Origin of the sequence: Bacillus sp. SW14 (genome assembly GCF_047608225.1) — a bacterium.
GTDB classification, from domain to species: Bacteria; Bacillota; Bacilli; order Bacillales; family Bacillaceae; genus Bacillus; species Bacillus subtilis_G.
Genome location: NZ_JBLKRW010000001.1, coordinates 1 through 55,000, shown reverse-complemented (window position 1 = coordinate 55,000; position 55,000 = coordinate 1). Strand labels below are relative to the sequence as shown.

Annotated in this window: 59 protein-coding genes and 2 tRNA genes; 60 read left to right on the top strand and 1 reads right to left on the bottom strand. The window is 42.7% G+C overall.

Annotation, left to right across the window (positions count from 1 at the left end; genetic code table 11):
- Positions 1-91: 91 nt before the first annotated feature.
- The 13 genes from csfB to rsmI all read left to right on the top strand — a co-directional run bounded on the left by csfB (position 92) and on the right by rsmI (position 9,362).
- Positions 92-286, top strand: coding sequence for an anti-sigma-G factor (gene csfB / locus ACMX2I_RS00305; protein WP_087993946.1), 195 nt, complete (start codon positions 92-94; stop codon positions 284-286).
- Between the two features lie 133 nt (positions 287-419).
- Entirely contained in the window at positions 420-1,034 is a 615-nt protein-coding gene (locus tag ACMX2I_RS00300; protein ID WP_148964444.1) for a 5-bromo-4-chloroindolyl phosphate hydrolysis family protein, read from the top strand.
- A gap of 19 nt (positions 1,035-1,053) precedes the next feature.
- The gene (locus ACMX2I_RS00295; protein ID WP_202329174.1) at positions 1,054-2,202 is read left to right on the top strand and encodes a toxic anion resistance protein; all 1,149 of its coding nucleotides are present in this window, start codon (positions 1,054-1,056) and stop codon (positions 2,200-2,202) included.
- Between the two features lie 82 nt (positions 2,203-2,284).
- A complete protein-coding gene (locus ACMX2I_RS00290) occupies positions 2,285-3,724 on the top strand; it encodes an aminotransferase class I/II-fold pyridoxal phosphate-dependent enzyme (RefSeq protein WP_414955834.1) in 1,440 nt (479 codons plus the stop codon).
- Positions 3,721-4,359 (top strand): dTMP kinase, encoded by a 639-nt coding sequence (tmk, locus tag ACMX2I_RS00285; protein WP_414955833.1) that lies wholly within the window; start codon positions 3,721-3,723, stop codon positions 4,357-4,359. The genes ACMX2I_RS00290 and tmk overlap by 4 nt, the downstream gene beginning before the upstream one ends.
- A 74-nt stretch (positions 4,360-4,433) precedes the next feature.
- The gene (gene darA, locus ACMX2I_RS00280; protein WP_148964448.1) at positions 4,434-4,763 is read left to right on the top strand and encodes a cyclic di-AMP receptor DarA; all 330 of its coding nucleotides are present in this window, start codon (positions 4,434-4,436) and stop codon (positions 4,761-4,763) included.
- Positions 4,764-4,775: 12 nt separating this feature from the next.
- A complete protein-coding gene (locus tag ACMX2I_RS00275) occupies positions 4,776-5,216 on the top strand; it encodes a YaaR family protein (RefSeq protein WP_087993952.1) in 441 nt (146 codons plus the stop codon).
- An 11-nt stretch (positions 5,217-5,227) separates the two neighbouring features.
- Positions 5,228-6,217, top strand: coding sequence for a DNA polymerase III subunit delta' (gene holB, locus ACMX2I_RS00270; RefSeq protein WP_394717009.1), 990 nt, complete (start codon positions 5,228-5,230; stop codon positions 6,215-6,217).
- A gap of 2 nt (positions 6,218-6,219) precedes the next feature.
- Positions 6,220-7,047, top strand: coding sequence for a competence/sporulation regulator complex protein RicT (gene ricT / locus ACMX2I_RS00265; protein WP_414955832.1), 828 nt, complete (start codon positions 6,220-6,222; stop codon positions 7,045-7,047).
- Between the two features lie 14 nt (positions 7,048-7,061).
- The gene (yabA, locus tag ACMX2I_RS00260) at positions 7,062-7,421 is read left to right on the top strand and encodes a replication initiation-control protein YabA (protein ID WP_087993954.1); all 360 of its coding nucleotides are present in this window, start codon (positions 7,062-7,064) and stop codon (positions 7,419-7,421) included.
- Between the two features lie 58 nt (positions 7,422-7,479).
- A complete protein-coding gene (locus ACMX2I_RS00255) occupies positions 7,480-8,223 on the top strand; it encodes a tRNA1(Val) (adenine(37)-N6)-methyltransferase (protein WP_414955831.1) in 744 nt (247 codons plus the stop codon).
- A complete protein-coding gene (locus ACMX2I_RS00250) occupies positions 8,210-8,509 on the top strand; it encodes a GIY-YIG nuclease family protein (protein WP_148964450.1) in 300 nt (99 codons plus the stop codon). The genes ACMX2I_RS00255 and ACMX2I_RS00250 overlap by 14 nt, the downstream gene beginning before the upstream one ends.
- Positions 8,484-9,362 carry a 16S rRNA (cytidine(1402)-2'-O)-methyltransferase gene (gene rsmI / locus ACMX2I_RS00245; RefSeq protein ID WP_087993957.1) on the top strand — a complete coding sequence of 293 codons (879 nt, stop codon included), beginning with the start codon at positions 8,484-8,486 and terminating at the stop codon, positions 9,360-9,362. Before ACMX2I_RS00250 ends, rsmI begins: the two co-directional genes overlap by 26 nt.
- 46 nt (positions 9,363-9,408) lie before the next feature.
- Here the strand turns inward: rsmI and abrB are convergent, their stop codons facing one another.
- Complete coding sequence (abrB, locus tag ACMX2I_RS00240; protein WP_087993958.1) at positions 9,409-9,693, bottom strand: transition state genes transcriptional regulator AbrB; 285 nt, start codon at positions 9,691-9,693, stop codon at positions 9,409-9,411.
- A gap of 500 nt (positions 9,694-10,193) precedes the next feature.
- Between abrB and metG the strand changes: the two genes are divergently transcribed.
- The 47 genes from metG to lysS all read left to right on the top strand — a co-directional run bounded on the left by metG (position 10,194) and on the right by lysS (position 54,787).
- Positions 10,194-12,188, top strand: coding sequence for a methionine--tRNA ligase (metG, locus tag ACMX2I_RS00235; protein ID WP_414955830.1), 1,995 nt, complete (start codon positions 10,194-10,196; stop codon positions 12,186-12,188).
- Between the two features lie 78 nt (positions 12,189-12,266).
- Positions 12,267-13,034, top strand: coding sequence for a TatD family hydrolase (locus ACMX2I_RS00230; RefSeq protein WP_414955829.1), 768 nt, complete (start codon positions 12,267-12,269; stop codon positions 13,032-13,034).
- A gap of 155 nt (positions 13,035-13,189) precedes the next feature.
- The gene (locus ACMX2I_RS00225) at positions 13,190-14,503 is read left to right on the top strand and encodes a ubiquitin-like domain-containing protein (protein ID WP_414955828.1); all 1,314 of its coding nucleotides are present in this window, start codon (positions 13,190-13,192) and stop codon (positions 14,501-14,503) included.
- 145 nt (positions 14,504-14,648) lie between these two features.
- Positions 14,649-15,209: a ribonuclease M5 gene (gene rnmV, locus ACMX2I_RS00220; protein WP_289346275.1), complete on the top strand. Its 561-nt coding sequence runs from the start codon at positions 14,649-14,651 to the stop codon at positions 15,207-15,209.
- On the top strand, positions 15,202-16,080 hold the full coding sequence (gene rsmA / locus ACMX2I_RS00215; RefSeq protein WP_394717000.1) for a 16S rRNA (adenine(1518)-N(6)/adenine(1519)-N(6))-dimethyltransferase RsmA: 879 nt from the start codon (positions 15,202-15,204) through the stop codon (positions 16,078-16,080). The genes rnmV and rsmA overlap by 8 nt, the downstream gene beginning before the upstream one ends.
- A 160-nt stretch (positions 16,081-16,240) precedes the next feature.
- Entirely contained in the window at positions 16,241-17,113 is an 873-nt protein-coding gene (gene prtG / locus ACMX2I_RS00210; RefSeq protein ID WP_087991880.1) for a sporulation-specific protease PrtG, read from the top strand.
- 210 nt (positions 17,114-17,323) lie between these two features.
- Complete coding sequence (veg, locus tag ACMX2I_RS00205) at positions 17,324-17,584, top strand: biofilm formation stimulator Veg (protein ID WP_003218330.1); 261 nt, start codon at positions 17,324-17,326, stop codon at positions 17,582-17,584.
- 161 nt (positions 17,585-17,745) lie between these two features.
- Complete coding sequence (locus ACMX2I_RS00200; protein WP_003218333.1) at positions 17,746-17,931, top strand: small, acid-soluble spore protein, alpha/beta type; 186 nt, start codon at positions 17,746-17,748, stop codon at positions 17,929-17,931.
- 146 nt (positions 17,932-18,077) lie between these two features.
- Complete coding sequence (gene ispE, locus ACMX2I_RS00195) at positions 18,078-18,947, top strand: 4-(cytidine 5'-diphospho)-2-C-methyl-D-erythritol kinase (protein WP_414958274.1); 870 nt, start codon at positions 18,078-18,080, stop codon at positions 18,945-18,947.
- Between the two features lie 55 nt (positions 18,948-19,002).
- Positions 19,003-19,860: a pur operon repressor gene (purR, locus tag ACMX2I_RS00190; protein WP_087991878.1), complete on the top strand. Its 858-nt coding sequence runs from the start codon at positions 19,003-19,005 to the stop codon at positions 19,858-19,860.
- Positions 19,857-20,234: a 2-iminobutanoate/2-iminopropanoate deaminase gene (gene ridA / locus ACMX2I_RS00185; protein WP_003218344.1), complete on the top strand. Its 378-nt coding sequence runs from the start codon at positions 19,857-19,859 to the stop codon at positions 20,232-20,234. The genes purR and ridA overlap by 4 nt, the downstream gene beginning before the upstream one ends.
- Positions 20,235-20,430: 196 nt before the next feature.
- Complete coding sequence (spoVG, locus tag ACMX2I_RS00180) at positions 20,431-20,724, top strand: septation regulator SpoVG (RefSeq protein ID WP_087991877.1); 294 nt, start codon at positions 20,431-20,433, stop codon at positions 20,722-20,724.
- Between the two features lie 191 nt (positions 20,725-20,915).
- Complete coding sequence (gene glmU / locus ACMX2I_RS00175) at positions 20,916-22,286, top strand: bifunctional UDP-N-acetylglucosamine diphosphorylase/glucosamine-1-phosphate N-acetyltransferase GlmU (RefSeq protein ID WP_414955827.1); 1,371 nt, start codon at positions 20,916-20,918, stop codon at positions 22,284-22,286.
- Positions 22,287-22,308: 22 nt separating this feature from the next.
- Positions 22,309-23,262: a ribose-phosphate diphosphokinase gene (locus ACMX2I_RS00170; RefSeq protein WP_064814082.1), complete on the top strand. Its 954-nt coding sequence runs from the start codon at positions 22,309-22,311 to the stop codon at positions 23,260-23,262.
- A gap of 83 nt (positions 23,263-23,345) precedes the next feature.
- Positions 23,346-23,963 (top strand): 50S ribosomal protein L25/general stress protein Ctc, encoded by a 618-nt coding sequence (locus tag ACMX2I_RS00165; protein WP_289346276.1) that lies wholly within the window; start codon positions 23,346-23,348, stop codon positions 23,961-23,963.
- Between the two features lie 106 nt (positions 23,964-24,069).
- Positions 24,070-24,636 (top strand): aminoacyl-tRNA hydrolase, encoded by a 567-nt coding sequence (gene pth / locus ACMX2I_RS00160; RefSeq protein ID WP_414955826.1) that lies wholly within the window; start codon positions 24,070-24,072, stop codon positions 24,634-24,636.
- 59 nt (positions 24,637-24,695) lie between these two features.
- Positions 24,696-24,926, top strand: a complete 231-nt coding sequence (gene fin, locus ACMX2I_RS00155; RefSeq protein ID WP_087991873.1) for an anti-sigma-F factor Fin — start codon at positions 24,696-24,698, stop codon at positions 24,924-24,926.
- A gap of 69 nt (positions 24,927-24,995) precedes the next feature.
- Entirely contained in the window at positions 24,996-28,529 is a 3,534-nt protein-coding gene (mfd, locus tag ACMX2I_RS00150) for a transcription-repair coupling factor (RefSeq protein WP_414955825.1), read from the top strand.
- A gap of 135 nt (positions 28,530-28,664) precedes the next feature.
- Positions 28,665-29,201 carry a stage V sporulation protein T gene (spoVT, locus tag ACMX2I_RS00145; protein WP_148964461.1) on the top strand — a complete coding sequence of 179 codons (537 nt, stop codon included), beginning with the start codon at positions 28,665-28,667 and terminating at the stop codon, positions 29,199-29,201.
- A 183-nt stretch (positions 29,202-29,384) separates the two neighbouring features.
- The gene (locus ACMX2I_RS00140; RefSeq protein ID WP_414955824.1) at positions 29,385-30,983 is read left to right on the top strand and encodes a putative polysaccharide biosynthesis protein; all 1,599 of its coding nucleotides are present in this window, start codon (positions 29,385-29,387) and stop codon (positions 30,981-30,983) included.
- Complete coding sequence (mazG, locus tag ACMX2I_RS00135) at positions 30,973-32,442, top strand: nucleoside triphosphate pyrophosphohydrolase (RefSeq protein ID WP_414955823.1); 1,470 nt, start codon at positions 30,973-30,975, stop codon at positions 32,440-32,442. The genes ACMX2I_RS00140 and mazG overlap by 11 nt, the downstream gene beginning before the upstream one ends.
- Before the next feature lie 2 nt (positions 32,443-32,444).
- Entirely contained in the window at positions 32,445-32,705 is a 261-nt protein-coding gene (locus ACMX2I_RS00130; protein ID WP_087991869.1) for an RNA-binding S4 domain-containing protein, read from the top strand.
- Between the two features lie 78 nt (positions 32,706-32,783).
- On the top strand, positions 32,784-33,086 hold the full coding sequence (yabP, locus tag ACMX2I_RS00125; RefSeq protein ID WP_087991868.1) for a sporulation protein YabP: 303 nt from the start codon (positions 32,784-32,786) through the stop codon (positions 33,084-33,086).
- Complete coding sequence (yabQ, locus tag ACMX2I_RS00120) at positions 33,083-33,718, top strand: spore cortex biosynthesis protein YabQ (RefSeq protein ID WP_087991867.1); 636 nt, start codon at positions 33,083-33,085, stop codon at positions 33,716-33,718. Before yabP ends, yabQ begins: the two co-directional genes overlap by 4 nt.
- A 17-nt stretch (positions 33,719-33,735) precedes the next feature.
- A complete protein-coding gene (gene divIC / locus ACMX2I_RS00115) occupies positions 33,736-34,113 on the top strand; it encodes a cell division protein DivIC (protein ID WP_087991866.1) in 378 nt (125 codons plus the stop codon).
- Between the two features lie 80 nt (positions 34,114-34,193).
- On the top strand, positions 34,194-34,580 hold the full coding sequence (locus ACMX2I_RS00110) for a S1 domain-containing RNA-binding protein (RefSeq protein ID WP_003218379.1): 387 nt from the start codon (positions 34,194-34,196) through the stop codon (positions 34,578-34,580).
- 167 nt (positions 34,581-34,747) lie between these two features.
- Positions 34,748-34,824: transfer RNA gene (locus ACMX2I_RS00105), tRNA-Met, on the top strand.
- A 9-nt stretch (positions 34,825-34,833) separates the two neighbouring features.
- Positions 34,834-34,905: transfer RNA gene (locus tag ACMX2I_RS00100), tRNA-Glu, on the top strand.
- Between the two features lie 200 nt (positions 34,906-35,105).
- Positions 35,106-37,589 (top strand): stage II sporulation protein E, encoded by a 2,484-nt coding sequence (gene spoIIE / locus ACMX2I_RS00095; RefSeq protein ID WP_087991865.1) that lies wholly within the window; start codon positions 35,106-35,108, stop codon positions 37,587-37,589.
- A gap of 83 nt (positions 37,590-37,672) precedes the next feature.
- Entirely contained in the window at positions 37,673-38,410 is a 738-nt protein-coding gene (locus ACMX2I_RS00090) for a VWA domain-containing protein (RefSeq protein WP_148964466.1), read from the top strand.
- Positions 38,376-39,392: a protein kinase domain-containing protein gene (locus ACMX2I_RS00085; RefSeq protein WP_394716990.1), complete on the top strand. Its 1,017-nt coding sequence runs from the start codon at positions 38,376-38,378 to the stop codon at positions 39,390-39,392. The genes ACMX2I_RS00090 and ACMX2I_RS00085 overlap by 35 nt, the downstream gene beginning before the upstream one ends.
- Before the next feature lie 103 nt (positions 39,393-39,495).
- Positions 39,496-40,914 (top strand): tRNA lysidine(34) synthetase TilS, encoded by a 1,419-nt coding sequence (gene tilS, locus ACMX2I_RS00080; RefSeq protein WP_414955822.1) that lies wholly within the window; start codon positions 39,496-39,498, stop codon positions 40,912-40,914.
- Positions 40,911-41,453 carry a hypoxanthine phosphoribosyltransferase gene (gene hpt, locus ACMX2I_RS00075; RefSeq protein WP_414955821.1) on the top strand — a complete coding sequence of 181 codons (543 nt, stop codon included), beginning with the start codon at positions 40,911-40,913 and terminating at the stop codon, positions 41,451-41,453. The genes tilS and hpt overlap by 4 nt, the downstream gene beginning before the upstream one ends.
- A gap of 97 nt (positions 41,454-41,550) precedes the next feature.
- The gene (gene ftsH, locus ACMX2I_RS00070) at positions 41,551-43,464 is read left to right on the top strand and encodes an ATP-dependent zinc metalloprotease FtsH (RefSeq protein WP_148964469.1); all 1,914 of its coding nucleotides are present in this window, start codon (positions 41,551-41,553) and stop codon (positions 43,462-43,464) included.
- 190 nt (positions 43,465-43,654) lie between these two features.
- On the top strand, positions 43,655-44,431 hold the full coding sequence (locus ACMX2I_RS00065) for a type III pantothenate kinase (protein WP_087991860.1): 777 nt from the start codon (positions 43,655-43,657) through the stop codon (positions 44,429-44,431).
- Positions 44,432-44,442: 11 nt separating this feature from the next.
- Complete coding sequence (gene hslO, locus ACMX2I_RS00060) at positions 44,443-45,318, top strand: redox-regulated molecular chaperone HslO (RefSeq protein WP_148964471.1); 876 nt, start codon at positions 44,443-44,445, stop codon at positions 45,316-45,318.
- A gap of 48 nt (positions 45,319-45,366) precedes the next feature.
- A complete protein-coding gene (locus ACMX2I_RS00055) occupies positions 45,367-46,260 on the top strand; it encodes a peptidyl-prolyl cis-trans isomerase (RefSeq protein WP_087991858.1) in 894 nt (297 codons plus the stop codon).
- A gap of 75 nt (positions 46,261-46,335) precedes the next feature.
- Positions 46,336-47,262, top strand: coding sequence for a cysteine synthase A (gene cysK, locus ACMX2I_RS00050; RefSeq protein ID WP_087991857.1), 927 nt, complete (start codon positions 46,336-46,338; stop codon positions 47,260-47,262).
- Between the two features lie 163 nt (positions 47,263-47,425).
- The gene (locus ACMX2I_RS00045; RefSeq protein WP_414955820.1) at positions 47,426-48,838 is read left to right on the top strand and encodes an anthranilate synthase component I family protein; all 1,413 of its coding nucleotides are present in this window, start codon (positions 47,426-47,428) and stop codon (positions 48,836-48,838) included.
- Positions 48,839-48,851: 13 nt separating this feature from the next.
- Entirely contained in the window at positions 48,852-49,436 is a 585-nt protein-coding gene (pabA, locus tag ACMX2I_RS00040) for an aminodeoxychorismate/anthranilate synthase component II (RefSeq protein WP_414955819.1), read from the top strand.
- Positions 49,436-50,317: an aminodeoxychorismate lyase gene (gene pabC / locus ACMX2I_RS00035; RefSeq protein WP_414958273.1), complete on the top strand. Its 882-nt coding sequence runs from the start codon at positions 49,436-49,438 to the stop codon at positions 50,315-50,317. Before pabA ends, pabC begins: the two co-directional genes overlap by 1 nt.
- A complete protein-coding gene (folP, locus tag ACMX2I_RS00030) occupies positions 50,299-51,156 on the top strand; it encodes a dihydropteroate synthase (protein WP_333562267.1) in 858 nt (285 codons plus the stop codon). The genes pabC and folP overlap by 19 nt, the downstream gene beginning before the upstream one ends.
- Positions 51,149-51,511: a dihydroneopterin aldolase gene (folB, locus tag ACMX2I_RS00025; RefSeq protein WP_087991852.1), complete on the top strand. Its 363-nt coding sequence runs from the start codon at positions 51,149-51,151 to the stop codon at positions 51,509-51,511. The genes folP and folB overlap by 8 nt, the downstream gene beginning before the upstream one ends.
- On the top strand, positions 51,508-52,011 hold the full coding sequence (gene folK / locus ACMX2I_RS00020) for a 2-amino-4-hydroxy-6-hydroxymethyldihydropteridine diphosphokinase (RefSeq protein WP_414955818.1): 504 nt from the start codon (positions 51,508-51,510) through the stop codon (positions 52,009-52,011). The genes folB and folK overlap by 4 nt, the downstream gene beginning before the upstream one ends.
- A complete protein-coding gene (locus ACMX2I_RS00015; RefSeq protein ID WP_014112324.1) occupies positions 51,963-52,181 on the top strand; it encodes a helix-turn-helix domain-containing protein in 219 nt (72 codons plus the stop codon). The genes folK and ACMX2I_RS00015 overlap by 49 nt, the downstream gene beginning before the upstream one ends.
- Positions 52,182-52,194: 13 nt before the next feature.
- Positions 52,195-53,196 (top strand): tRNA dihydrouridine synthase DusB, encoded by a 1,002-nt coding sequence (dusB, locus tag ACMX2I_RS00010; protein ID WP_087991849.1) that lies wholly within the window; start codon positions 52,195-52,197, stop codon positions 53,194-53,196.
- A 91-nt stretch (positions 53,197-53,287) separates the two neighbouring features.
- A complete protein-coding gene (gene lysS, locus ACMX2I_RS00005) occupies positions 53,288-54,787 on the top strand; it encodes a lysine--tRNA ligase (RefSeq protein ID WP_414955817.1) in 1,500 nt (499 codons plus the stop codon).
- Positions 54,788-55,000 lie beyond the last annotated feature (213 nt).

Here is a 55,000-nt window from a genome sequence, read left to right as displayed (position 1 = left end):
CCCATATACTGATTTCAAGTTTCAAAAAGATCTAAATAGTGTATACAATATACGATTTAAGGGAAGGCTAATTGTACGGAGGTGGGAACGATTGGACGAAACACGTAAACCTAATCATACATGTGTGATTTGTGATCAAGAGAAGAGTAGAGGCATTCATCTTTATACGAAATTCATATGCTTAGATTGTGAGAGAAAAGTAATTTCTACATCAACTTCCGATCCTGACTATGCCTTTTATGTAAAAAAACTAAAAAGCATTCATACACCGCCATTATATTCTTAAGACCTGAAAAGGTCTTTTTTTATACTCTTTCATAAAGATATTGGTAATAAAGAGAAGATGAAACTTGTTTAGGGATTGAACGTAGTAGATAATAATATTAAAACTGAGAATATACACAGGAGTCGATGATCTCATGCAGAGATTTTTTCACTTTTTAATATGGAGTTTAACGAGCAGTGCGACTTTTGTTTTCATAGGGATATTGAGCTTTTTCGGTTTAAATCAGCCGCTTTTTTTATCTTTTGTTTATGGGTTCGCATCAGGAGCAGTCGTATATACAGCTGGCATTTGGAATTCGAGACGGTTGTTTCTTAAAAAGCATGCGCTGACAGGAAGAGAATATGCCTATATTAAGAAAAACCTAGAGGAAGCAAGGCAGAAAATCATACGCCTTCGAAAAGCTTTATTTCAAGCAAAAAGCATTCAAATGTTTAAACAAAATGCAGAAATACTGAGGCTTGTCAGAAGGATTTATATCCTCACCAACAAAGAGCCGAAGCGGTTTTATCAGGCTGAGCGATTTTTTTACCAAACGCTCGATTCAGTTGTTGAACTGACGGAGAAGTATGCCTTTTTATCATCTCATCCGAAAAAAAGCAAAGAGCTGTCGATGTCACTGAGTGAGGCGCGTATCACACTTGCTGAATTGACAAAGCGTTTAGAGGAAGATTTAACTCAATTAATGGGTGATGATATTGACGAACTGCAATTTGAATTAGATGCGGCGAAACATTCATTAAAGAAATAATGGAAGGAGGGTAAGAGCGATGAACAGAGATCAGAGCGACCTTCATATCGATGAGTTGTTGGCGGACCCTTTTGGAGAAATAGAGGCGGAGGCTGTAAAAGCAGAGAAGCAGCAAGTACGCCTTGTTGATGTTCTTCCTGAGGAAAACAAGGAAAAAGCAATTCAGCTCGCTGAACAGATTGATCATAAAAATATGCAGAGCATTGTCTTATACGGTTCACAAGCTCAGTCGAAACTGCTGAATTTTTCTCACACTATGATTGATCATGTTCAAAAGAAGGATGTCGGGGAGATTGGCGAAATACTTGGAGAGCTGATGAAAAAGCTGGAGCAAGTAAATCCTGATGATCTTCAGTCTAGGAAAAAGGGTTTTTTGGCGCGTGTGTTTGGAAGAGTATCGAATTCTCTTCAGGAGGTGCTTTCTAAATATCAAAAGACCAGCGTACAGATAGACAGAATCAGCTTGAAGCTGGAACACTCTAAAAATGCTTTAATCAGTGACAATAAGCTGTTAGAGCAGCTATACGAAAAAAATAAAGAGTATTTCACCGCGCTGAATGTTTATATTGCTGCAGGGGAACTGAAGCTGGAGGAATTAAAAACAAAAACAATCCCTGAACTGAAGCAACAGGCTGAATCAGGCGAGCACAATCAAATGGCTGTTCAAGAAGTAAACGATTTGGTTCAATTTGCTGACCGTTTAGATAAAAGGATGCACGATTTGCTGCTGAGCAGGCAAATTACAATTCAAAGTGCTCCGCAAATCAGACTGATCCAGAATACAAACCAAGCGTTAGCTGAAAAAATCCAGTCATCCATTGTGACAGCAATCCCGCTTTGGAAAAACCAAGTTGCGATTGCGCTGACGCTTTTAAGGCAGCGCAATGCAGTGGATGCCCAACAGAAAGTAACTGATACAACCAACGAGCTTTTGCTGAAAAATGCGGAGCTTTTGAAGACCAATACAATTGAAACTGTGCGGGCGAATGAACGAGGCCTAGTTGATATCGATACTTTAAAAAAGGTGCAGGAAAGCTTAATCAGCACGCTTGAAGAAACGCTGACCATACAAGAAGAAGGACGAGTCAAACGCCGTCAGGCAGAAGAAGAACTCATGGTGATGGAAGACGATCTGAAGCACAAGCTGCTTACGATGAAGGAAAGGTAGTTACCAGCAAGTCTTATCTTTAAGTTCTGTCAGAGGAACGATATAATAAAGTGTAAGAAAACATATTCAAAGGATTGTTTTAATGAACACACCTTTATATACAGCATTGATTCAGCACGCGAGAAGAAATTCTCATTCATTTCATGTTCCGGGACATCACAATGGAGATGTCTTTTTTGATGACGCTAAGTCGATATTCAATCCGCTGCTCACTATTGATGTAACTGAACTGACAGGGCTGGATGACCTCCATCATCCTTCTGGGGTGATTAAGGAAGCACAAGAGCTTGTCAGTCAATTATATGGATCGGCGGAAAGTTTTTTCTTGGTGAATGGAACAACTGTCGGAAACTTAGCGATGATTTTATCTGTTTGTGAACCGGGTGATATAATTCTGATTCAAAGAAACTGCCATAAATCTGTCTTTCATGCTGTTGATATGGCTGGTGCTGAACCGGTTTATCTCGCACCTGACATTGATGCAGCGATGCATGTGCCTACGCATGTTCCGCTAAATACAATTCAAGAAGCCTTGGCAGCGTATCCAGATGCGAAAGGCTTGGTGCTGACCAATCCGACATATTACGGGCATAGTGCTGATTTAACCGAAGTCATTTCAGAAGCTCATCATTACGGGATTCCTGTTTTAGTGGATGAAGCGCATGGCGCACATTTTGTTTTAGGGGAGCCTTTTCCGCCCTCAGCTTTAAAAATGGGGGCAGATATCGTTGTTCAGTCGGCTCATAAAACGCTGCCTGCCATGACAATGGGTTCTTATTTGCACCTTAACAGCAGCAGAGTTGACCGGAATCGGGTGGCAGAGTATTTAAACCGATTACAAAGCAGCAGTCCGTCTTATCCGATCATGGCTTCATTAGACATCGCCCGCGCTTATGTACAGCGTATGATAGAAGAACGTAAGCTTTCTGACATTCTGCAACGTATACAATCATTTAAACAAACGTTTGATTCACTTAGAAATGCAGAAGCTGTCAAACCGGCAGATCCACGTACGATAACGGATCCGCTGAAACTCACAATTCGATCAAAGCGGGGGCATTCTGGGTATACGCTGCAAACCATATTAGAGCGTGCTAACATATTCACTGAGCTTGCGGATGAAAATCAAGTCTTGCTCGTTCTTCCATTGGGAGGAAATCGCAGAATAAACGCTGAAATAATGAAAACCATTGATGCAGAGGTTGAAAACACGCCTCCAGATCAGAGGGTTGCCTCTGCAGAATGGGTCTTGCGGCCTGTTACTGTCTTGCCTTATCAAAAAAAGGTCTTACAAACGTTTAAGAAAGAATATGTGGACTTTAATGAAGCGGCAGGCCGGCTGAACGCTGAGGATATCATACCTTATCCTCCAGGTATACCGATGATCATGGCGGGAGAAAGAATAACGAAAGAAAGTGTGCAAAAGCTCAGCCGCTTGATCAGCATGAAAACGCATGTTCAAGGGAATACGAAAATCAAAGAGAAACAACTACTTGTTTATATAGAAGAGGAGAAATCATGAGCGGTTTATTTATTACATTCGAAGGTCCTGAAGGTGCGGGGAAAACGACTGTTCTGCAGGAAACCAAAAACATACTGACAGCAGAAGGCCTTCAAGTTACAGCAACTCGAGAGCCGGGCGGCATAGATATTGCAGAACAAATTCGAGAGGTTATTCTGAATGAGAACAACACATTAATGGACCCAAAAACAGAAGCTCTCTTATATGCGGCTGCAAGACGCCAGCATTTAGTTGAAAAAGTAAAACCAGCATTAGAACAGGGGCACGTCGTTCTTTGTGACAGATTCATAGATAGCTCGCTTGCATACCAAGGATATGCGAGAGGACTTGGGATTGATGAGGTTCTGTCCATTAATGAATTTGCCATCGGCGATATGATGCCCCATGTAACGGTTTATTTTTCAATTGATCCGGAAGAAGGGCTGAAGCGCATTCATGCAAACGGCTCGCGGGAGAAAAACAGGCTCGATTTAGAAAAATTAAGCTTCCATACAAAGGTACAGGAAGGTTATCAAGAGCTGATGAAACGATTCCCGGAAAGATTTCACTCTGTTGATGCCAGCCAATCCAAAGACCTCGTTGTTCAGGACGTCATGAAAGTAATCAATGAAGCGTTGAAAAAAATTCAATTGTGACCTGTTTCCCGATAGTTGATATAATAATGTAAACGAGATCATTGTTGTTTCCAATCTAAAGGAGGCCTTCACAGATGAAATTGATAGTGGCAGTTGTACAAGATCAGGACAGCAACCGGCTTTTGAAAACCTTAACGGATCACAACTTTAGAGTTACAAAGCTTGCAACGACGGGAGGATTTCTTAAATCAGGCAATACAACTTTTATGATTGGTGTCGAGGATATACGCGTCGATAAAGCATTGAGTCTCATTAAGGAAAACGGACAGAAACGTGATCAGATGATTGCCCCTGTATCTCCGATGGGCGGGAATGCTGATTCATATGTCCCTTATCCAGTCGAAGTTGAAGTTGGCGGAGCGACAGTATTTGTCCTTCCAGTCGATGAATTTTATCAATTTTAAGGATTTGAAACTGTGAAAATTAATAAAGATATACGTACATTTATAGATAATAAGCAGCTTCCTTCTGTGAAAACATCTGAGATCACAGCGTCGTTTAAAACATCAATGGAAAATCAAAGCAGCAAATTGAAATTTGATCAGCTCACCAGGCTGTTATCGGATATAGAGGCGTTTGGAAAAAGGCTGACAAAATCCCGGAATTTCAAAGACTTAGCGAGATTCAAAGGACTTGTGAAACGTTTTGTCAAAGAAGCCGTAGACAGCGGCCTTTCACATGAAACGTCGCAAAGCTTTGACCTGTACGGAAACAGCAGAACGCTGGGACTTGTAAAAGAAATAGATGACAAATTGATACAGCTTACGGAAGAGATGATGGATCAGGAAAAACCGGCAATTGATTTGCTGGAGCGTATTGGCGAAATAAAAGGTTTATTGATTAACCTTTACACATAGAGAGTGATACAATGGCAATATCTTGGAAGGAAATGAACGAGCTTCAGCCCAGAGTGATGAAGCTTTTATATAATAGTATTGAGAAGGACAGACTATCACACGCTTATTTGTTTGAGGGGAAAAAAGGAACAGGAAAGCTTGATGCCGCGCTGCTTCTTGCGAAAAGCTTTTTTTGCCTGGAGGACGGCGCGGAGCCTTGTGAGAGCTGCCGAAATTGTAAACGGATAGAGTCAGGGAACCACCCTGATCTCCATCTTGTTCAGCCTGATGGTTTATCGATCAAAAAGGCGCAAATTCAAGCGTTGCAAGAAGAGTTTTCTAAGACAGGGCTTGAATCGCATAAAAAGCTGTATATTATTTCGCACGCAGATCAAATGACAGCGAATGCGGCGAACAGTCTGCTGAAATTTTTAGAAGAACCGAATAAAGATACAATGGCCATCCTCATCACTGAGCAGCCCCAAAGGTTATTGGATACCATCATCTCAAGATGCCAATCCCTTCCTTTTCAGCCTTTGCAGCCCAAAGCAATTGAAGATAGACTAATCGAACAGGAAGTCTCGCCTCATATGGCAAGGCTTCTCGCCAACATGACCAACAATGTAGCAGAAGCAGTCGAATTAAGTCGAAATGATGAGTTTGCAGAGTCTAGAGCGAAAGTGATAAAATTGTATGAAGTCCTACACCAGCGGAAAGGACATGCTTTTTTCTTTATTCAAGATCAATGGATGCCCTTTTTCAAAGAAAAAACCCATCAAGAAATGGGTCTTGATATGCTCTTATTGATATATCGCGATGTGTTGTCCATCCAAATAGGAAATGAAGATAAATTGATTTATCAAGACTTATTCCAATCAATAAAACAGCATGCGCTACAATCAACACAACAAAGCGTTACGAATCAGATTCTTGCTGTTTTAGAAGCAAAGAAACGGCTTCATTCCAATGTGAATGTACAAGGATTAATGGAGCACTTGGTGTTAATGTTGCAGGAGGGATAAGCTTGTACAATGTAATTGGAGTCCGCTTTAAGAAAGCGGGTAAAATATATTATTTTGATCCGAATGGATTTCATATAGAACATGACAGCTGCGTAATTGTAGAAACTGTCAGAGGCGTTGAGTACGGCCAGGTCGTGATTGCAAATAAACAGGTGGATGAGCATGATGTCGTGCTGCCCCTTCGAAAAGTGATACGTGTGGCTGACGAGCGTGACCTTCTCATCGTAGAAGAAAATAAACAGGAAGCTTTATCAGCATTTGACATCTGCCAAAAGAAAGTGGTTGAACATGGCTTGGATATGAAGCTGGTCGATGTTGAATTCACGTTTGACCGCAATAAAGTCATTTTTTACTTCACTGCTGACGGCCGAGTAGATTTTAGAGAGCTTGTAAAAGATTTGGCTTCTATCTTTAAAACAAGAATTGAGCTGCGCCAAATCGGAGTAAGGGATGAGGCGAAAATGCTTGGAGGAATCGGTCCTTGCGGAAGAATGCTTTGCTGTTCAACGTTCCTTGGAGATTTTGAACCTGTTTCCATTAAAATGGCCAAGGATCAGAACTTATCTTTAAATCCTACGAAGATTTCAGGTCTTTGCGGACGCTTGATGTGCTGTCTAAAATACGAGAATGATGAATATGAGACGGCAAAAGAGCAGCTTCCTGATATAGGAGAAATGATTACGACAGCAAACGACCCTGCGAAGGTCGTCGGACTTAATATTCTGGAACGGGTGCTTCAGGTGGAACTGATAAACCGTGAAAAAGTGATAGAATATACTTGGGAAGAGCTCTTGGAAGAGGGCGTCGTATCCGCACAAACCACAGATTAACGAGGTGTGGAACCTTGGATAAAAAAGAGTTATTTGATACCGTCATTAACTTAGAAGAACAAATTGGCTCACTGTACCGACAGCTGGGGGATTTAAAGCAGCATATTGGTGAGATGATAGAAGAGAATCATCATTTGCAGCTTGAAAATAAGCATTTGCGCAAACGGCTGGACGATACGACGCAGCAGATTGAAAAGTTCAAAGCTGATAAAAAAGAATCAAAAACACAGAAGACAGAGCAATCTGATATAGGCGAAGGGTATGATAATCTGGCACGTCTGTATCAAGAAGGGTTTCATATCTGCAATGTCCACTATGGAAGTGTTCGAAAAGAAGATTGTCTGTTCTGTTTGTCATTCTTAAATAAAAAATAAGGAAAAGGCTTCCGCATAAGACGGGAGCCTTTTTCAAAGGTACTGAAAGGATAAGAAGATGGTTTCATTACGTGATGATGAAAGATTAGATTATTTGCTGGCAGAGGACATGAAAATCATACAAAGTCCAACAGTTTTTGCTTTTTCATTGGACGCTGTGCTTCTCTCCAAATTCGCATACGTTCCGATTCAAAAAGGAAAAATCGTTGATTTATGCACGGGCAATGGCATTGTGCCGCTTCTGCTCAGTACAAGATCAAAAGCAGACATTATTGGAGTTGAAATTCAAGAAAGGCTTCACGATATGGCTGTTCGCAGTGTGGAATACAATAAGCTTCAGGAGCAAATTCAGATGATACATGATGATCTGAAAAACATGCCGGAGAAGATGGGACATAATCGATATGATGTTGTCACCTGCAATCCGCCATATTTTAAAACACCGAAACAAACTGAACAAAACATGAATGAGCATCTCCGGATCGCAAGACATGAAATCCACTGCACACTGGAGGATGTCATTTCAGTCAGCAGCAAGTTGCTTAAGCAAGGAGGAAAGGCAGCCCTTGTTCATCGGCCGGGCAGGCTTTTAGAGATTTTTGAGCTGATGAAGGCTTACCAAATCGAGCCGAAGCGTGTGCAATTTGTCTACCCGAAACAAGGGAAAGAAGCAAATACCATTTTGGTTGAAGGAACCAAAGGCGGACGTCCGGATTTAAAAATTCTTCCCCCTTTGTTCGTTTATGACGAGCAAAATGAATATACAAAAGAAATCAGGACCATTTTATATGGAGACAAATAACCATTTTTTCTACGTCGTGAAATGTAGAGACAATAGCTGGTATGCCGGCTACACCAACAATCTGCAGAAACGGGTAAACACACATAATGATGGAAAGGGCGCAAAGTATACAAAAGTAAGACGTCCGGTTGAATTGATTTTTGCCGAAGCTTTCACAACGAAGCGGGAAGCCATGCAGGCGGAATATTATTTCAAAAAACTGACTCGAAAGAAAAAAGAGCTTTATATAGAAGAAAAGCGGAACAGCAAGGAGGCTGTATATGTTAAGGCGCCAAATGAGCTTTAATGGAAAGTCAGACATGGGAATTCTTTATTTGGTCCCAACACCAATCGGAAATTTAGAGGATATGACATTCCGGGCGATCGACACACTAAAATCAGTGGATGCGATTGCTGCGGAAGATACGAGACAAACGAAAAAGCTTTGTCATGTATACGAAATTGAAACACAGCTTGTCAGTTATCATGAACATAATAAAGAAAGCAGCGGCCACAAAATCATTGAATGGCTGAAATCCGGAAAAAACATTGCCCTTGTCAGTGACGCTGGGCTGCCGACGATTTCTGATCCGGGAGCGGAAATCGTGAAGGATTTTAGCGAGATAGGCGGATATGTTGTTCCGCTGCCGGGAGCGAATGCTGCATTAACGGCTCTAATCGCTTCAGGTATTGTACCGCAGCCTTTCTTCTTTTACGGTTTTCTGAACAGGCAGAAAAAAGAAAAGAAGAAGGAGCTTGAAAGTCTTAAAAAACGGCAGGAAACGATCATCTTTTATGAAGCGCCCCACAGACTTAAGGAAACCTTGTCGGCGATGGCCGAGATTTTGGGAGATCGGGAAATTGCTGTAACGCGTGAGCTTACTAAGAAATATGAAGAGTTTATCAGAGGCACGATATCTGAGGTCATCGAATGGGCAAACGAGGATCAGATACGCGGTGAGTTTTGTCTTGTAGTAGAAGGCAATAAAAATGAAGAATCAGATGAGGAAGCACAATGGTGGGAAACCCTCACGCCTAAAGAACATGTCGAGCATTACATTGCGAAAGGTGCTACTTCTAAAGAAGCCATTAAAAAAGCTGCAGTCGATCGCAATATTCCAAAGCGTGAAGTGTACGATGCTTACCATATTCAGCAATAAAAAAAACGTTCTTGTGTCGTAACAAGAACGTTTTTTGTAAAAAGTATTATTTTTGGTTTTGAAGCTGCTTTTGGATTTCGCTGATGATTTGCTCAGCGCCTTCTTGGCTAAGAACCAATTTACCGCCAGCAAGTTTAAGGTTATCATCAGAAACTTCACCAGTTACTTGGCAAGTCATGTTTGGTTTATATTTTTTAAGGATGATTTTTTCATCATCAACATAAATTTCAAGAGCATCTTTTTCTGCGATTCCAAGAGTACGACGCAATTCGATAGGAATAACTACACGTCCTAATTCATCAACTTTACGCACAATACCAGTAGATTTCATAAACTTTCTCCTCCCAAGAGATGATTATTTGTTTAAATTATATTTTTCTTCGTCATTATTCGACAAAATACTTACCTTCATAGCATAACAAGGTTTCCAATAATCGTCAATCATTTTGTTTACTATTGATTGTAAGAATTAGTTCTTATAGTCAGTAATGTATCAGAAACTACTGAAATAACAGCTTTTTATAAATTTATAATAAAGCTATTATCCTACTAAAAATCCTTTTAAATCAAGACTTTTGAACCAAGGTTTTTTGTTTCATTTGATTATATGCGACAAAATTCGACATGAACAGACTTTTTTTATTTTCATTAAAGATTTTTAATTTTAATTATTCTTTTTCAAGGCATACGTATATATTCTTGATCTTAAAGGCTAAGATGGTATCATAGATAAAGGATAAATATAAATAATAATCATTTTTGATTTGCACTTATCGCCGCTCTCGTCCTTTGGGCGGGAGCTTTTTGACATTCTGATTGGGAGGTTTCAAGATGCCGCAAGAAAACAATACATTTTATATTACAACACCGATTTATTATCCGAGCGGAAAATTACATATCGGCCATGCATATACGACAGTCGCAGGAGATGCAATGGCACGTTACAAAAGATTAAAAGGGTTCGATGTTCGCTATTTAACGGGAACGGACGAGCATGGACAAAAGATCCAGCAAAAAGCTGAGCAGGAAAACATTACGCCTCAGGAGTATGTGGATCGCGCAGCGGCAGATATTCAGAAACTATGGAAACAGCTTGAAATCATAAACGACGACTTTATCCGTACAACAGAAAAACGGCATAAAGTTGTGATTGAAAAGGTATTTCAAAAGCTTCTTGATAACGGGGACATCTATCTTGATGAATATGAAGGCTGGTATAGTATCCCTGATGAAACATTCTACACGGAAACTCAGCTGGATGATATCGAGCGGAATGAAAAGGGAGAGGTCATCGGCGGAAAAAGTCCTGACAGCGGACACCCAGTTGAATTAATCAAAGAGGAATCTTATTTCTTCCGTATGGGGAAATATGCGGATCGTCTTCTGAAATATTATGAAGAAAACCCGACATTCATCCAGCCGGAATCACGCAAAAACGAAATGATTAACAACTTTATCAAGCCTGGACTTGAGGATTTAGCTGTATCACGTACCACTTTTGATTGGGGCGTGAAGGTGCCGGAAAAACCAAAACACGTTGTATATGTTTGGATCGACGCGCTATTTAACTATTTAACAGCACTCGGCTATGATACAGAAAATGATGAGCTTTATCAAAAATATTGGCCTGCCGATGTTCATTTAGTCGGTAAAGAGATTGTGCGATTCCACACCATTTATTGGCCAATTATGCTGATGGCACTCGATCTGCCGCTGCCGAAGCAAGTATTTGCGCATGGCTGGCTTTTGATGAAAGATGGAAAAATGTCGAAATCAAAAGGGAACGTTGTAGATCCGGTTACATTAATTGAACGCTATGGTTTAGATGAGCTTCGTTATTACCTGCTTCGCGAAGTACCGTTCGGGTCTGACGGTGTCTTTACACCGGAAGGCTTTGTTGAGCGGATTAACTATGATTTGGCGAATGATTTAGGAAATCTATTGAATCGTACTGTTGCGATGATCAATAAGTATTTCGATGGACAAATCGGTTCTTACAAAGGTGATGTAACGGAATTTGACAAAACGCTTGCTTCAGTCGCTAATGAAACAGTGAAGTCTTACGAGAAAGCAATGGAAAACATGGAATTCTCAGTAGCTCTTTCAACATTATGGCAGCTAATCAGCCGTACTAACAAATATATTGATGAGACAGCTCCATGGGTGCTTGCGAAGGATCCAGAAAAAGAAGAAGAACTGAAGTCGGTCATGTACCATCTGGCTGAGTCATTGCGTATTTCAGCAGTACTGCTTCAGCCGTTCCTAACAAAAACACCGGAAAAAATGTTTGAGCAGCTGGGCATTACTGATAAAACTTTGAAATCTTGGGATAGCATTACAGCTTTCGGCCAACTGCAGGATGCAAAAGTACAAAAAGGTGAGCCGTTGTTCCCTCGTTTAGAGGCAGAAGAAGAAATTGCTTACATCAAAGGCAAGATGCAGGGCTCAGTGCCAGCTAAAGAAGAGACAAAAGAAGAGGAGCCGCAAGAGGTTGATCGCTTACCCGAAATTACGATTGATCAATTCATGGGTGTAGAACTTCGTGTGGCAGAGGTCATTAAGGCTGAGCCGGTAAAAAAAGCAGACCGTTTATTGAAGCTGCAGCTGGATCTTGGTTTTGAAAAACGCCAAGTTGTATCCGGTATTGCGAAGCATTATACGCCTGAAGAGCTTGTTGGGAAAAAACTCGTATGTGTAACAAATCTAAAGCCGGTTAAGCTGAGAGGAGAGCTTTCTCAAGGTATGATCCTTGCGGGGGAAGCAGACGGCGTATTAAAAGTCGTATCTATCGATCAGTCGTTACCGAAAGGCACGAGAATTAAATAATGACAAACAAAAGGTGTTTCACGTGTAACAATTCGTCGAACACCTTTTGTGTTTCGACAAGAAAGGAGTTTTTTACTTATGTTATTTGATACACACGCGCATTTAAATGCAGAACAATATGATACTGATCTAGAAGAGGTTATTGAACGGGCAAAAGCTGAACAAGTGAATCGAATTGTCGTAGTGGGTTTTGACCGTCCGACCATCACACGTGCGATGGAAATGATTGAGGAATATGATTTTATTTATGCAGCCATCGGCTGGCACCCTGTTGATGCAATCGACATGACTGAGGAAGATTTAGCGTGGATAAAAGAGCTTTCTGTTCATGAAAAAGTGGTGGCGATAGGTGAAATGGGGTTGGATTATCATTGGGACAAATCTCCTAAAGAGATCCAAAAAGAGGTATTCAGAAAACAAATCGCCTTAGCGAAAGAGGTCAATCTGCCTATTATCATTCATAACCGTGATGCAACGGAGGATGTCGTGACCATTTTGAAGGAGGAAGGCGCAGAGGCTGTGGGCGGAATCATGCACTGCTTTACAGGAAGTGCGGAAGTGGCGAGAGAGTGCATGAAAATGAATTTTTTTTTATCATTTGGGGGACCGGTGACTTTCAAAAATGCGAAGAAGCCTAAGGAAGTCGTGAAGGAAATTCCGAATGACCGTTTGCTGATTGAAACTGATTGCCCGTTTCTCACACCTCATCCTTTTCGCGGAAAAAGAAATGAGCCGAGCTATGTAAAATATGTGGCAGAGCAAATTGCTGAATTAAAAGGAATGACTTTCGAAGAGGTTGCTTCAATTACGACTGAAAATGCAAAAAGACTTTTCCGTATAAACTGACAAAAAACGCTAGCGGGTTTTGTAAGAGCTTGTCCTTTTCAGCGCTTATTCATAAAAGTTCTACATGCTTTCTTCTCCTCATAGGATAGGGTTGTCGACAAGTCTTTCTTCCGTTTCTCAGTGTATTTCAGGATAATGAAGAAGACACTGGGCTTTTGGGAGAAAGAGAGAGGAGGGTTGACAGCCTTTTAGATACTCTATATAATCTCTCCGAGGAGAAGGAGGCGTTTTTCATCACACAAAAAATGAAAAAGCTGTTTTCCGTAAAGCTTAGCAAAAGCAAAGTCATTCTGGTTGCTGCTTGTTTGCTTTTGGCGGGAAGCGGGACTGCGTACGCAGCTCATGAGCTGACGAAACAATCAGTCTCAGTTTCTATCAATGGCAAAAAGAAACATATACGCACACACGCAAAAACGGTCGGTGATCTTTTAGATACGCTTGATATTAAGACAAGAGACGAAGACAAGATCACACCTGCTAAACAGACAAAGATCACAGCAGATATGGCCGTTGTGTATGAGGCTGCAAAACCTGTCAAGCTTACAATAAACGGGGAAGAAAAGACATTATGGTCAACAGCAAAAACGGTCGGTGCATTACTGGACGAACAAGATGTTGATGTGAAAAAACACGATCAAATTGATCCCGCAATAGATACAGATATTTCGAAAGACATGAAGATTAACATAGAACCCGCATTCCAGGTTACTGTAAATGATGCAGGGAAACAAAAGAAGATCTGGACGACTTCGACTACCGTCGCTGACTTTTTAAAACAGCAAAAGATGAACATAAAAGACGAAGATAAAATCAAGCCTGCGTTAGATGCAAAGCTGACGAAAGCAAAGGCTGATATTACAATTACTCGTATCGAAAAGGTCACCGATGTAGTTGAAGAGAAAATCGCGTTCGATGTGAAAAAACAAGAAGACGCTTCTCTTGACAAAGGGAAAGAAAAGGTCGTCCAAAAAGGAAAAGAAGGCAAGCTTAAAAAACACTTCGAAGTCGTTAAAGAAAACGGAAAAGAAGTCTCCAGAGAGCTTGTGAAAGAAGAAACGGCTGAACAAAGCAAAGATAAAGTGATTGCTGTCGGCACAAAGCAAAGCAGTCCAAAGGTTGAAAAGGTCAATGCTTCCGGCGATTCAAAAACGGTTGTGTCCCGTAACAATGAGTCAACAGGCAAAGTGATGACTGTATCATCTACGGCTTATACGGCAAGCTGCAGCGGTTGTTCAGGACATACAGCTACAGGCGTTAACTTAAAAAATAATCCGAATGCGAAAGTCATCGCCGTAGATCCAAATGTCATTCCGCTAGGCTCCAAAGTTCACGTTGAAGGCTATGGATATGCCATTGCTGCAGATACTGGTTCAGCGATTAAAGGGAGCAAAATAGACGTCTTTTTCCCGGAGAAATCATCGGCGTACCGATGGGGAAATAAAACAGTCAAAATTAAAATCTTAAATTAATATATACTTATGTATTCAGAGGGTTTTGCGCCCTCTGTTTTTTTCGTTATAATAGACAAAGTGTATTTTCTGCTTTATTAGACGCTCGACACAAGAAAAAGTTTCATGAATATACAAAAGTTTTTAATTTGTCTTGGAGGAAATAATGAAAATTAAAGAGATCATTGTGGTCGAGGGGCGTGACGATACGGCCCGCATCAAATTGGCTGTTGATGCAGACACAATTGAAACAAATGGTTCAGCCATCGATGATCATGTGATTGACCAAATCCGTTTGGCCCAGAAGACCAGAGGTGTCATTATTTTAACAGATCCGGATTTCCCGGGTGAGAAGATCCGCAAAACCATTTCAGAAGCTGTATCCGGCTGCAAGCATGCATTTTTGCCAAAACATCTTGCCAAACCTAAAAACAAGCGGGGAATTGGTGTGGAGCACGCATCGATTGAAAGCATTAGGGCATGTTTAGAAAACGTGCACGAAGAGATGGAAGAGCAGCCGAGTGACATTTCAGCTGAGGATTTGATTCATGCCGGGCTGATTGGCGGATCTACGGCCAAACGCCGCCGCGAACGACTGGGTGATCTATTGAAAATCGGCTATACAAATGGAAAACAGCTTCAAAAACGGCTGCAAATGTTTCAAATTAAAAAAAGTGATTTTATGAGTGCGCTCGATACCGTTATGCGGGAGGAACAGAATGAATAAAGATATTGCGACACCGATAAGAACGAAAGAGATACTGAAAAAATACGGTTTTTCTTTTAAAAAGAGCTTAGGACAGAATTTCTTAATTGATACGAACATTTTAGACAGAATTGTCGATCACGCGGAAGTGACGGAGAAAACGGGTGTCATTGAAATCGGCCCGGGAATCGGGGCTTTGACCGAGCAGCTCGCCAAGCGGGCGAAAAAGGTCGCGGCATTTGAGATTGACCAGCGATTATTACCGATTCTAAAGGACACGCTGTCTCCTTACGACAATGTCACCGTCATTCACCAGGACGTATTAAAGGCTGACGTTAAATCCGTCATTGAAGAACAATTTCAAGACTGTGATGAAATCATGGTTGTAGCCAACCTTCCTTATTATGTGACAACGCCGATTATCATGAAACTGCTTGAAGAACATCTCCCGCTGAAAGGGATTGTGGTCATGCTGCAAAAAGAAGTAGCTGAGCGCATGGCGGCAGACCCTTCATCTAAGGAATACGGTTCACTTTCAATCGCGGTCCAATTTTATACAGAAGCCAAAACGGTGATGACCGTTCCAAAAACCGTGTTTGTTCCTCAGCCTAATGTAGATTCCGCAGTCATTCGGCTGATCCTCCGCGATGGCCCGGCAGTGAACGTGGAAAACGAAGCCTTTTTCTTTCAGTTGATCAAGGCAAGTTTTGCTCAGCGCCGTAAAACGCTGCTCAATAACTTAGTCAACAATCTGCCTGATGGAAAAGCACAAAAATCAAAGATTGAGCAAGTGCTGGAAGAGACAAATATTGACGGCAAGCGCCGTGGTGAATCTCTGTCTATAGAGGAGTTTGCAGCGCTGTCTAACGGATTGTATAAAGCCCTTTTTTAAAAGGGCTTTTTGTTTTGCGCACCACTTGGACTGCCGCTACATAGGCTAGAGAAGGACCTTAAATTCAATGAGAAGAAAAACTTGGACTCAGCGAAAAAAGGCGCTTTCTCAAGGCTCTTTCTTTCATGATGAGGCTTAGTCTATGTGTGGAGTGAGGAACGTGCAATTTCAAATAGGAGATATGGTAGCCAGAAAATCCTATCAAATGGATGTTTTGTTTCGCATTATAGGAATAGAGCAAACAAGCAAAGGAAATTCAATCGCTATTTTGCATGGTGATGAAGTCAGGCTGATTGCTGATGCGGATATTTCTGATCTTGTAGCAGTAAAAAAAGATGAGCAAATGATGCGGAAAAAGAAAGATGAGAGCAGAATGAATGAATCGCTCGAATTGCTCCGCCAAGATTATAAGCTGCTCAGAGAAAAGCAGGAGTACTATGCGACAAGCCAGTATCAGCATCAGGAACATTATTTCCACATGCCGGGCAAGGTGCTTCATTTGGACGGCGATGAAGCATATCTGAAAAAATGCCTGAATGTCTATAAAAAAATTGGAGTGCCCGTCTATGGCATCCATTGCCATGAAAAGAAAATGTCTGCTTCTATTGAAGAATTACTCGACAAATATCGACCTGACATCTTGGTGATAACAGGGCATGATGCGTATTCAAAGCAAAAGGGCGAGATTGATGATTTGAACGCGTACAGACATTCAAAGCATTTTGTTGAAACGGTTCAAAACGCCCGAAAAAAGATCCCTCACTTAGATCAGCTTGTTATTTTTGCGGGAGCTTGCCAATCCCACTTTGAATCGCTCATAAGAGCGGGGGCAAATTTCGCGAGTTCACCGTCAAGAGTAAACATTCATGCGCTTGATCCGGTGTATATCGTTGCGAAAATCAGCTTTACGCCGTTTATGGAACGAATTAATGTATGGGAAGTGCTCCGTAATACGCTGACAAGAGAGAAAGGGCTTGGAGGTATAGAAACAAGAGGAGTACTGAGAATTGGAATGCCTTATAAGTCCAATTAACAGATGAAAACCTGCATAGGAGAACTATGCGGGTTTTTTATTTTACATAATGATACATAATTTACCGAAACTTGCGGAAAATAATTAAGGAATCATAGAATTTTGTCAAAATAATTTTGTTGACAACGTCTTATCAACGTTGATATAATTTAAATTTTATTTGACAAAAATGGGCTCGTGTTGTACAATAAGTATAGTGAGGTGGATGCAATGGCGAAGACGTTGTCCGACATTAAAAGATCGCTTGATGGGAATTTAGGTAAAAGGCTGACGTTAAAGGCAAACGGTGGCCGCCGAAAAACGATTGAGCGCTCGGGCATTTTAGCTGAGACGTACCCTTCTGTTTTTGTGATACAACTAGATCAAGACGAGAACTCGTTTGAAAGAGTTTCATACAGTTATGCTGATATTTTGACTGAGACTGTTGAGCTGACTTTTAATGATGACGCCGCAAGCTCAGTGGCATTTTAACGGGCAGTGAACCTTTTGTTTACTGCTTTTTGTTTTGCCCTTTTTTTGTTTCCAGTAATTTTAACGAAAGTTTCATCTGTTATTAACAAAAGATAAAAACGGTCACATATTATCGTGACGTGCACGAATGGCTATCACTTCTAAAAAAGGGGTTGTTTCGTTTGGGCAGACGTCGTGGAGTTATGTCAGATGAGTTTAAATATGAGCTGGCTAAAGACCTTGGTTTTTATGACACAGTGAAAAATGGCGGCTGGGGCGAAATTCGCGCCCGCGATGCCGGTAACATGGTAAAGCGCGCCATTGAAATCGCTGAACAGCAAATGGCTCAGAATCAGAATAACCGATAAGGATGTGACCCGGGGGACGTGCTGTTCCCCGGTTTTTATTTTGAATATAAATACATAATAGGCTGCAATATGGATATGTTCATCCTGTACTTCAAATGTGATACAATGTTCATACTTATGTTTAGATGGAGAAGTAGGTGAAAGCTATGCGTATTTTAGAAAAAGCGCCAGCGAAGATCAATCTGTCACTTGATGTCACCCGAAAACGCCCGGATGGCTATCATGAAGTCGAAATGATCATGACGACGATTGATTTAGCGGATCGGATTGAATTGACGGAGCTGGCAGAGGATGAAGTGAGAGTCTCCTCCCACAACCGTTTTGTGCCTGATGATCAAAGAAACTTAGCTTATCAGGCTGCCAAACTGATCAAGGACAGATACAACGTAAAAAAGGGAGTTTCCATCATGATTACGAAGATGATTCCGGTGGCTGCTGGTCTTGCCGGCGGAAGCAGTGATGCGGCGGCGACGCTCAGAGGGCTGAACAGACTGTGGAATTTAAATCTCTCTGCAGAAACGCTTGCCGAGCTTGGAGCGGAAATTGGCTCCGACGTTTCATTTTGTGTCTATGGCGGAACTGCACTGGCAACTGGACGCGGCGAGAAAATTAAACACATCAGCACGCCTCCGCACTGCTGGGTCATTTTAGCGAAACCGACAATCGGTGTTTCAACTGCAGAAGTGTACAGACAACTGAAGCTGGATGATGTTGAGCATCCCGATGTACATGGCATGATTGAAGCTATAGAGGAAAAGAGTTTTCAAAAGATGTGCAGCCGTTTAGGCAATGTGCTCGAATCTATTACGCTTGATATACATCCTGAAGTTGCGATGATCAAAAACCAGATGAAACGCTTTGGCGCAGACGCCGTGTTAATGAGCGGTAGCGGCCCGACCGTGTTTGGACTGGTTCAGTATGAGTCGAAGGTGCAGAGAATTTATAACGGGTTAAGAGGCTTCTGCGATCAGGTTTATGCGGTGAGAATGATCGGCGAACAGAACGCCCTTGATTAAATCCGTATGTTAAGTTATATTGATCTTAAAATATTCGGATTTTGGGGGTAAGTTCATGAAGTTTCGTCGCAGCGGCAGATTGGTGGACTTAACAAATTACTTGTTAACCCATCCGCACGAGTTAATACCGCTAACCTTTTTTTCTGAGCGGTATGAATCTGCAAAATCATCGATCAGTGAAGATTTAACAATTATTAAACAAACCTTTGAGCAGCAGGGGATTGGTACTTTGCTTACTGTTCCCGGAGCTGCCGGAGGCGTCAAATACATTCCGAAAATGAAACAGGCTGAAGCTGAAGAGTTTGTGCAGACACTTGGACAGTCGCTGGCAAATCCTGAACGTATCCTTCCGGGCGGTTATGTATATTTAACGGATATCTTAGGAAAGCCATCTGTACTCTCCAAGGTAGGGAAGCTGTTTGCTTCTGTGTTTGCAGAGCGCAAAATTGATGTTGTCATGACCGTTGCCACTAAAGGCATCCCTCTGGCGTACGCGGCTGCGAGCTATCTGAATGTGCCTGTCGTCATTGTTCGCAAAGATAACAAGGTAACAGAAGGCTCTACAGTCAGCATTAATTACGTCTCAGGCTCATCAAACCGCATTCAAACGATGTCACTTGCGAAAAGAAGCATGAAAACGGGTTCAAACGTACTCATTATTGATGACTTTATGAAAGCAGGCGGCACAATTAATGGTATGATTAACCTGTTGGATGAGTTTAACGCAAATGTGGCGGGAATCGGCGTCTTGGTTGAAGCCGAAGGAGTAGATGAACGTCTTGTTGATGAATATATGTCACTTCTTACTCTTTCAACCATCAACATGAAAGAGAAGTCCATTGAAATTCAGAATGGCAATTTTCTGCGTTTTTTTAAAGACAATCTTTTAAAGAATGGAGAGACAGAATCATGACAAAAGCAGTCCACACAAAACATGCACCAGCGGCAATCGGACCTTACTCACAAGGGATTATCGTAAATAATATGTTTTACAGCTCAGGCCAAATTCCTTTGACTCCTTCAGGTGAAATGGTGAACGGTGACATTAAAGAGCAGACTCATCAAGTATTCAGCAACTTAAAAGCGGTGCTGGAAGAAGCAGGCGCTTCTTTAGAAACAGTTGTAAAAGCAACTGTATTTATTGCGGATATGGAACAGTTTGCAGAAGTAAACGAAGTGTACGGGCAATATTTTGACACTCACAAACCGGCGAGATCTTGTGTTGAAGTCGCGAGACTGCCGAAGGACGCCCTAGTCGAAATCGAAGTTATTGCATTGGTAAAATAATAATAAAAGTGATTCTGGGCGACCCTCGGAATCACTTTTTTTATTTACCTTATGCCCGAAATAAAAGCGTTATGTCCTAATTGTGTAACTATATCCTATTTTTTCAAAAAATATTTTAAAAACGAGCAGGATTTCAGAAAAAATCGTGGAATTGATACACTAATGCTTTTATATAGGGAAAAGGTGGTGAACTACTGTGGAAGTTACTGACGTAAGATTACGCCGCGTGAATACCGATGGTCGCATGAGAGCGATTGCATCCATCACGCTGGATCACGAATTTGTTGTTCATGATATTCGTGTGATTGATGGAAACAATGGTCTTTTCGTTGCGATGCCGAGTAAACGCACCCCTGATGGAGAGTTCCGAGATATTGCTCATCCTATTAATTCTAGCACGCGAGGAAAGATTCAAGATGCCGTGTTAAATGAGTATCATCGTATGGGTGACACTGAAGCATTAGAATTCGAAGAAGCTGGAGCTTCTTAAAAAATAACCAAAAAGCAAGGACTGCTGAAAGGGCTGACAAAAGCCTTTGCCGGCAGTCCTTTTTTAATTCTGATTTTACAAACTTAATTGCACTCAATAGAAAATTCTTGCACTTCATGAAGTCTCCTTGAAATCAGAAGATATTTAGGATATATTTTTCTATGGATAAAAGGGATATTGGAGGCCAATAAATGGATAAGCGGTTTGCAGTTGTTTTAGCGGCTGGACAAGGAACAAGAATGAAATCGAAGCTTTATAAAGTCCTTCATCCAGTTTGCGGTAAGCCTATGGCAGAGCACGTCGTGGATGAAGCCTTAAAGTTATCTTTATCGAAGCTTGTCACGATTGTCGGACATGGTGCGGAAGAAGTGAAAAAGAAGCTTGGTGATAAAAGCGAGTATGCGCTTCAAGCAGAACAGCTTGGCACTGCTCATGCTGTAAAACAGGCACAGCCATTTCTTGCTGACGAAAAAGGCGTCACAATTGTCATTTGCGGAGATACGCCGCTTTTAACAGCTGAGACAATGGAACAGATGCTGAAAGAACATACACAAAGAGAAGCGAAAGCTACGATTTTAACTGCGGTTGCAGAAGATCCAACCGGATATGGACGTATTATTCGCAGCGAAAACGGAGCGGTTCAAAAAATTGTTGAGCATAAGGACGCCTCTGAAGAAGAACGTCTTGTAACTGAGATCAATACCGGTACGTATTGTTTTGACAATGAAGCGCTATTCCGGGCCATTGATCAGGTGTCTAATGATAATGCTCAAGGTGAGTATTATTTGCCGGATGTCATAGAGATTCTTAAAAACGAAGGCGAAACTGTTGCCGCTTACCAGACTGGTAATTTCCAAGAAACACTCGGAGTTAATGATAGAGTCGCTCTTTCTCAGGCAGAACAATTTATGAAAGAGCGTATTAATAAACGGCATATGAAAAATGGCGTAACGCTGATTGACCCGATGAACACGTATATTTCTCCTGACGCTGTTATCGGAAGCGATACTGTGATTTATCCTGGAACTGTGATTAAAGGTGAGGTGCAAATCGGAGAAGATACGATTATCGGACCTCATACGGAGATTATGAATAGTTCAATTGGCAGCCGTACGGTGATTAAACAATCGGTAGTCAATCACAGTCAAGTGGGGAATGATGTAAACATAGGACCTTTTGCTCACATCAGACCTGATTCTGTCATCGGGAATGAAGTGAAGATCGGAAATTTTGTTGAAATCAAAAAGACTCAATTTGGAGACCGAAGCAAGGCTTCTCATTTAAGCTATGTCGGTGATGCTGAGGTAGGCACAGATGTAAATTTGGGCTGCGGTTCAATAACTGTCAATTATGATGGAAAGAATAAATATTTGACGAAAATTGAAGACGGCGCGTTTATCGGCTGCAATTCCAACTTGGTTGCCCCTGTCACAGTCGGAGAAGGCGCTTATGTTGCTGCGGGTTCAACTGTTACGGAAGATGTACCTGGAAAAGCGCTTGCTATTGCCAGAGCGAGACAAGTAAATAAAGACGATTATGTGAAAAATATTCATAAAAAATAATCCTAAATTCGGAGGTTTATCCATGTCTAATCAATACGGAGATAAGAATTTAAAGATTTTTTCTTTGAATTCGAATCCAGAGCTTGCAAAAGAAATCGCAGATATAGTTGGAGTTCAATTAGGGAAATGTTCTGTCACAAGATTTAGTGACGGGGAAGTCCAAATTAATATCGAAGAAAGTATTCGCGGATGTGACTGCTATATCATCCAGTCTACAAGTGCCCCCGTTAACGAGCATATTATGGAACTGTTAATTATGGTAGATGCGTTAAAACGCGCTTCTGCAAAAACGATTAACATTGTTATTCCTTATTATGGTTATGCGCGTCAAGACAGAAAAGCAAGATCCCGTGAGCCAATCACAGCAAAACTTTTCGCAAACCTGCTTGAAACAGCCGGTGCTACTCGCGTAATTGCACTTGACCTGCATGCGCCGCAAATTCAAGGATTCTTTGATATACCGATTGACCACTTAATGGGTGTTCCGATTTTAGGAGAATATTTTGAAGGCAAAAACCTTGAAGATATCGTCATTGTTTCACCAGACCACGGCGGTGTGACACGCGCCCGCAAACTGGCTGATCGACTAAAAGCGCCAATTGCGATAATCGATAAACGCCGTCCGCGTCCAAACGTGGCGGAAGTCATGAATATTGTAGGTAATATCGAAGGGAAGACCGCTATCCTTATCGATGACATTATCGATACTGCAGGTACCATTACACTTGCTGCTAATGCGCTCGTTGAAAACGGAGCGAAAGAAGTATATGCATGCTGCACACACCCTGTACTATCAGGCCCTGCTGTTGAACGTATTAATAATTCAACAATTAAAGAGCTTGTTGTGACAAACAGCATCAAGCTTCCTGAAGAAAAGAAAATTGAACGGTTTAAGCAGCTTTCAGTCGGACCGCTTTTGGCTGAAGCCATTATTCGTGTTCATGAACAGCAATCAGTCAGCTATCTGTTTAGCTAAACCGACTTTTGAGGTTTAAATCCTTATCGTTATGGGTATTGTTTGTAGTAGGACAATAAAACGATTATAGGATGGTGCTGAATATGGCAACTTTAACGGCAAAAGAAAGAACGGATTTTACTCGTTCGTCTCTTCGGAATATCCGTACTTCAGGACATGTTCCAGGTATCATATATGGGAATGACACGGGAAACAAACCTGTATCATTAGACAGTGTGGAGCTGATTAAAACGCTGAGGGACGAAGGTAAAAATACAGTCATCACGCTTGACGTCAGCGGAGAAAAACATTCTGTCATGGTGACAGACCTGCAAACGGACCCGCTGAAAAATGAAATCACTCACGCTGACTTTCAAGTGGTCAATATGAGTGAAGACATTGAGGTGGAAGTTCCGATTCATTTGACCGGAGAAGCCATCGGAGTGAAAAACGGAGGCGTATTGCAGCAGCCGCTGCATGCACTTACTGTAAAGGCAAAGCCAAAAGCCATTCCGCAAACGATTGAGGCTGATATTTCAAACCTTGATGTAAATGAGGTACTCACTATTGCGGATCTGGCTGCTGACGGTGACTACGCCTTTAATCAAGAATCAGATGAGGTCGTAGCTTCTATCCTTCCTCCGCAGCAACAGGAAGCAGCTGAGATAGATGAAGAGGAATCTGCCGATGCTCAGCCTGAAGGTGAAAACAAAGAACATTAATAGCTTAAGGCGTAACCCTCCCGCGGTTACGTCTTTTGTGCTAGAATGAGAAGAATTATAGCCCGCTATGCAGACGGGAGTTTATGTGACTAAGGGAGGATTCGCCATGCTTGTGATTGCCGGTCTCGGAAACCCGGGGAAAAACTATGAAAACACACGGCATAATGTCGGATTTATGGTGATAGATCAGCTTGCGAAGGAATGGAATATTGAGCTGAATCAAAATAAATTTAATGGATTATACGGAACTGGATTTGTTTCCGGCAAAAAGGTTCTACTTGTTAAACCGCTTACATATATGAATTTATCAGGAGAATGTTTGCGGCCTTTAATGGACTATTATGATGTCGAAAACGAAGATTTAACAGTCATTTACGACGATCTTGATCTTCCGGCTGGCAAGATCCGTTTAAGAACAAAAGGAAGCGCCGGAGGGCACAATGGCATCAAGTCATTGATCCAGCATCTTGGAACATCCGAGTTTGACCGCATCCGCATCGGAATCGGCCGGCCTGTAAACGGTATGAAGGTCGTTGACTATGTGTTAGGCTCCTTCACCAAGGAGGAGGCACCTGATATAGGTGAAGCGATCGAAAAATCTGTGAAGGCTTGTCAAGCTTCTCTGAGCAAGCCGTTTTTAGAAGTCATGAACGAATTTAACGCAAAGGTATAAAATGAATCAACAAAGCCCATACTACACCAAAATAACTTTTTCATCAGGAGGTCCCTTGTATGGCTTTGCATTATTATTGCCGTCATTGCGGAGTGAAAGTAGGCAGTCTCGAATCTTCCATGGTATCGACTGACTCACTCGGTTTTCAGCACTTAACAAACGAAGAAAGAAACGATATGATTTCTTATAAAGAAAATGGAGATGTTCAAGTTTTGACAATATGTGAAGATTGCCAAGAGGCGCTTGACCGAAATCCGCATTACCATGAACATCACACATTTATTCAATAAAAAGCTTTGGTGTAGATACTAGACCAAAGCGTTTTTCTGTTCTCACAGGAAACAGAGAGGAGGGGCCATATGGACAACATTCAAACCTTTATAAAAGAAAGCGATGACTTTAAATCCATCATCAACGGTTTACACGAGGGGCTGAAGGAACAGCTGCTCGCGGGTCTGTCGGGTTCCGCGCGTTCTGTTTTTACTTCTGCCTTGGCTAATGAAACGAATAAGCCTATCTTTCTAATCACCCATAATTTATATCAAGCCCAGAAAGTAACGGATGATCTGACTGTACTCCTAGGGGATCGATCTGTCCTTTTGTACCCCGTCAATGAACTTATTTCATCAGAAATAGCAGTCGCAAGCCCCGAATTGCGGGCGCAGCGATTAGATGTCATTAATAGATTAACGAATGGAGAAGCGCCAATTGTCGTTGCTCCTGTAGCTGCAATCAGAAGAATGCTGCCGCCTGTAGAGGTGTGGAAAAACAGTCAAATGCTCATTCAAGTTGGCGATGATATCGAACCTGATCAGCTCGCATCACGGCTGGTAGAGGTAGGATATGAGCGGTCTGATATGGTGTCTGCACCCGGGGAATTCAGCATTCGCGGAGGAATCATTGACATATACCCGCTGACTTCAGAGCATCCGGTGAGAATTGAACTTTTTGACACCGAAGTGGATTCAATCCGCAGCTTTAACTCAGATGATCAGCGGTCAATTGAGACCCTTACCTCTATCAATGTTGGCCCTGCTAAGGAACTGATTATCAGATCTGAAGAAAAAGTTCGGGCGATGGAGAAACTTGATAAAGGCCTTGCCGCAAGCCTAAAAAAATTAAAGAACGACAAGCAAAAAGAAATTCTTCATACGAATATTTCTCATGACAAAGAACGCTTGTCTGAAGGTCAGACAGATCAGGAACTGGTGAAGTATCTCTCATACTTCTATGAAAAGCCTGCTAGTTTACTAGATTATACACCTGATAACACACTTCTGATTTTAGATGAAGTCAGCCGGATTCATGAGATGGAAGAGCAGCTTCAAAAAGAAGAAGCGGAGTTCATAACAAACCTTCTTGAGGAAGGGAAGATTTTGCATGACATCAGTTTGTCATTCGACTTCCAAAAAATAGTATCTGGACAAAAACGGTCTCTGCTGTACTATTCTTTATTTTTGCGGCATGTACAGCATACGAGCCCGCAAAATATCGTCAATGTGTCAAGCAGACAAATGCAGAGTTTTCATGGCCAAATGAACGTGCTCGCGGGTGAAATGGAACGCTTTAAAAAATCAAACTTCACCGTTGTATTCTTAGGTGCAAACAAGGAACGTACACAGAGGTTATCTTCTGTTCTGGCTGATTATGAAATCGAAGCCGCCGTGACGGACAGCAAAAAAGCGCTTGTTCAGGGACAGGTCTATATCATGGAAGGTGAGCTGCAATCGGGATTTGAGCTGCCGTTAATGAAGCTTGCTGTTATTACAGAAGAAGAACTGTTCAAAAACCGTGTGAAAAAGAAGCCTCGTAAACAGAAGCTTACAAATGCGGAGCGCATCAAGAGCTATTCCGAGCTTCAAATCGGTGATTATGTCGTTCATATTAATCACGGGATCGGAAAGTATTTGGGGATTGAAACCCTTGAAATCAATGGGATCCACAAAGACTATTTAAACATTCATTATCAGGGAAGCGACAAGCTATACGTACCTGTCGAGCAAATTGACCAAGTGCAAAAGTATGTTGGCTCCGAAGGAAAAGAGCCGAAGCTGTATAAATTAGGCGGAAGCGAATGGAAGCGGGTCAAGAAAAAAGTAGAGACATCGGTTCAGGATATTGCGGATGACTTAATTAAGCTTTATGCCGAAAGAGAAGCGAGCAAAGGCTATGCGTTTACTCCTGATCATGAGATGCAGCGGGAATTTGAATCGGCGTTCCCTTATCAAGAGACGGAGGATCAGCTCCGTTCCATTCACGAAATCAAAAAGGACATGGAACGAGAACGTCCGATGGACCGCTTGCTATGCGGAGATGTGGGCTATGGAAAAACAGAGGTTGCTATACGTGCTGCATTTAAGGCGATAAGTGACGGAAAGCAGGTAGCGCTGCTTGTTCCGACAACAATTTTGGCACAGCAGCACTATGAAACCATTACTGAGCGCTTCCAGGACTATCCGATTAATATCGGCCTGCTCAGCAGATTCAGAACGAGGAAAGAAGCGAACGAAACGCTCAAAGGATTGAAAAACGGTACTGTTGATATCGTCATCGGAACGCACCGGCTGCTATCCAAAGATGTCGTTTATAAAGACTTAGGGCTCCTCATCATTGATGAAGAGCAGCGTTTCGGTGTAACCCATAAAGAAAAGATCAAGCAGATCAAAGCCAATGTGGATGTATTAACATTAACCGCGACGCCTATTCCGCGTACGCTGCATATGTCTATGCTTGGTGTAAGGGATCTTTCAGTCATTGAGACTCCGCCAGAAAACCGCTTCCCCGTACAGACGTATGTTGTGGAATACAACGGCGCCCTTGTCAGAGAGGCGATTGAACGTGAGCTTGCGCGTGGAGGCCAGGTCTATTTCTTGTACAACCGGGTAGAGGATATTGAGCGGAAAGCGGATGAGATCTCTATGCTTGTCCCTGACGCGAAGGTAGCGTATGCGCATGGGAAAATGACAGAAAACGAACTAGAAACCGTTATGCTAAGTTTTCTTGAAGGAGAATCAGACGTTCTCGTAAGCACAACCATTATTGAAACCGGCGTAGACATCCCGAACGTCAATACGCTGATTGTATTTGACGCCGACAAAATGGGACTTTCTCAGCTTTATCAGCTGCGGGGGCGTGTCGGCCGTTCTAATCGTGTGGCGTATGCGTACTTTACGTACCGCCGCGATAAAGTACTGACAGAAGTTGCTGAAAAAAGGCTGCAGGCCATTAAAGAATTCACAGAGCTTGGTTCCGGTTTTAAAATCGCAATGCGTGACTTAACGATTCGTGGAGCCGGGAATCTTCTCGGCGCCCAGCAGCACGGCTTCATCGACTCGGTCGGATTTGACCTCTATTCACAAATGCTGAAGGAGGCCATTGAAGAGCGTAAAGGAGACACAGCGAAAACGGAAAAGTTTGAAACAGAAATTGATGTCGAGCTTGATGCCTATATTCCTGAAACTTATATTCAAGACGGAAAACAGAAAATTGATATGTATAAACGCTTCAGGTCTGTGGCTACAATCGAAGAAAAGAATGAACTTCAAGACGAAATGATCGACCGATTTGGAAACTATCCAAAAGAAGTTGAATACTTGTTTACTGTTGCAGAAATGAAGGTTCATGCGAAACATGAACGTGTTGAGCTGATTAAGCAGGATAAAGATGCTGTCAGATTGACGATTTCTGAAGAAGCAAGTGCTGAAATTGACGGACAGAAGCTGTTTGAGCTCGGCAATAAATATGGCAGACAAATCGGACTGGGAATGGAAGGAAAAAAACTCAAAATTTCCATACAGACGAAAGGCCGCAGTGCCGATGAATGGCTCGAAACCGTGCTGGGCATGCTGAAAGGCTTAAAAAATGTGAAAAAGCAAACCATTTCTTCAACGTAAATTTTGTTACTCTCTGGTGTATATTACATTTGATGTGACGGATACTAATTTCAAGCGAGGCGGAAGGTACATAAAGTAACTGCTTTAGGTCTTTCCCACATGTATATACCATCAAATGAAAGAGAGGCACCAGAGATGAAAGCAACCGGTATCGTACGTCGTATTGATGACTTAGGTCGGGTCGTGATTCCTAAAGAAATTCGTAGAACTCTGAGAATCAGGGAAGGCGATCCGCTTGAGATTTTTGTAGATCGTGACGGAGAAGTCATTTTGAAAAAGTACTCTCCGATCAGTGAGCTTGGAGACTTTGCAAAGGAGTATGCAGACGCGCTTTATGACAGTCTCGGACATTCAGTACTGATTTGTGACCGTGATGTCTATATTGCCGTGTCCGGCAGCTCAAAAAAAGACTACTTAAACAAGCCGATCAGTGAAATGCTGGAAAAAACAATGGATCAGCGCAGTTCCGTGCTTGAGAGTGATGCGAAATCAGTACAGCTTGTTAATGGCATAGATGAGGACATGAATTCTTACACTGTCTGCCCGATTGTGGCGAATGGTGATCCGATAGGCGCCGTGATTATTTTTTCAAAGGATCAGACAATGGGCGAAGTAGAGCATAAAGCCGTTGAGACAGCAGCTGGATTTTTGGCGCGACAAATGGAACAGTAGGTCTTATTCCTTTTATCGAAAATAGGTATGAAAAGAACAGCTCTCCTGGGGACGCTGTTCTTTTTTCGTGCATGCCCAGAAAGGATTCCGAGGGTTGGGATGTGGTATAATAACCTCGTTTTTATTTGTGCCGCGGCAATACGTGAACCGTATTGTCCCTGACGTTCGGAGAGGAGCTTTTGGATGGACGATTCAATAGGCGTCAAACGGCATTGGATTTGGCAGGGGGCTGTTGTTTTAATTCTGGCAGGCGTCATCTCAAAAATATTAAGCGCCGTTTACAGAGTCCCGTTTCAAAACATTGTCGGAGATGTTGGATTTTATATATATCAGCAGGTATATCCCTTTCTTGGTATTGCGGTCATGCTGTCAACATCAGGATTTCCGGTCATTATTTCGAAACTGATGAATGATTATAGTGAAAAAAGCCATCACACCATATTAAAAATATCAGCGTTGTTTTTATCTTTAATCGGTATTTTATTATTTCTTTGCTTATATATGGGTGCTGCTCCAATCGCACTTTTTATGGGAGATTCACATCTCGCCGTGTTAATTCAAGTGACTGCGTTTTCATTTTTGCTGTTCCCGTTTGTCGCGTTGCTTAGAGGCGGTTTTCAAGGGCGGCACGACATGCTCCCTTCAGCCTTATCGCAGATGACAGAGCAGTTACTGCGGGTTGCGGTGCTTCTGGGCTTATCATTTTGGCTCGTCAAAAAGGGAGCCTCGCTTTATACTGTCGGAGCGGCAGCCGCTTCCGGGTCTCTTGCCGGAAGTTTAGTTGCATTGATCATACTTGGATTTTTTTGGTTCAAAACGAAAAGAGACAAACAAACGGGTAGCCAAAATGAAAATGTCATAACAACAAAAGAATTGGTAAAAAAACTGCTTTTATATTCTATTACCATTTGTATAAGCAGTTTGCTCCTTTTGTTGATCCAGCTTGTCGATGCGTTGAATTTATATGCTTTGCTTTCGGGCGGTGAGGCAAGCGAAGAAGCAAAACGCCTAAAGGGGATTTATGATCGGGGGCAGCCTTTGCTGCAGCTCGGTTCCGTTTTCGCGGTGAGCATAGCGACATCACTCGTTCCGTATATTTCCAAGGCCGTAAAGAACAAAGAGCTTAAGATCATGAAAGAAAAAGCCGCGTCATCTTTAAAATTGTGTCTTGTGCTGGGTACAGGCGCGTCGGCTGGATTGATTTGCATTCTTGAGCCGGTCAACATCATGCTGTTTCAAAATGGTGAAGGGACAGCTGCGTTACAAGTATTTAGCTGCTCCATTTTGTTTGCATCCTTGGCGGTCACGGCAGCCGCAGTTTTGCAAGGCGCGGGATACACAGTTTTTCCTGCGATAGCGGTGGTCGCGGGTGTGGCAGTGAAATGGGTGTTAAATACTCTTTTGGTTCCGCGCTATGGGATTGAAGGCGCATCGCTTGCTACAGTGGCTTCCTTTGCGGCTGTAGCCGCTCTTAACTTGTATCTGCTTCGGCAAAAGGAATGGCTCGGTAAGCTCAGAGGCGTTATGATTCCGATCATTGGATCCGCCCTTTTGATGTCAGCTGTCTTGCTTGTATATATGCGTCTCTGGACTTTCTTGATTCCTGCAGCAGGAAGAGGAGCGGCTGCGATTGAAAGTCTGTCCGCTGTCGCCATTGGTGGCGCGGTGTTTATTTGTTGTATGATGAAGTTGGGAATATTTACAGATGAAGAGCTGAACAGTGTGCCTTTTGGCAGTAAGTTAAGCAAAATCAGGAGAAGGAGAGAACAAAATGGCGGGTAATATTACAGTTGTCGGACTTGGTGCCGGAGACATGGACCAATTGACAATTGGCATACATAAGCTGCTGACGAAGGCAGATACGCTGTATGTCAGAACCAAGGATCATCCCTTAATTCAGGAGCTTGAAAAAGATACGAAGAACATCCTTTTTTTTGACGATATATATGAGAAACACGACCAATTCGATGCCGTATATGAAGAAATTGCTGATATCCTCTTTGAAGCGGCGCAGGAAGAGGACGTGGTTTATGCTGTGCCGGGACACCCTTTTGTTGCGGAAAAAACAGTACAGCTGCTGACGGATCGGCAGGAAGAGAAAAACGTGCAAGTAAAAGTCGCAGGAGGACAAAGTTTTCTTGATGCCACATTTAATGCCCTGCAAATTGACCCGATTGAAGGCTTTCAATTTGTGGATGCCGGCACATTGTCTGCGGATGAGCTTGAGCTCAGACATCACCTGATCATTTGTCAGGTTTACGACCAAATGACGGCTTCTGAAGTCAAGCTGACATTGATGATGAAGCTGCCTGATGATTATGAGGTTGTGATTGTGACTGCAGCAGGAAGCCGTGACGAGGAGATCCAGACAGTGCCTTTATTTGAGCTGGACCGCAATGTCGCCTTGAATAACTTAACAAGTGTGTATATTCCGCCGATTAAAGAAGAGAAGCTGCTTTATCACGAATTCTCCGCGTTCCGAAGCATCATTAGAGAGCTTCGCGGGCCTAATGGATGTCCGTGGGATAAAAAGCAGACTCATCAGTCATTAAAACAGTACATGATTGAAGAGTGTTATGAACTTCTCGAAGCAATTGACGAAGAAGACACAGACCATATGATCGAAGAGCTTGGCGACGTTTTGCTTCAGGTCTTACTTCACGCGCAAATCGGTGAAGACGAAGGTTATTTCACAATTGATGATGTCATAAAAGGAATTAGTGAAAAAATGGTCCGAAGACATCCCCATGTGTTTAAAGATGTTAAGGTTCAGGGTGAAAACGATGTTTTGGCAAATTGGGAAGACATAAAAAAAGCCGAAAAAAATACATCGGAAGCATCCTTATTAGACAGCGTGCCGAAGACCCTTCCAGCTCTTTCGAAAGCCGTTAAACTGCAGAAAAAAGCAGCAAAAGTAGGTTTTGACTGGGAAGACGTCAGCGATATTTGGGAAAAGGTAAGCGAGGAAATGAAGGAATTTTCTGCTGAGATTTCTGAAGAGCCTCATGAACACAATCTCAAGGCTGAGTTTGGCGACGTGTTGTTCGCACTGGTGAATGCAGCCCGCTTCTACAAAATAGAACCGGAGGAAGCACTGGCGATGACCAATGACAAATTCAGGAGACGGTTCTCGTATATTGAGAAAACAGCGAAGGAACAAGAAATCGAGCTGGCCGATATGTCTCTTGAGGACATGGATAAACTGTGGAATGAAGCAAAAGAAACTGAGAGGAGATCATAAATATGAGATTAGATAAATTTTTGAAAGTATCACGGCTGATTAAGCGACGTACACTAGCAAAGGAAGTAGCTGACCAAGGACGAATCTCTATTAACGGAAACCAGGCAAAAGCAAGCTCTGACGTGAAAGCCGGAGATGAACTAAAGGTCCGCTTCGGCCAAAAGCTTGTAACGGTTCAAGTAAATGAGTTGAAGGACACGACGAAAAAAGAAGAAGCTGCAAACATGTATACGATTCTAAAAGAAGAAAAACTCGGCGAATAGGCTTGTTCTAAAAATATCCCCCGTCTCATACAATGCAGTAATAATGCTAAAAGTATCGAGGATATGGGGGCTGAATAGATGAATTCATATTATGATCAAAACGGTTCTTCGTCTGTTCCGGAACAGCACGATGTGACAATGAAAGGCCGGAAGCATTTAGATATTTCAGGGGTTAAGCATGTGGAGAGCTTTGACAATGAAGAGTTCCTGCTGGAAACGGTGATGGGAATGCTCTCAGTCAGAGGCCAAAACCTGCAGATGAAAAATTTAGATGTGGAAAAAGGGATTGTATCTATTAAAGGCAGGGTATTTGATTTAGTGTACTTAGACGAACAACAAGGGGATAAAGCTAAAGGGTTTTTTAGCAAGTTGTTTAAATGACGCTGACGACACAATTCTATACAATGCTGGCGATGTCCGGTATGGGTCTCTGGCTTGGCGCGTCGCTTGATACATACCGGCTCTTTGTCATTCGTGCCAAAACTGCCAGATGGCTATTATTTATTCATGATATTCTTTTCTGGATTGTGCAGGGGCTGCTTTTCTTTTATGTCTTGCTTAGTGTAAATGAGGGAGAATTCAGGCTGTATATCTTTTTAGCGGTTCTGCTGGGCATTGCGACGTATCAGAGCCTTTGCAAGCGAATCTATATAAAAACACTGAAATTCGTCATTTACCTTGCAGTTTCTGTTTATCAATTCTTCAAAAAACTTATTCAGCACGTGTTATTTCGTCCTATTTTGTGGACATGCGGAGCGATTATTTGGCTAGCGGCGTTTTTATTAAAGAAAACATATCGCCTAATCGTTTTTCTTTTGTTGTGTCTATATAAAATATTTATGGTTCTGTGTTTTCCGATCCGTTTTATCGCAAAACAATGTTTGAAACTTCTTCCTGAAAAAATACGTCTAACTATGAGACGTTATTTAGAAAAAGGTGCAGGATTTCTCAAAAAGAAGAAGAAACTATTGATAACCATAAGAACGACCATTACACGTTTTTTGAAGAGATGAAAGGAGGACCGTCTGGTTTGAATTTTTCCAGGGAACGAACGATAACTGAAATACAAAATGACTATAAAGAACAGGTAGAGCGGCAAAATCAGCTGAAGAAAAGAAGACGCAAAGGGCTGTACAGGCGGTTGACTGTATTCGGCGCCCTAGTATTTCTGACGGCAATAGTGCTGGCGAGCTCTGTATGGTCCCAAACATCTTCCCTTAGCGCAAAAGAAGAAAAGAAAGAACAGCTTGAAAAAGAACTAAAAAGTTTAAAGACAAAACAAGAGGATTTAAAAGAAGAAATATCCAAATTGAAGGATGAGGATTACGTCACAGAGCTTGCCAGACGGGACTTATTCATGTCCGGAGACGGAGAAATTATCTTCAATGTGGAGAAGAAGAGCAAGTAGCCTTGTTGACACTTAAATTTTTATTTAGGTATAATTAAGCAAACGATCTTTTTATAAGCCTAAGGAGGAGCACTTTTTTTATGTCGATTGAAGTTGGCAGCAAGTTGCAAGGGAAAATTACAGGTATTACAAATTTTGGAGCATTTGTTGAATTGCCTGGAGGCTCAACCGGTCTCGTTCACATCAGTGAGGTAGCTGATAACTATGTCAAAGACATTAACGATCACTTAAAAGTCGGCGACCAAGTTGAAGTGAAAGTCATCAACGTTGAAAAAGACGGGAAAATTGGTTTATCTATTAAAAAAGCTAAAGACCGTCCGCAAGCCAGACCTAGAAATGATTTCCGTCCGAAAGAATCTTTTGAACAGAAAATGAATAAGTTTTTAAAAGACAGCGAAGATCGCTTGTCATCTTTAAAACGCAATACGGAATCAAAACGTGGAGGGCGCGGAGCAAGAAGAGGATAACTTGCTGCTTTCTATAAATAAATGAAGCATCCGTTCATCCCGACGGATGCTTTTTTATAATTCGCCCCCGCTTTAAAAATCAGAAAATTATAACATTAAAGTTTCTGTTGACGAAAAGGACAAACCTTTGTATTATATAACTTGTGCTTAGAAGCATAAAACAATATGGCGGTGTAGCTCAGCTGGCTAGAGCGTACGGTTCATACCCGTGAGGTCGGGGGTTCGATCCCCTCCGCCGCTACCATATTTGTTTGGCCCGTTGGTCAAGCGGTTAAGACACCGCCCTTTCACGGCGGTAACACGGGTTCGAATCCCGTACGGGTCATCCTAAGAAAATCGGTTTCTGATACAGAAACCGGTTTTTTTCATTTTTAGACAACATTCCGGATATTCTTTTGATAAACGAATATCTAGGCAGAAACCGTCGAAGACTTCTTTGGTCTTGTTCCCTTCTTTTGACAAAATCCTATCTGTGCTTTCGCTATAATGACAGGCAACGAATATAACAGGTGGGAGATGAGAGGAATGGAAAAAGCAGAAAGAAGAGTGAACGGGCCAATGGCGGGACAAGCTTTGGAAAAACTCCAATCGTTTTTTAACAGGGGCGCGAAGCTAGTGACTCATCATTTGCATTCACTGTTTTTCTATAAAGGGTTCATTTATGTCGTCATCGGATTTTTGCTTGGACGTGCTTTCATATTATCCGAGGTGCTTCCTTTCGCACTTCCTTTCTTTGGAGCGATGCTTCTTATCAGAAGAGACAAGGCGCTTTATGCGGTGCTGGCTGTGCTTGCGGGTGCGCTGACCATTTCTCCGAAGCACTCATTGCTCATACTAGCGGCATTGCTGGCATTCTTCGTATGTTCTAAAGTGGCCGCCTTCATCACCGACGATCGCGTGAAAGCACTCCCGATTGTCGTGTTTTTCTCCATGGCTGCAGCAAGAGCCGGGTTTGTGTACGCTCAAAATGGCGTGTTTACAACCTATGATTATGTAATGGCTGTGGTTGAAGCTGGACTATCCTTTATTTTGACGCTGATTTTCCTTCAGAGCCTTCCGATTTTTACCGTGAAAAAAGTGAAACAATCATTGAAAATAGAAGAAATTATTTGCTTTATGATCCTAATTGCTTCCGTGCTGACAGGGCTTGCCGGCTTGTCCTACCAAGGTATGCAGGCAGAACATATATTGGCACGTTATGTTGTGTTGAGTTTTTCCTTTATTGGCGGTGCAAGCATTGGCTGTACGGTTGGTGTCGTGACCGGTCTGATTCTTGGCTTGGCGAATATCGGAAATCTCTATCAAATGAGTCTGCTCGCTTTTTCCGGTTTATTAGGCGGTTTGCTGAAGGAAGGGAAAAAAGCGGGCGCAGCAATCGGGCTGATCGTTGGTTCACTTCTTATTTCATTATATGGTGAAGGCTCTGCCGGTCTGATGACAACACTCTATGAGTCATTAATCGCAGTCGGCCTGTTTTTGCTTACACCTCAATCAATTACAAAGAAAGTGGCGAGATATATTCCGGGAACTGTAGAGCATCTTCAGGAGCAGCAGCAATATGCAAGGAAAATCAGAGATGTCACTGCTCAAAAGGTAGATCAGTTCTCCAATGTATTCCATGCACTGTCTGAAAGCTTTGCCACCTTTTATCAAGCATCAGACGAACCGGAAGATGACAGCGAAGTTGATCTGTTTTTAAGCAAAATCACAGAGCATTCCTGCCAGACGTGCTACAAGAAAAACAGGTGCTGGGTACAGAACTTTGATAAAACATATGACTTAATGAAGCAAGTTATGCTTGAAACAGAAGAAAAAGAATATGCATCAAACCGAAGGCTGAAAAAAGAGTTTCATCAGTATTGTTCTAAATCAAAGCAGGTTGAAGAGCTGATTGAGGACGAACTTGCACATCACCATGCCCATTTGACACTTAAGAAAAAAGTGCAGGACAGCAGACGTTTAGTTGCTGAACAGCTTTTAGGTGTTTCTGAAGTCATGGCAGACTTTTCTCGGGAAATAAAAAGAGAGCGAGAACAGCACTTTCTGCAGGAAGAACAAATCATAGAGGCGCTTCAGCATTTCGGAATCGAGATTCAGCATGTGGAGATCTATAGTCTTGAGCAAGGAAACATCGATATTGAAATGACCATTCCGTTCAGCGGACATGGAGAAAGTGAAAAAATTATTGCCCCTATGCTTTCTGATATTTTGGAAGAACAAATTCTTGTGAAAGCCGAACAGCACTCCCCGCATCCAAATGTGTACAGTCATGTAGCCTTTGGATCAACAAAATCATACAGGGTATCTACAGGTGCCGCTCACGCTGCGAAGGGCGGCGGCCTTGTCTCCGGCGACAGCTACAGCATGATAGAGCTTGGGGCCAGAAAATATGCTGCGGCAATTAGTGACGGTATGGGCAATGGTGCAAGGGCGCACTTCGAAAGCAATGAAACGATCAAGCTTCTTGAGAAAATCCTTGAATCCGGCATTGATGAAAAAATAGCAATTAAAACGATCAACAGCATACTGTCCCTAAGGACAACTGACGAGATATATTCCACGCTTGACCTATCTATTATCGATCTTCAAGATGCCAGCTGTAAATTTTTGAAGGTCGGTTCGACGCCTAGCTTTATCAAACGGGGCGACCAGGTAATGAAAGTTCAAGCGAGCAATCTGCCAATCGGTATTATTAATGAATTCGATGTGGAGGTTGTGAGTGAGCAGCTGAAAGCGGGCGACCTCTTGATTATGATGAGTGACGGCATTTTTGAGGGCCCTAAGCATGTGGAAAATCATGATTTATGGATGAAACGCAAAATGAAGGGATTAAAAACAGATGACCCGCAGGAGATTGCCGATTTGCTCATGGAGGAAGTCATTCGCACGAGATCCGGCCAAATTGAGGATGATATGACAGTTGTTGTCGTCCGGATTGACCACAATACACCGAAGTGGGCATCCATTCCTGTTCCGGCCATTTTTCAAAACAAACAAGAAATTTCATAACGCTTTCGTATAAATCAAATTTCTTCTGGCGAAGATGGAATATATGAATCTGAGAATCCTCGTATTCTCCAGGAGGAATGAATGTGAATAACGGACATTTAAATCAAATTTTGCTGATAACGGATGGCTGCTCGAATCATGGGGAAGACCCGCTTGCAATGGCTGCTTATGCTAAAGAACAAGGGATTACGGTAAACGTCATTGGTATAATGGAAGAAAACCAAATTGATCCTGAAGCGATGAAGGAAGTCGAAGGGATTGCGCTTGCCGGAGGTGGCGTGCATCAAGTCGTTTATGCATCTCAGCTTTCACAAACCGTGCAAATGGTAACAAAAAAAGCGATGACGCAAACCTTACAAGGTGTAGTCAATCAAGAGCTGAAACAAATCCTCGGAAAGAATGTGGAGATGGAGGAGCTTTCACCGGAAAAACGCGGTGAAGTCATGGAAGTGGTAGACGAGCTTGGAGAAACGGTTCATCTTCAGGTTTTGGTTCTTGTTGATACAAGTGCAAGTATGGCGCCTAAGCTTCCAACTGTAAAAGAGGCGTTGATTGATTTGTCTGTCAGTCTCAATTCCCGAATCGGGAATAACGAATTTGCGATGTGTATATTTCCCGGGAAAAAACAAGAGGTTGAGCTTGTGCTGAACTGGACACCGAAGCTGCAATCTCTTTCCACGCTCTTTGCAAAGCTGTCTACAGGGGGCATCACCCCAACAGGTCCGGCGATACGCGAAGCGACACTGCAGTTTGAAAAAATCCGCTCAAGAAGGAGCATGCTGGCAGATGATGAACGACGCTTTGACGAGTTTGGCATGTAGCCTCAAGCCGGGTATGACAATCAAAGGCAAGTGGAACGGAAACGCTTATACATTGCGTAAACAGCTTGGAAAAGGGGCCAATGGAATTGTGTATTTGGCAGAAGCATCAGATGGACATGTTGCCTTAAAGGTGAGTGATGACAGCTTGTCTATTACTTCTGAAGTGAATGTCTTGAAATCTTTCTCAAAGGCCCAGTCCGTTACGATGGGGCCTTCTTTTTTTGATACAGATGATGCCTATATCCTCAGTACCAATACAAAGGTTTCATTTTATGCAATGGAATACATAAAAGGGCCGCTGCTTTTGAATTATATCAGTGATAAAGGAGCAGAATGGATACCGGTATTGATGATTCAGCTGTTATCCAGCTTATCGGTGCTTCACCAGCAAGGATGGATATTCGGCGATCTTAAACCTGATAATCTGATCGTAACCGGTCCGCCCGCAAGAATCCGCTGCATTGATGTAGGCGGCACAACAAAGGAAGGCCGGGCGATAAAAGAGTATACCGAGTTTTACGACAGGGGCTATTGGGGGTATGGAACAAGAAAAGCTGAGTCATCCTACGATCTGTTCGCAGTTGCCATGATTATGATCAACAGCGTGCATAAAAAAGAATTCAAGAAAACAAACCAGCCTAAGGAACAGCTTAGGTCTCTAATCGAAGGAAACACATTGCTGCAAAAGTACAAAAAAGTGCTTTTTTCAGCATTGAACGGAGATTACCAATCCGCAGAAGAAATGAAAAAAGATATGCTCGATGCAGGGCAAAAGGCAGTACAGGGAAAACAAGCCTCAAAAGCACCGCCGCAGCCTGTCGCAAGACAAAGACAGCAAAAACCGCGTCAAGGGAAAGTAACGAAGACGCGATATACCCCTAAACAGAAAGCGGCTAAGTCGGGAGGGTTATTTGAAACAACGCTTATCGTGATCAGCGTTTTAGCGTTTTATTTCGCCTACATTATCTTTTTCTTAATCTGAATGGCACAATCTGCAAAGCCTATGCTTCTTCTTTGCTTGGAAGGATTGAAAGTGATAGGATATGAATATCTTTAAAATACCTGCTCATTTCGAGGAGGACATTGTGAAAAGTGTCAAAGATTTTTTTAACAAACACAATCTTGCGTTAAAAGGGGCGACAATCATTGTAGGCGTTTCTGGCGGTCCGGACTCAATGGCTCTTCTTCACGCGCTGCATACGTTATACGGCCGTTCAGTGAATATGATTGCGGCCCACGTTGACCATCGGTTCAGGGGCGCTGAATCCGAGGAGGACATGCGTTTTGTTCAAGCTTATTGCAAGGCTGAACAGCTCGCGTGCGAAACAGCCCAAATCAATGTGACTGCCTATGCACAGGAAAAAGCTCTTAATAAGCAGGCTGCAGCACGTGATTGCCGCTATCAGTTTTTTGAGGACATCATGTCGAAGTATCAAGCGGACTATCTGGCGCTTGCGCATCATGGTGATGACCAGGTTGAAACGATGCTTATGAGACTGGCTAAGGGCACGCTTGGAGCGGGACTTGCGGGAATGCAGCCGGTCAGACGTTTTGGGACGGGGCGGATCATCAGGCCGTTCTTAACCATTACAAAGGAAGAGATCCTTCAATATTGCCGTGAAAACGGCTTGAGCTACCGGACGGATGAAAGCAACGCCAAAGATGACTACACAAGAAACAGATTTAGAAAAACAGTGCTCCCGTTTTTGAAACAGGAGTCCCCGGATGTGCATAAAAGATTTCAGAAAGTAAGCGAGGCACTGACGGAAGATGAGCATTTCTTACAGTCATTAACGAAAGACGAAATGAATAAAGTAATCACAAGCCAGTCTAATACATCAGTTGAAATCAATACCTCTCTATTGCTTGCCCTCCCGATGCCTTTACAAAGAAGAGGAGTTCAACTAATATTAAACTATCTTTATGAAAACGTTCCATCAACCTTTTCAGCTCATCACATTCAGCAATTTCTCGATTGGGCGGAAAAGGGCAGTCCTTCAGGAGTATTGGATTTTCCGAAAGGATTGAGGGTGGTCAAATCTTATCAGACATGTTTGTTTACATTTGAACAATGGCAGTGCAAAAATGTTCCCTTTGAATACCAAATAAGCGGAGCTGCTGATGAAACGGCAGTGCTCCCCAATGGATTTCTGATAGAGGCAAAGCGTTATGCGGAATCGCCTGAAGAACATGGGAATGCTGTTTTTATTACAAGTGAAAAAAAGGTGCGATTTCCCTTAACGATTCGGACAAGAAAAGCTGGAGACCGGATCAAACTAAAAGGGATGAACGGCTCGAAAAAGGTAAAGGATATATTTATTGATAAGAAATTGCCTCTCCGAGAAAGAGACAACTGGCCGATTGTGACAGATGCAAGCGGTGAAATTATCTGGATACCGGGCTTGAAAAAATCAATTTTTGAAGATCTTGTGATTCCAAACAGCAACCGCATTGTATTACAATATAGACAGCATGAAAAGTGTAGGGGGCAAGCAAAATCATGATGAAACATGATATCGAGAAAGTACTGATCTCAGAGGAAGAGATACAAGAGAAAGTAAAAGAGTTAGGCGTAGACTTAACGAGTGAGTATCAAGATACATTTCCGCTGGCAATCGGTGTGTTAAAAGGAGCGCTTCCTTTTATGGCGGATCTTATCAAGCATATTGATACATATTTGGAAATGGATTTCATGGATGTATCAAGCTACGGAAATTCCACGGTTTCTTCTGGAGAAGTAAAAATCATCAAAGATTTGGATACATCTGTAGAGGGCCGGGACATCTTAATTATTGAAGATATCATCGACAGTGGGTTAACCTTAAGTTATCTAGTAGAGCTCTTCCGATACCGTAAAGCAAAATCAATTAAGATTGTTACCCTTTTGGATAAACCGAGCGGAAGAAAAGCGGACATTAAAGCAGACTTTGTAGGCTTTGAAGTCCCCGACGCGTTTGTAGTGGGTTACGGACTTGATTATGCTGAGCGCTATCGCAATCTGCCTTATATCGGAGTGTTAAAACCGGCAGTTTATGAAAGCTGATCGGCATCCTGCTTCCGAGGTGGTTATTGTTTGTATTGGAATGTTTTTCTATGGTACTATTGAACATAGTTGTGCTTACTGTGGGAGGAGGTAAGGAATGAATCGGGTCTTCCGTAATACCATTTTTTATTTACTTATTTTATTAGTAGTAATCGGGGTTGTGAGCTACTTCCAGACCTCAAATCCGAAAACAGAAAATATGTCGTACAGTACGTTTATCAAAAATCTGGATGACGGGAAAGTTGATAGCGTATCGGTTCAGCCTGTCAGAGGTGTTTATGAGGTAAAAGGACAGCTGAAAAACTACGACAAAGATCAATACTTCTTGAGTCATGTTCCTGAAGGAAAGGGAGCAGACCAGATATTTAATGCTTTGAAAAAGACAGACGTAAAGGTTGAGCCCGCTCAAGAAACAAGCGGATGGGTGACGTTCCTGACGACCATCATCCCGTTTGTCATTATCTTTATTCTGTTTTTCTTCCTGCTCAATCAGGCTCAAGGCGGCGGCAGCCGTGTCATGAACTTTGGAAAGAGTAAGGCGAAGCTGTATACAGAGGAAAAGAAACGCGTCAAATTTAAAGACGTTGCAGGGGCGGACGAGGAAAAACAAGAACTCGTTGAAGTTGTTGATTTTCTGAAAGATCCCCGCAAGTTTGCCGAGGTTGGCGCAAGAATACCAAAAGGCGTGCTTTTAGTCGGACCTCCGGGTACCGGTAAAACATTGCTTGCCAAAGCTTGTGCAGGTGAAGCTGGCGTACCTTTCTTCAGCATCAGCGGATCTGATTTCGTTGAAATGTTTGTAGGTGTCGGTGCTTCCCGTGTGCGTGACTTGTTTGAAAATGCGAAAAAGAATGCGCCTTGTTTGATCTTCATTGATGAAATCGACGCAGTTGGACGCCAGCGTGGAGCGGGTCTCGGCGGCGGACACGATGAACGTGAACAGACGCTAAACCAATTGCTTGTTGAAATGGACGGATTCAGCGCCAATGAAGGCATTATCATCATTGCTGCGACGAACCGTGCGGACATCTTGGACCCAGCCTTACTTCGTCCGGGACGTTTTGACCGTCAAATCACAGTGGACCGCCCAGATGTCATTGGCCGTGAAGCTGTATTGAAAGTCCATGCGAGAAACAAACCGCTGGATGAAACGGTTAACCTGAAGTCAATTGCCATGAGAACACCTGGCTTCTCAGGCGCTGACTTAGAAAATCTCTTGAATGAAGCTGCTCTTGTGGCTGCTCGTCAAAACAAGAAAAAAATCGATGCGCGTGATATTGACGAAGCGACGGACCGTGTGATTGCCGGACCTGCTAAGAAAAGCCGCGTCATCTCCAAGAAAGAACGCAACATCGTGGCTTATCACGAAGGCGGACACACCGTTATCGGACTCGTTTTAGATGAGGCTGACATGGTTCATAAAGTAACGATTGTTCCCCGCGGCCAGGCTGGCGGTTATGCGGTTATGCTTCCAAGAGAAGACCGTTACTTCCAGACAAAGCCGGAGCTGCTTGATAAAATTGTCGGCCTCTTGGGCGGACGTGTAGCTGAAGAAATTATCTTCGGTGAAGTCAGCACAGGAGCGCACAATGACTTCCAGCGTGCGACGAATATTGCTAGAAAAATGGTTACAGAATTCGGTATGTCAGAAAAACTGGGTCCGTTGCAATTTGGACAGTCTCAGGGCGGCCAGGTATTCTTAGGCCGTGATTTCAACAACGAACAAAACTATAGTGATCAAATCGCTTACGAAATTGATCAGGAAATTCAGCGCATTATCAAAGAATGTTATGAGCGCGCGAAACAAATCCTGACTGAAAATCGTGACAAGCTTGAATTGATTGCTCAAACGCTTCTGAAAGTTGAAACACTCGATGCTGAACAAATCAAACACCTTGTCGATCATGGATCATTGCCTGAACGCAATTTCTCTGATGATGAGAAGAACGATGACGTGAAAGTAAACATTCTGACAAAAACAGACGAAAAGAAAGACGATACAAAAGAGTAATTCGCTTTCTTTCTAAAAACTGCCGGCTGACGCTGGCAGTTTTTTTATGTAAATCCCGCCTCAGCAGCTGCTTTTACAATCATCCAATTCTGGTTTCGATTTGTTTACAAATGAGCCGCTGATCGTGTAAGGTATTGTAGAATGTTTGTAAAAGTAATGCAGAGAAACTATTCAAAAGTGGTGATAGAGGTTGTTACTGGTTATTGATGTGGGGAACACCAATACTGTACTTGGTGTATACCATAATGGAGAATTAGAATATCACTGGCGTATAGAAACAAGCAGGCATAAAACAGAAGATGAGTTTGGGATGATTTTGCGCTCCTTATTCGAGCATTCCGGGCTCATGTTTGAACAGATAGATGGCATTATTATTTCATCAGTAGTGCCGCCGATCATGTTTGCATTAGAAAGAATGTGCACAAAATACTTTCATATCGAACCGCAAATTGTCGGTCCGGGTATGAAGACAGGTTTAAATATAAAATATGACAATCCGAAAGAAGTGGGGGCAGACAGAATCGTAAATGCTGTCGCTGCGATACACTTATACGGCAATCCGTTAATTGTTGTTGATTTTGGAACAGCCACAACGTATTGCTATATTGATGAAAACAAACAATACATGGGCGGGGCGATCGCTCCTGGGATTACGATTTCAACAGAGGCGCTTTACTCGCGTGCGGCAAAGCTTCCACGTATCGAAATCACCCGGCCTGACAATATTATCGGAAAAAACACTGTTAGCGCGATGCAATCTGGAATATTATTTGGCTATGTCGGTCAAGTGGAAGGAATCGTCAAGCGAATGAAATGGCAGGCAAAACAGGAACCAAAGGTCATTGCGACAGGAGGCCTTGCGTCGCTTATTGCAAATGAATCAGATTGCATAGATATCGTTGATCCATTCCTAACCCTAAAAGGACTGGAATTGATTTATGAACGAAACCGCGTAGGAAGTGTATAGGAGGTTTTGTAATGGATTACTTAATAAAAGCACTTGCGTATGACGGAAAAGTGCGTGCTTATGCAGCGAGAACAACTGATATGGTAAACGAGGGACAAAGACGACATGGCACGTGGCCGACAGCATCCGCTGCACTGGGCCGAACAATGACAGCTTCGCTTATGCTCGGGGCTATGCTGAAGGGCGATGATAAGCTGACTGTGAAAGTCGAGGGCGGAGGTCCAATCGGAGCAATTGTGGCTGATGCCAATGCAAAAGGGGAAGTCAGAGCATATGTCTCTAACCCGCAAGTTCATTTTGATTTAAATGAACAAGGCAAGCTTGATGTAAGACGTGCTGTTGGAACAAGCGGAACGTTAAGTGTCGTAAAAGATTTAGGGTTGCGTGAGTTCTTCACAGGACAAGTAGAAATTGTTTCAGGCGAATTGGGAGATGATTTCACCTACTATCTTGTGTCTTCGGAACAGGTTCCTTCATCTGTGGGTGTCGGTGTGCTCGTGAATCCTGACAACACCATTCTTGCGGCAGGCGGCTTTATTATTCAGCTTATGCCGGGAACCGATGATGAAACCATCACAAAAATTGAACAGCGTCTATCCCAAGTAGAGCCGATTTCTAAGCTCATCCAAAAAGGCCTTACACCAGAAGAAATATTAGAAGAAGTCCTAGGTGAGAAGCCTGAGATTTTGGAAACGATGCCTGTTAGATTCCATTGTCCTTGTTCAAAAGAACGTTTCGAAACAGCCATTTTAGGACTAGGCAAAAAAGAAATACAAGATATGATAGAAGAAGATGGACAAGCCGAAGCAGTATGCCATTTTTGTAATGAAAAGTACTTATTTACAAAAGAAGAGCTGGAAGGGCTTCGTGACCAAACTACCCGCTAAGCTCTTTAGCGGGTTTTTTGAATTTGAGAAAAGGGGCTGAAAGCAGGTTTGAAATCAAGAACAATCTGGACCATTATTTTAGGGGCGCTGTTGGCTTGTTGTATTGCCGTTGCATATACGCTGACAAAATCCCAAGCCGGTGCATCGCCATCCGATGAGTCTATTGCGACTGTCGGAGGCAAAAGTGTGACAAGACAAGAATGGCTGAAAGAAATGGAAGATCAATATGGGAAATCGACACTTGAAGATATGATCAATGTCCAAGTCGTTGAGCAGCTCGCCAAAAAGAACAATCTCAAAGTGTCTAAAAGCGAAATTGATGGGGAGTTTTTGCTGATTAAAGCGGTCAACAATTCCTTTTACGAAGACGAACGTACAACAGAGAAAGAGTGGAAAGACCAAATTCGTTATAATATCCTCCTTGAAGACTTGTTAACAAAGGATATTGATATCTCAAACAAAGAAAAGAAATCATTCTATAATAAAAATAAAGAACTGTATCAGTTTGATGATTCATATCGAATTCGGCACATTGTTGTAAAAGATGAAGAAGAAGCGAAAGAAGTCCTGAAGGAACTGAAAGGCGGCTCAAGCTTTGAAGCTGTTGCGGCGGAAAGGTCTACAGACAGATACACATCACCATACGGCGGAGATTTAGGTTTTGTCACAGAAGCATCAGACAACATTCCGTCAGCATACATTGAAGAAGCAAAAACACTCAAAGAGGATGAATGGTCTGACGAACCGATAAAGGTCAGTAATGGATATGCCGTTATTCAGCTGAAAGAAAAACTAAAGGCGAGAACATTCTCATATGATGAAGTGAAGGATCAGATCAGACGGCAAATCGCAATGGATCAGTTAGGTGATAAAGCGACAGTCAAAACGCTTTGGAAAGAAGCCGATGTATCTTGGTTTTATGGGGAAAAAAGTACTAAATGATTGACAAAAAATTTTGAAATTGATAGATTATATACATAATACCAATACAAATAGTCGGAAATTGAGGTGTCGAGAATGGTACGTGTAGCAAACTCCATTACTGAATTAATCGGGAATACGCCAATCGTTAAATTAAATCGCCTTGCAGATGAAAATAGTGCAGATGTATATCTAAAGCTTGAATACATGAACCCTGGAAGCAGTGTAAAAGACCGTATCGGTTTAGCTATGATTGAAGCTGCTGAAAAAGAAGGGAAATTAAAAGCCGGTGACACAATCATTGAACCGACAAGCGGAAATACTGGAATCGGGCTTGCGATGGTTGCTGCGGCTAAAGGATTAAAAGCCATTTTGGTTATGCCTGATACAATGAGCATGGAGCGCCGCAACCTTCTTCGCGCATACGGTGCTGAACTTGTGCTGACTCCTGGCGCGGAAGGCATGAAAGGCGCGATTAAGAAAGCTGAAGAGCTTGCTGAAAAGAACGGATACTTTGTGCCGCAACAGTTCAATAATCCTTCTAACCCAGAAATTCACCGCCAAACAACGGGTAAAGAAATCGTTGAGCAATTTGGTGATGATCAGCTTGATGCATTTGTAGCCGGTATCGGTACAGGCGGAACGATTACAGGGGCTGGCGAAGTTCTGAAGGAAGCATACCCTTCCGTCAAAATTTACGCTGTTGAACCGTCAGACTCTCCCGTGCTTTCAGGAGGAAAACCAGGCCCTCATAAAATTCAGGGAATCGGAGCTGGATTTGTGCCTGACATCTTAAATACAGAAGTATACGATGAAATCTTCCCTGTGAAGAATGAAGAAGCATTCGAATATGCGCGCAGAGCTGCACGTGAAGAAGGAATTCTCGGAGGTATCTCATCAGGCGCGGCAATTTATGCTGCTCTTCAAGTAGCGAAAAAACTCGGAAAAGGCAAAAAAGTATTGGCCGTCATTCCAAGTAACGGTGAACGTTATCTGAGCACGCCGCTGTATCAATTCGATTAAAAAAGCCAAACTCCCGGTCCGCCGGGAGTTTTTTTATATTCGTGCATCAAATATGCCGTGTCTGTGACGAATGTTATTCTTGGAAGAGAAATTCACTTTTTTCACTAACAAGATTGCTTTACAATAAAAAACAAGCAAAAAAGAAAATAGAGGAATGATATAAATGGCACAACGCAGACCAGCAGGCAAAAAAGTACCTTTTCAAAAAGATTCATTCTTACAACAATTTGAGAAACTTGCGCGATCCAAAAAACAGCATGTGCTGCTTGAAAGTGCAAGAGGCGGCAGATACAGTATAGCCGGTCTTGATCCAATTGCGACAGTAAAAGGAAAAGACGGGATTACCACGATTAAGCATGGAGATGAAATACTGTTTAAAGAAGGTGATCCATTACGCGCCTTCCATAGCTGGTTTAAAACGCTGGAAACAGAAACAAATCACGAGCTTCCAGATTTTCAAGGCGGGGCAATCGGGTTTCTCAGCTATGATTACGCACGTTACATTGAAAACTTTAAAATGCTCTCACTAGATGACTTGGAAACGCCAGATATTTATTTTCTTGTTTTTGATGATATAGCTGTTTATGACCATCAAGAAGAGTCTCTGTGGCTGATTACTCATGTTAATGGTTCTGATCACGAATCTGCGGACGTAAAGTTATCTGAGCTGGAGCGAATGTGGCTGGCTGAGCTTCCTGCTATCCCTTCGCGTGAGATGAAGCATGAAACAGACGGTTCCTTCGCGGCGCCATTTACCGAGGATGGATTCTCGCAAGCTGTAGAGAAAATTAAACAATACATTGCCAGCGGAGATGTGTTTCAAGTCAATTTATCAATTAGGCAGTCACAGTCAATGTCTGCCCACCCATATCAAATTTACAAAGCCCTGAGAGAAGTAAATCCTTCTCCTTATATGTCATATTTAGAAACACCTGATTTCCAAATCATTTGCGGATCACCTGAACTGCTTGTCAGCAAAAAGGGCAAATTATTAGAGACTAGACCGATTGCAGGCACTCGTTCCAGAGGGAAAACCGATGAAGAAGATAAGGAGCTCGTAAACGAATTGATCCACAATGAAAAAGAACGCGCTGAACATGTCATGCTGGTTGATCTTGAGCGAAATGACTTGGGGAGAGTATCACGGTACGGGTCCGTGCGCGTAAATGAATTCATGGCCATTGAAAAATACTCGCATGTAATGCACATTGTGTCTAACGTCCAAGGTGAACTGCAGGATGGATATGATGCTGTGGATATTATTCATGCTGTATTTCCCGGGGGAACCATTACAGGTGCTCCCAAAGTAAGAACGATGGAAATTATAGAAGAGCTTGAGCCGACACGCCGCGGGCTTTATACTGGATCTATAGGGTGGTTTGGATATAACAACGATCTGCAGTTTAATATCGTCATTCGAACCATTTATGCAACCGGAGGGCAGGCATTCATGCAGTCCGGCGCAGGAGTTGTGATTGATTCTGTTCCAAAGCACGAATACAGAGAATCATTCAAAAAAGCTTTTGCGATGCAAAAGGCGTTAGAGCTGAGCAAAGCAGAGACAAAAATCAGATGAGGTGAGCGGAGAAATGATTTTAATGATTGATAACTACGATTCATTCACGTACAACTTGGTGCAGTATTTGGGCGAGCTTGGGGAAGAACTGATTGTGAAACGCAATGACGACATCACGATCGAAGAAATTGACGAACTGTCTCCGGATTTTCTGATGATTTCACCCGGACCGTGCAGCCCCGATGAGGCAGGAATCAGCCTTGAAGCAATTAAGCATTTTGCAGGGGAAATTCCCATTTTCGGTGTATGCCTCGGACATCAGTCCATCGCACAAGTGTTTGGCGGTGACGTGGTGAGGGCAGAGCGGCTTATGCACGGAAAAACCTCGGATATCGAGCATGATGGCAAGACAATCTTTGGAGGTTTGAAAAACCCCCTTGTCGCGACTCGTTATCACTCGCTGATCGTAAAACCTGAGACGCTGCCAACCTGTTTTACAGTAACAGCCCAAACGAAAGAAGGAGAAATCATGGCGATTCGCCACAATGACCTCCCGATAGAGGGCGTGCAATTTCATCCGGAGTCTATTATGACCTCCTTTGGGAAAGAAATGCTCAGAAATTTCATTGAGACATACCGCAAGGAAGTTATTGCGTGATGATATATGTTAACGGCCGGTATATAGAGGAGAAAGATGCAGTTCTTTCTCCTTTTGACCATGGATTTTTATATGGGATCGGTGTTTTCGAAACCTTCAGGCTCTACGAAGGCTGCCCATTTTTGTTTGATTGGCATATAGAAAGGCTTGAGCGTGCGCTTCAGGATCTGCAAATCGAATATACTGTTTCAAAGCATGAGATTCTTGAGATGCTGGACAAGCTGCTTTGGCTGAATGATATCAGGGATGGCAATGCCCGCGTCAGATTGAACATATCAGCCGGAATCAGCGATAAAGGCTTTGTTGCCCAGACTTACGATAACCCAACCGTTTTATGCATTGTGAACCAGCTGAAACCAGAAAGCCTTCCATTCCAAAAAGAAGGTAAGGTTTTATCGATACGCAGAAACACACCAGAAGGGCCGTTCCGGTTAAAATCTCATCATTATTTAAATAATATGTATGCGAAAAGGGAAATCGGAAATGATCCGCGTGTCGAAGGGATTTTCTTAACGGAGGATGGAGCTGTCGCGGAGGGCATCATATCGAATGTTTTCTGGAGAAAAGGGAGCTGCATCTACACTCCGTCAATTGACACAGGTATTCTGGACGGCGTCACGAGACGTTTTGTCATTGAAAATGCAAAGAAAATAGGACTGGAGCTTAAAACGGGCCGATACGAGCTGGAAGCTCTTTTGACAGCTGACGAAGCGTGGATGACAAACTCGATTCTGGAAATCATCCCGTTTACTAAAATAGAAGAAGTAAACTATGCGGGCCAAAACGGAGAAGCGGCCACTGCTCTTCAAACGCTTTACAAAAAAGAAATAAAGAACATGATTCATGAAAAGGGAGGAAGAGAATGGCGCGGCAAACGATAGACCAAACACAAGTAATCCACACTAAGCCCAGCGCTTTATCATATAAAGAGAAGACACTGGTAATGGGTATTTTAAACGTAACGCCTGACTCTTTCTCGGACGGCGGAAAATATGACAGCTTGGACAAGGCGTTGCTGCACGCGAAAGAGATGATCGAGGACGGTGCCCATATCATTGATATCGGAGGAGAATCCACAAGGCCCGGCGCCGAGTATGTGTCAGAGGATGAGGAGATGTCCAGAGTGATTCCTGTGATTGAGCGGATCACAAAAGAACTGGGCGTGCCGATTTCTGTAGATACGTACAAGGCTTCTGTCGCAGATGAAGCTGTTAAAGCCGGCGCATCCATCATCAATGATATTTGGGGAGCGAAACATGATCCGAAGATGGCTTCTGTTGCAGCTGAACACAATGTTCCGATTGTCCTCATGCATAACCGACCAGAGAGAAATTACAATGACTTATTACCGGATATGCTATCGGACTTATTGGAGAGTGTGAAAATCGCTGTTGAGGCCGGTGTGGAGGAGAAGAACATCATTCTTGATCCGGGAATCGGTTTCGCGAAAACCTATCACGATAATTTGGCAGTGATGAACAAACTCGAAATTTTCAGCGGACTGGGATATCCGGTGCTTTTGGCAACCTCCCGAAAAAGATTTATCGGACGTGTTCTGGATCTTCCGCCTGAGGAGCGGACTGAGGGCACAGGTGCGACTGTGTGTCTCGGCATTCAAAAAGGCTGTGACATTGTCAGGGTCCATGACGTAAAACAAATTGCCAGAATGGCGAAAATGATGGACGCGATGCTGAATAAGGGAGGGGAGCACCATGGATAAGGTCTATGTAGAAGGCATGGAGTTTTATGGATATCACGGTGTGTTCAAAGAAGAAAATAAGCTTGGTCAGCGGTTTAAAGTTGATTTAACCGCTGAGCTGGATTTAAGCAAAGCAGGACAAACAGACGACCTTGAACAAACGATCAACTATGCTGAGCTCTATCACGTATGTAAAGATATCGTAGAAGGGGAGCCTGTCAAATTGGTGGAAACGCTGGCGGAACGTATTGCTGAAACTGTTCTTGAGAAATTTCAGCCGGTGCAGCAATGTACTGTGAAAGTCATTAAGCCCGATCCGCCAATTCCCGGACACTATAAATCAGTAGCGGTTGAAATCACGAGAAAAAAATCATGAACAACATAGCTTATATTGCGCTTGGGTCTAATATTGGAGATAGAGAAACGTATTTAAGGCAAGCGGTGGCATTGCTTCACCAGCATGATGCGGTGACAGTGACTAAAGTATCCTCTATTTACGAAACTGACCCGGTCGGATACGAAGATCAAGATGAATTTTTGAATATGGCTGTTGAAATCAAGACGTCGCTGAACCCTTTTGAACTTCTTGAACTGACGCAGAATATAGAAAATGAGTTAGGCAGAACAAGGGAAGTAAGATGGGGACCGCGGACGGCAGACCTTGACATTTTGCTGTTTAATCGTGAAAATATTGAAACAGAGCGACTAATTGTTCCGCACCCGAGAATGTATGAGCGTATGTTTGTCCTTGCTCCGCTTGTGGAAATTTGCCCGCAGGTTGAAAAAGAGGCAACAAGCGCGGAAACAGACCAAGAAGGTGTAAGAGTATGGAAGCAGAAATCTGGGGTAGACGAATTCGTGCATTCAGAAAGCTGAAAGGTTATACTCAAGAAGGATTTGCAAAAGCGTTAGGTATATCAGTTTCTATTCTCGGCGAAATTGAACGCGGAAACCGATTGCCGTCAGCTGCCATCATTCAAGGTGCAGCAGATGTTTTAAATATAAGCGCGGACGAATTAGCGCCGCCAGAAAAAGATAACAAATGAAGGGAGGTTAAAAATGTTTAAAATCGGTGATATTGAATTGAAAAACCGTGTTGTGCTTGCCCCGATGGCTGGTGTCTGCAACTCGGCATTCAGATTGACTGTAAAGGAATTCGGTGCTGGATTGGTATGCGCTGAAATGGTCAGTGACAAAGCGATCCTTTACAACAATGCAAGAACCATGGGTATGCTTTACATTGATGAACGTGAAAAACCGCTCAGCCTTCAAATTTTCGGAGGAAAAAAGGAAAACCTTGTGGAAGCGGCAAAGTTTGTAGACCAAAACACAACTGCTGATATTATTGATATTAATATGGGATGTCCTGTACCAAAGATTACAAAATGTGATGCGGGAGCGAAATGGCTTCTCGATCCTGATAAGATTTACGAAATGGTTTCTGCGGTAGTGGATGCGGTTGATAAACCAGTTACAGTGAAAATGAGAATGGGCTGGGATGAAGACCACATTTACGCAATAAAAAACGCACAAGCTGTAGAACGTGCGGGCGGAAAAGCAGTTGCGCTTCACGGCCGTACAAGGGTTCAGATGTACGAAGGAACGGCAAACTGGGACATCATCAAAGAAGTAAAACAATCAGTATCGATTCCGGTTATCGGAAACGGAGATGTCAAAACGCCGCAAGATGCTAAGCGTATGCTTGAGGAAACAGGAGTAGACGGTGTCATGATTGGACGCGCCGCACTGGGCAATCCGTGGATGATTTACCGTACGGTTCAATACCTTGAAACAGGTGAATTAAAAGAAGAGCCGCAAGTACGCGAAAAAATGGCGGTATGCAAACTACACCTTGACCGCCTGATTAACTTAAAAGGTGAAAACGTAGCGGTAAGAGAAATGAGAAAACACGCTGCTTGGTATCTAAAAGGTGTAAAAGGCAATGCAAAGGTTCGTAATGAAATCAATCATTGCGAGACAAGAGAAGAGCTTGTACAGCTTTTAGATGCATTTACTGTTGAAGTTGAGGCAAAAGAGCTTCAAGACGCAAAAGTAGGATAATACTCACCTCTATTTGCTGCTCACTGCCAGTTTTGTGCTGGCAGTTTTTCTGCTTCTTTCATGAAACAATATCTGTAATGGAGTGATAATAATGAGTCAAGAAGAGCAAAACCATGAAGAATTGAACGACCAGCTGCAAGTCAGACGCGATAAAATGAATCAGCTGAGAGATAACGGCATTGATCCGTTCGGTGAACGTTTTGAGAGAACTCATCAGTCTCAGGAAGTTATTTCGGCATATCAAGATCTAACCAAAGAAGAGTTGGAAGAAAAAGCGATTGAAGTTACAATCGCAGGCCGTATGATGACAAAACGCGGCAAAGGAAAAGCCGGCTTTGCGCATCTTCAGGACTTAGAAGGCCAAATCCAAATCTACGTAAGAAAAGACAGTGTTGGTGACGAGCAATACGAAGTCTTCAAGTCTTCTGACCTCGGTGATCTTATCGGCGTAACCGGAAAAGTCTTCAAAACAAATGTAGGCGAATTGTCTGTTAAAGCAACTTCTTTTGAATTGCTGACAAAAGCGCTTCGTCCGCTTCCTGACAAATATCATGGTTTGAAAGATGTTGAGCAGCGCTATCGTCAGCGCTACTTGGACCTTATCGTAAATCCAGACAGCAAACATACGTTCATTGCACGAAGTAAGATCATTCAAGCTATGAGAAGATACCTTGATGATCACGGATACTTAGAAGTAGAAACACCAACAATGCACAGCATTCCTGGGGGCGCTTCTGCACGTCCGTTTATCACCCATCACAATGCGTTAGATATTCCGCTCTATATGCGCATCGCAATCGAATTGCACCTAAAACGTTTGATTGTCGGCGGATTAGAAAAAGTATATGAAATCGGCCGTGTTTTCCGTAATGAAGGTGTCTCTACACGTCATAACCCTGAATTCACGATGATTGAGTTATATGAAGCATATGCGGACTATAAAGATATCATGAGCTTAACTGAAAACCTCGTTGCTCATATCGCCCAAGAAGTGCTTGGAACAACTACGATCCAATACGGGGAAGAACAAATCGACCTTAAACCGGAATGGAAAAGAATCCACATGGTTGATGCGGTCAAAGAAGCGACTGGCGCTGATTTCTGGGAAGAGGTTTCTGTTGAACAAGCGCGTGAATATGCAAAAGAACATGGCGTAGAGATTAAAGATTCTATGACAGTAGGCCATATCATTAACGAGTTCTTCGAACAAAAAATTGAAGAAACGCTTATTCAGCCAACGTTTATCTACGGACACCCTGTAGAAATCTCTCCTCTTGCTAAGAAAAATCCTGAGGACCCGCGTTTCACAGACCGTTTTGAGCTGTTTATCGTTGGCCGTGAACATGCAAACGCGTTTACTGAGCTGAACGATCCTATTGATCAAAGAGAGCGCTTTGAAGCGCAATTAAAAGAACGTGAAGCCGGTAACGATGAAGCTCATTTAATGGATGAAGACTTTGTTGAAGCTCTGGAATACGGTATGCCGCCAACAGGAGGTTTAGGCATCGGTATTGACCGTCTGGTTATGCTGCTGACCAATGCACCTTCTATTCGCGATGTGCTGTTATTCCCGCAAATGAGACAGCGTTAATAAAGAAGAGCGGCATCTCTATTTAAGGGATGCCGCTCTTTTTAAATTCTTAAGTATTTCTTCAAAAAAACTATTGCACTATTATTTACAAGGTGGTATATTATTATTCGTTGCCGCTAAACAAGGCGATAACGAAAAAAACTTTGAAAAAAGTTATTGACTTCACTGAGTTAACGAGATATAATAATAAAGTCGCTTAAACGAAGTGAACAA

Excerpts from the sequence above, each read along its gene's own strand:
- veg (WP_003218330.1), top strand. The coding sequence starts at position 17,324 with ATGGCGAAGACGTTGTCCGACATTAAAAGATCGCTTGATGGGAATTTA.
- pth (WP_414955826.1), top strand. The coding sequence starts at position 24,070 with ATGCTTGTGATTGCCGGTCTCGGAAACCCGGGGAAAAACTATGAAAAC.
- glmU (WP_414955827.1), top strand. The coding sequence starts at position 20,916 with ATGGATAAGCGGTTTGCAGTTGTTTTAGCGGCTGGACAAGGAACAAGA.
- rnmV (WP_289346275.1), top strand. The coding sequence starts at position 14,649 with ATGAAAATTAAAGAGATCATTGTGGTCGAGGGGCGTGACGATACGGCC.
- ACMX2I_RS00085 (WP_394716990.1), top strand. The coding sequence starts at position 38,376 with ATGATGAACGACGCTTTGACGAGTTTGGCATGTAGCCTCAAGCCGGGT.
- ispE (WP_414958274.1), top strand. The coding sequence starts at position 18,078 with ATGCGTATTTTAGAAAAAGCGCCAGCGAAGATCAATCTGTCACTTGAT.
- ACMX2I_RS00250 (WP_148964450.1), top strand. The coding sequence starts at position 8,210 with ATGGAGACAAATAACCATTTTTTCTACGTCGTGAAATGTAGAGACAAT.
- abrB (WP_087993958.1), bottom strand. The coding sequence starts at position 9,693 with ATGAAATCTACTGGTATTGTGCGTAAAGTTGATGAATTAGGACGTGTA.
- folK (WP_414955818.1), top strand. The coding sequence starts at position 51,508 with ATGAACAACATAGCTTATATTGCGCTTGGGTCTAATATTGGAGATAGA.
- ACMX2I_RS00140 (WP_414955824.1), top strand. The coding sequence starts at position 29,385 with ATGGACGATTCAATAGGCGTCAAACGGCATTGGATTTGGCAGGGGGCT.
- spoIIE (WP_087991865.1), top strand. The coding sequence starts at position 35,106 with ATGGAAAAAGCAGAAAGAAGAGTGAACGGGCCAATGGCGGGACAAGCT.
- ACMX2I_RS00230 (WP_414955829.1), top strand. The coding sequence starts at position 12,267 with ATGTTATTTGATACACACGCGCATTTAAATGCAGAACAATATGATACT.
- ACMX2I_RS00255 (WP_414955831.1), top strand. The coding sequence starts at position 7,480 with ATGGTTTCATTACGTGATGATGAAAGATTAGATTATTTGCTGGCAGAG.
- ACMX2I_RS00170 (WP_064814082.1), top strand. The coding sequence starts at position 22,309 with ATGTCTAATCAATACGGAGATAAGAATTTAAAGATTTTTTCTTTGAAT.
- rsmI (WP_087993957.1), top strand. The coding sequence starts at position 8,484 with ATGTTAAGGCGCCAAATGAGCTTTAATGGAAAGTCAGACATGGGAATT.
- metG (WP_414955830.1), top strand. The coding sequence starts at position 10,194 with ATGCCGCAAGAAAACAATACATTTTATATTACAACACCGATTTATTAT.
- dusB (WP_087991849.1), top strand. The coding sequence starts at position 52,195 with ATGTTTAAAATCGGTGATATTGAATTGAAAAACCGTGTTGTGCTTGCC.
- holB (WP_394717009.1), top strand. The coding sequence starts at position 5,228 with ATGGCAATATCTTGGAAGGAAATGAACGAGCTTCAGCCCAGAGTGATG.
- folP (WP_333562267.1), top strand. The coding sequence starts at position 50,299 with ATGGCGCGGCAAACGATAGACCAAACACAAGTAATCCACACTAAGCCC.
- yabQ (WP_087991867.1), top strand. The coding sequence starts at position 33,083 with ATGACGCTGACGACACAATTCTATACAATGCTGGCGATGTCCGGTATG.
- hpt (WP_414955821.1), top strand. The coding sequence starts at position 40,911 with ATGATGAAACATGATATCGAGAAAGTACTGATCTCAGAGGAAGAGATA.
- fin (WP_087991873.1), top strand. The coding sequence starts at position 24,696 with ATGGCTTTGCATTATTATTGCCGTCATTGCGGAGTGAAAGTAGGCAGT.
- darA (WP_148964448.1), top strand. The coding sequence starts at position 4,434 with ATGAAATTGATAGTGGCAGTTGTACAAGATCAGGACAGCAACCGGCTT.
- pabC (WP_414958273.1), top strand. The coding sequence starts at position 49,436 with ATGATATATGTTAACGGCCGGTATATAGAGGAGAAAGATGCAGTTCTT.
- rsmA (WP_394717000.1), top strand. The coding sequence starts at position 15,202 with ATGAATAAAGATATTGCGACACCGATAAGAACGAAAGAGATACTGAAA.
- ACMX2I_RS00300 (WP_148964444.1), top strand. The coding sequence starts at position 420 with ATGCAGAGATTTTTTCACTTTTTAATATGGAGTTTAACGAGCAGTGCG.
- ACMX2I_RS00130 (WP_087991869.1), top strand. The coding sequence starts at position 32,445 with ATGAGATTAGATAAATTTTTGAAAGTATCACGGCTGATTAAGCGACGT.
- mfd (WP_414955825.1), top strand. The coding sequence starts at position 24,996 with ATGGACAACATTCAAACCTTTATAAAAGAAAGCGATGACTTTAAATCC.
- ACMX2I_RS00165 (WP_289346276.1), top strand. The coding sequence starts at position 23,346 with ATGGCAACTTTAACGGCAAAAGAAAGAACGGATTTTACTCGTTCGTCT.
- ACMX2I_RS00045 (WP_414955820.1), top strand. The coding sequence starts at position 47,426 with ATGGCACAACGCAGACCAGCAGGCAAAAAAGTACCTTTTCAAAAAGAT.
- mazG (WP_414955823.1), top strand. The coding sequence starts at position 30,973 with ATGGCGGGTAATATTACAGTTGTCGGACTTGGTGCCGGAGACATGGAC.
- ACMX2I_RS00295 (WP_202329174.1), top strand. The coding sequence starts at position 1,054 with ATGAACAGAGATCAGAGCGACCTTCATATCGATGAGTTGTTGGCGGAC.
- ftsH (WP_148964469.1), top strand. The coding sequence starts at position 41,551 with ATGAATCGGGTCTTCCGTAATACCATTTTTTATTTACTTATTTTATTA.
- ACMX2I_RS00290 (WP_414955834.1), top strand. The coding sequence starts at position 2,285 with ATGAACACACCTTTATATACAGCATTGATTCAGCACGCGAGAAGAAAT.
- cysK (WP_087991857.1), top strand. The coding sequence starts at position 46,336 with ATGGTACGTGTAGCAAACTCCATTACTGAATTAATCGGGAATACGCCA.
- ridA (WP_003218344.1), top strand. The coding sequence starts at position 19,857 with ATGACAAAAGCAGTCCACACAAAACATGCACCAGCGGCAATCGGACCT.
- tmk (WP_414955833.1), top strand. The coding sequence starts at position 3,721 with ATGAGCGGTTTATTTATTACATTCGAAGGTCCTGAAGGTGCGGGGAAA.
- ACMX2I_RS00110 (WP_003218379.1), top strand. The coding sequence starts at position 34,194 with ATGTCGATTGAAGTTGGCAGCAAGTTGCAAGGGAAAATTACAGGTATT.
- lysS (WP_414955817.1), top strand. The coding sequence starts at position 53,288 with ATGAGTCAAGAAGAGCAAAACCATGAAGAATTGAACGACCAGCTGCAA.
- hslO (WP_148964471.1), top strand. The coding sequence starts at position 44,443 with ATGGATTACTTAATAAAAGCACTTGCGTATGACGGAAAAGTGCGTGCT.
- pabA (WP_414955819.1), top strand. The coding sequence starts at position 48,852 with ATGATTTTAATGATTGATAACTACGATTCATTCACGTACAACTTGGTG.
- folB (WP_087991852.1), top strand. The coding sequence starts at position 51,149 with ATGGATAAGGTCTATGTAGAAGGCATGGAGTTTTATGGATATCACGGT.
- spoVT (WP_148964461.1), top strand. The coding sequence starts at position 28,665 with ATGAAAGCAACCGGTATCGTACGTCGTATTGATGACTTAGGTCGGGTC.
- yabP (WP_087991868.1), top strand. The coding sequence starts at position 32,784 with ATGAATTCATATTATGATCAAAACGGTTCTTCGTCTGTTCCGGAACAG.
- ACMX2I_RS00015 (WP_014112324.1), top strand. The coding sequence starts at position 51,963 with ATGGAAGCAGAAATCTGGGGTAGACGAATTCGTGCATTCAGAAAGCTG.
- purR (WP_087991878.1), top strand. The coding sequence starts at position 19,003 with ATGAAGTTTCGTCGCAGCGGCAGATTGGTGGACTTAACAAATTACTTG.